This window comes from Pseudodesulfovibrio thermohalotolerans, assembly GCF_021353295.2.
Taxonomy (GTDB): Bacteria; Desulfobacterota; Desulfovibrionia; order Desulfovibrionales; family Desulfovibrionaceae; genus Pseudodesulfovibrio; species Pseudodesulfovibrio thermohalotolerans.
Genome location: NZ_CP120635.1, coordinates 2389863 through 2445619 on the forward strand (window position 1 = coordinate 2389863; position 55757 = coordinate 2445619).

Consider the following 55757-nt stretch of genomic DNA (forward strand, 5'->3'; position numbering starts at 1 on the left):
AAAATCCCCTCGATGGCCCGCTCGAAGATGGAGCGGTACTTTTCCTCGGCCACGATCAACGCGGCTTCGGTCTTGCGCCGTTGCTCCACCTCACGCTCAAGCAGCACCTTCCTGCGATGCATTTCCAGGAACGCCTTGACCTTGCTGAGAAGGATATCCCCGTCCACGGGCCGGAGAAGGTAGTCCACGGCCCCGGTCTCGTAGCCCTGGCGCACGTTCTCGTCGTCCTGAAAGATGGCGGTGATAAAGATGATGGGCACATGGCGACTGCGCTCGTGCTCCTTGATTCTGGCCGCCGTCTCGTACCCGTTCATGCCGGGCATCTGGATGTCGAGGAGGATCAGCGCGAAATCATCGTTCCGGGCCAACTCCACGGCTTCCGCTCCGTCGGCCGCCGGGACCACCCGGCAATCCACGTCGCGCAGCATATGCCCGAGCAGAGCCAGGTTGGTCGGCGAGTCGTCGACGGTGAGAATCTTCTGCTCCAGGTCACTCATATTCCCCTCCCTAGGCGCTTTGCCCTCCAGGCACGGGGACCTTTACAAGCCGCACGCCGCCCTCGATCGGCTCTCCCTTGAGAACGAAATCGAAGCGGTCGAGGTCCATGCAAAGATCGAAATCCTCTTCCGGGCAGTCCTCTCTGTCGTCATCGAAGAACTTCGCGGCAGTATCCACGTCTCGGAGGAATTTCTTCAACGTCTTGAAGCTGTTGGGATATTCCTCAATTTCGTTCTTGATGTACATGGCGCACATCATGTCCTCTTGGGCGCGCATGGTCCCGCCGGTGCCCATGGCCACCAGAGTGACGACCTCGGGCTGCTTGGCGCGAACGTAGTCCACCACGGCCTTGGCGTTGACAAAGGAGCCCATGAGAATCTCGTCCGCCTCGGTGCAGACCATGAGCCCCCGGGTGCCCGCGTTGGTCACATGCAGCAGGGTCTTGCCCCGAATGTCCGCTTTCTCGATGAGCGCGGGAGAGTTGAGGTAGTCGAACTCGCTGGTCGGAACGTCCACCAGCTCGCCGATGACCTTGCCGCCGCGCTCGGCGGCCATGGCCCGCGCCCTGTCCAGGCTGTCGGTGACAATGTATTCGGCCGCCCCGCCGGCGACCAGGAAGCAGCCCAGGGTGGTGGAACGAAAGACGTCCACGATTATGACCAGCCCCTTGGCGCGCTGCGCGCCGGACAAACATTCAACAACATTCACGATCATCGAACAATCCTGTCTAATTTTCGCCGGACCGCCACGCTCCGAAAAAACCTCATCAACCAGTTGAATCAAAAGCGGAACATGGAAATCCGAAATTTATTTACCATTTCTCTTAAACCTTCCGCCCCCGAACAGTAAAGGGCTTTCCTCCCGGTTGACGGACCGCCGAATATCATGCAAACGGGCGGCATGATGAAAAATCGCGTACTCGTCACCGGCGGCTCGGGGTTTCTCGGCTCGCACCTGTGCGAACGGCTCCTGGACATGGGCCGCGAGGTTATCTGCGTGGACAATTTCTTTACGGGAAGCAAAAGCAATATCCTGCATCTGCTGGACAATCCCTATTTCGAGATTGTCCGGCACGACGTGACCTTCCCGCTGTACGTCGAGGTGGATGAAATCTACAATCTGGCCTGTCCGGCCTCGCCCATTCATTACCAGCACGACCCGGTGCAAACCACCAAAACCTCGGTCCACGGGGCCATAAACATGCTCGGACTGGCCAAGCGGCTCAAGGCCAAGATCTTCCAGGCCTCCACCTCCGAAGTCTACGGCGACCCCGAAGTCCATCCACAGGCCGAAAGCTACTGGGGAAACGTCAACCCCATCGGCCTGCGCTCCTGCTACGACGAAGGCAAACGGTGTGCGGAGACCCTGTTCTTCGACTACCACCGCCAGCACGCCCTGCGCATCAAGGTTTGCCGCATTTTCAACACCTATGGCCCGCACATGGCCATGGACGACGGACGGGTGGTCTCCAACTTCGTCATCCAGGCACTCAAGGGCAAGGATATCACGGTTTACGGCGACGGAGAGCAAACCCGCAGCTTCTGCTACGTCACCGACATGGTGGACGGCATGATCCGGTTCATGGAGAACACGGCCGACGAATTCATCGGCCCCATGAACCTGGGCAATCCCAACGAATTCACCATCCGCGAATTGGCGGAAGCGGTCATTGACCTGACCGGCTCCAAATCGAGGATCGTACACAAGGCTCTGCCCTCCGACGACCCCATGCAGCGCAGGCCGGACATAACCCTGGCCCGGGATACGCTGGGCTGGAAGCCGACCGTGGACCTGAGGACCGGGCTTTCCCGGACCATCAAATACTTCGAGGACAGGCTCAATTCCCTCTAATCCCGGATTGCAAAGGCATACGATGAAGGCCGCTTCGCGGCTGTTCCGAATGATTTCGATTCCGGCGGGCAAGGACTCGCGCCCCTGCGTCCCGTTTCCGCGCCTGCGGCGCAAGGCTGTTCAGCGGGACGCAAAATAGCTGTAATTTGGCAGGCTCAACGCAAAACGGCCGGGGGATGTCCTTCCCCCGGCCGTTTTGCGTTGAGCCGAACCGGCTATTTTTCGGCGAGCTTCGCCTCTATCATCCTCACGTAGGGTTCCAGGCCCGAGGACAGGTCCTCCGGCCAATGGAAGGGGCCGGGCTTCGGCTCTTCAGCCACGCGGGCTACCACGTCCGCCATGGCCCGCTCATCGGCCGGATCGGGAAAGACCCATCGTTTCGGAAGGAAGTACGCGCTGCCGTTCATCGCGCTCGACACGGACCGGCAGCCGCAAGCCAGGGCTTCGAGTACGGCGTTCGAACAGGCGTCGTAGAAGGACGCCAGGATGAACACGTCGGCCGCGCGGTAAAAAGCGGGCATGTCGTCCACCTTGCCCAAAAACCGCACCCTGTCGGCCACCCCGAGCTCCCGGGCCTCCCGCTCATACTTGCCGGGGTTGCGCCCGCCTGCCACGTGCAAGACGAAATTCTCGGGCAACAGGGCCAGCATCCCCACGAGATGCCGCACCCCCTTGAGGGCGAAATTGGTCGCCGCCGTGGCCACGACCACCTGATCCTCGCGAATGCCCGCCGTGGCCCGAAGCCGCAGTCTCTCCTGTTCGCCGACGGGCGAAAACCGCGCCAGGTCAGGACGGTTGTAGATCACGTCGATTTCTTCCCTGCGCAGAAAAGGATGGGCCTCGATCAACCAGTCGCGGACCAAATGGGAAACGCAGACGATGCGCGGAGTCCGCTTCATGCGAAGGCGGTCGATGACGAAGACGGCCCAGTTGCCGGGGGAGAGCCTCCGGCGAAACATCTTGAAGGAGCGGGCGAATCCCTCGGGCCACGCCCGCCTGGAGAGTTCCCAGAACTTGGAAATCGGACCGCCGCCGATGCGCAGGATATCCTGGTTCAGGGTCTTGCCCATGCCGAAAACCAGGTCGTACCCGCCGCGCCGACACGCCCTGTCCGCCGCAAAGGCGAACCACAGGACCTTGACCAGCCTGAAAGCCCCGAACCTGCCCAGCACCACGGGATTCACCTCGTCCGGCGGCTCGGTCTCGCAACGGGCGCAAATGAAATCCACCTCATGACCACGCGCGGTCAAAGCCTCGCTCAAACGCCAGGCAAAGGACTCGGCCCCGCCGTACCGGCTCAGCCGGGGCATGGTCACCGCCAGCCGACCTTGTTTCACAGCTTTATCCATGCATCCGACTCTCAGTCGTTTCTCCGTGTTCGGCAACCCAAAGGTTGCCCGCCGGGCCAAAGACGGCTATGCATTCCAAAATTTGAGAGGAACACCATGTTTTTCGCCACCCCCGCCTGGGACCTGCAACTTTTTCTGCTCATCAACCAGCACTGGAATTCCGGTCTGCTGGATTTCATAATGCCGCTCTTTTCGTCCATGGCAGTGCTCATGGTCCTTCTCGCCGCCGCCCTGATCGCGGCCGTAATCAAGGGCGGGAAAAAACAGCTTATACTCTTCATTGTCCTGCTGGCGGGCATGGGGGTCTCCGATTTCACCACCAAGCTGGCCAAAGACCAGATTTTCCGGCTCCGTCCACTCAACGTCGTGGCCGGAACCCGCTTCGTGGAAGACGGCAGATGGCAAGCGCGGCCGGACAATTTCGTCCGCACCAAGGAACGCGGCACGTCCTATCCGTCGGCCCACTGCGCCAACACCATGACCCTCGCCATCCTCGCCCTGCTCCTGTGGCCGAGCCTCAAGGGATGGCCGCTTCTCGTGTCGCTCCTGTCAGGCTATTCCCGCATCTATCTGGGCAAGCATTTTCCCACGGACGTCCTGGCCGGATGGCTATGGGGCGTGGTCATCGCCGGAGCGGTCTGGCTCCTATGGAAGGAACTTTCGCGCCGATACCCGGCTCTGCGCCCGGACTAATCCTCCATATCCTCCGGGACGCCCGCCTGCCGACGATAACGCCGGTAGACGCGAATGCCCAGCCACCCGGAAACCACAAAAAGCACGATACTCATGCCCACGGACAAAGCCACGCCCGTGGCGGATTCCCGGTTCATGCCCGCGCCGAAAAGAGCGAAGATGAAATTCTGCGGGATATAGCCCAGCGTCGAGCCGAGCACGAACGGCATGAGCGGGATGGAACTGACCCCGGCGGCCAAATTGGTAATCAGATTGGAGCCCAGGGGAAACAGCCGGATGGCCAGGGCCGTGTTGAACGGTTCATGCTGGAGAAAACGGTTGATCTTGTGTACGCGCGGACCGAGCTTCCGCTCCACCAGATCCCGCCCGCCCATGCGGGCGTAGAGGGCGGCCGCGGCGCAACCCAGACCCGCGCCCAGGGTGGACAGCAACGTGCCCCCAATGGCTCCGAAGGCGAATCCGCCAAGGAAACCGACAAGCTGGCGGGGAAGCCCAACTGCCGTAAAGGCAGTGCCCACGGCCAGAAAGATGACAACCGACAGCGGACCGCTCCCGAGCACGTGGTCATTGAACCACTTGGTGTCGGAAAGCATGTCGCCCAAACCCACGGCCCTGGAGATGTACACGGCACCGCCAAGAGCGGCGAGCATAATGAGCCCTTTGGCCAGGGATTTGTAATTCAGGTTGGATTCTCGTTTATCCGAGGTCATTTCGCTCCCGCTGTATGCGGTAGTAGAGAATCAGCAGACAGACCTGGCCCAGGAAGAACAGCGGATCGCGCTGGAACCACCCATAAGCCAGACCGGCCAAACCGGAGACCGCCAGGGCCGCCCGCGCCGGACGCGACAGGGAATATACCTTTTTGCCGCGCATTCGTAAAACCAAGATTCGTACGAAAAAAAGTCCCTGGACGACCGTAGCCAGGAACAGCAGCCACCAGTATTCGGGCAGGCTCATGCCTATTTTTTCTCTTTGACGGTATAGCCGATGTGCCGCTTGATAAGCCACTTGACGCCGATGAGATCGTAGATACCGGCCATGGCCCGATCCAGGGTGCCGTACTTGGACACGCCCGCCCCGCGCTCCCGGTGGTTGACCTTGACCTCACGGATACGCGCGCCTTCCATCTTCATCAGGATAGGGAAATAGCGGTGCATGTTCTTGAACCGGGGGAGTCTGCGCAGCAGGTCCGTGCGCATGACCTTGAGGGAGCAGCCGGTATCGTGCACACCGTCGTCCACGATGGAATCGCGAATCTTGTTGGCGATCCTGGACGAGATACGCTTGATGAAGGTGTCCCTGCGCTTGGCGCGCCAGCCGATGACCATCTCGCAGTCACGGCCGAATGCGGCAAGCATGTCCGGGATGTCGGCGGGATCATTTTGCAAATCCGCATCCATGGTGACCACGATATCAGACTCGACCGCGTCGAACCCGGCGCAAAAGGCCGCGGACTGACCACGGTTCTCGGCAAAGGCGACATAGCGCACTTCGGGATGCCTCTCGGCCAGATCCCGGATAATGGAAAGGCTCCGGTCCGTGCTGCAGTCGTCCACAAACACGGCCTCCCAGGGGCGGCCCGTAGATTCGGCCGCAGCCCTGATCTCGGCGAACAGGGTCTGCAGGTTGTCCTGCTCGTTGAAAACGGGCAGAACCACGGAAAATTTTTCTGCGTTGCTCATAGGGGTGATTCTCTACGGAATTCGGCAGCGGTTGTAAACTTCTAGCTTGCCCTTCCCCGGCCGGACAGCGGCCGCCCCGGTTCCAAAAACTTTTTTGGAATTTTCTAGATTTTGTTGTTGACAATTTTCCGCGCCCAACCTAGAAACTCCTTCTCACGTGACGCGGGGTGGAGCAGTACGGTAGCTCGTCGGGCTCATAACCCGAAGGTCGTAGGTTCAAATCCTGCCCCCGCTACCAAGGAAATCAAGCGGTTGCATCAGATTCGATGCAACCGCTTTTTCTTTGCCCTCTCTTTTGCCCGGTGGTGGAAATCATTTTTGTTAACGGCGGGAAAAACGACCTGCACCAATGGCCGCCATCCCCCTGCCATCGCCCGCCGTACCCGGCGGATTCGGAGTTCGACGTGGAAAGTACGAAAGCGTTTGAAGAGAAGCTTGGTCGCATTTTTGAGGCGACGGGCGTTAAGAAAGATACTGAGCTGGCGAAGGTTCTTGGCATCAAGGCTCCGTCCGTTGCCGGAGCAAGAAAAAGAGAACAAATTCCATCCGGTTGGATAGAAAAGGTCGCAAGCGAATTCGATGTAAGTGCTGATTGGCTTTTTTTCGGAGTCGGCCAAATGAGACGGGATGGAGGAATCCCTGCTGTCAAAGAGATCTGGACGAACTCACTTGCAGCTAAGTACCTGATCGACAATGCCCACAAGCTTTCTGTGGTGATTGAGATTCAATTCATGAACGAAGTCATTGACAATGGGATCAATCACTTATTGAAATTCAAAAATGGAGCCGTGCAGCTTGTTCGTTCGGAGCTGAGTTTGGACAAAGAGCCTAGGCAGCATGAAATTGAATTGATTCGTAAGAGCTTTCAAGAAGTTAATGTTCAGACGATTAGCTCTCGGATGACTATCTCCGAGTTGGATGGTCTAGCTAGATTTAGCCCTTGGTATGGAGTGGTGAAGACATATGAGGATATCGTTTCTGCTTCTTCGCCTTCTCCAAAATCGGACGCCCCTCCAGATGCTTCTCCCAGCTCTCAACTGCTAGCAGCTATGTTGGACGATGAGAGAAAGTTAAATAAAGAACTCTCAGCCGAGAATAGGCAGCTATTGAAAGAAAACGGCGACATTAGAGTAGAAGTCACTGAATTAAGGGTGCGACTTGATATTGCGGAAATGAGAGCTCGTGCAGCACCAGATAAGATGTCCGACGAAGACTTCCAGGAAACCGCGTAACAGGAAAGGTATTACTTTTTAGAAGGATACAACCAGCTGAGTTGTATGAATAATCATGCCTAAAAGTATCACGTTCTCGAAATCTCAGCAATCTCAACTACAGGATAGATGAAAAAATGCAAACATTGCTTGGATTGTTAGTTTTTATAGTGTTTCTGGCCCTTATCCTTGGCTTGATCAAACCGAAGCTGGTCAAAATGGCATCACGAGGAAAAGTTGCCGTAGTCTTAGGCGCGACTCTCGTCGTATTGATCACAGCTTTAGGTGCGACAGCCCCTGACGAACCAAGCTCGTACTCGGCACCCACGAACGTAGAGCAAACAGAAAAACCGCTCGCCAAAGGCACCGGCCACGAGTGGAACAAAGCCACGGACGACAAGAGAATGACTGCGTGTGTGGATTTTGTGGCTGTGTTGCATAACAGAATCGACAAGCCATTAGCCACAGAGCTTAAGCAGTGTCTTGATGAGACGTTTGCTGGCGATGTCCAAAATGTTGGAGTGGCTGAAGCCGCTGCTATGTGTATGTCTCTTATGGGTGAATTGCCTAAATAGCCCAAAGCCGCTTTGCTCCGAAATCGAAGCAAACTAATTGTGTTTTTTGGAGATGAAATTTCAAAATTAGTTTTTAGCTATTTATTGCTCCCGAATCCGAGCATACGCTAATTTCAAGCCACGGAAGTGTGGTAAAGCTAGCTTTCTCATTTTGAATGTAAAAAGAGGCCATTTTTCTGGAAAATTCTCATTTCAGAAAAACGGCCTCTTTTAGCGACCTGGTCAACCAGACCAGATAAGTCGGAATGTCACGAAAGCACCGGAATACCTAGATCGTTCCGAATGCGTACCGCGAAAGTCCCGCGTTCGTCCTACGTCCCCCAGGCACTCCCTGCCTTTCTCATATTGGCTGGCCCCCTATAGCGGAATTCATCAGTTCCCGATCTGTCGAAGCCGTTTCATCAGCCCCCCGCTCCAACATAACGTATTTTTGCTGTTGACAATTCCCGCCGACCAACTTAGATACACCTTCTCACATGACGCGGGGTGGAGCAGTACGGTAGCTCGTCGGGCTCATAACCCGAAGGTCGTAGGTTCAAATCCTGCCCCCGCTACCAAGAAATCAAGCGGTTGCATCAAGTTCGATGCAACCGCTTTTTCTTTTGCCCTCCCACTCCCAACCAAAATCCGCATTCTTCCTACCCTTCCCACTTCTTCCGAAGTCAGGCGCAATACACCCGTTGATCTCCGAATGGCGAATTGACGCTCCCTCTCTGTTCAGGCATGTATAAAAATGGGGATGCAGACTTTCCTGCCGCATCCCACAGACAGGCCCCGTCGACAGCCTCTCTCTTCAACTTCACCGCCAACAACGCGCCGAATCGAGGTTGATGCCATGAAGACACTCTTGAAATTTTCCCCGGTAATCGTTGCCGCCGTTCTGGCCGCCCTGCCCACTCCGGAAGGACTGAGTCCGCAGGCGTGGTATTTTCTCGCCATCTTCGCGGGCGTCGTGGTCGGACTCATTATCGAGCCCGTCCCGGCCGCCCTGGTGGGCCTTTCGGGCGTCGCCCTGACAGCGGTTCTCGGACTCGTCGGCCCCACCCCCGCGGTCAACCGCAGTTGGGCCTTGTCCGGCTTCTCCAACGGCGTCATCTGGCTCATCTTTTCGGCCTTCATGTTCGCTCTCGGTTATCAGAAAACGGGGCTGGGCAGACGGATCAGTTTACACCTCATCCGCCGCCTCGGACGGTCCACCCTGGGCCTTGGCTACGCCATCGCCTTCTCGGACGCCGTCCTGGCTCCGTTCATGCCGTCCAATACGGCGCGCAGCGCGGGCACTATCTACCCCATCGCCAGCAACATCCCGCCCATGTTCGACTCGACCCCGGAAAACCAGCCGCGCAGAATGGGCGCATACCTAACCTGGGTCGGCATCAGCTCCACCTGCGTAACCAGCTCCATGTTCCTGACCGCTCTTGCTCCCAACCTGCTGGCCGTGGACATGATCCAGAAAAGCGCGGGGGTGGCCATTTTGTGGGGAGATTGGGCCAAGGTCATGATCCCGGCCATGCTGCCGCTGTTCATCCTTACCCCATGGCTGGGCTATGTGATCTATCCCCCGACATTGAAGCACTCTCCGGAAGCCCCGGCCTGGGCCGCCGAGGAACTGCGCAAGATGGGTCGCATCAGCGTCAAGGAACTGATGATGCTCAGCTACGCCCTTCTGGCCCTGATCTTCTGGGTATTCGGCAAGCAACTGCATGTGGATTCCACAGTGGCCGCCATATTCGTCTTAGCCCTCATGGTTCTCACCGGCATCATATCCTGGGAGGATGTCATCACCAACAAGGGCGCATGGAATGTCCTGACATGGTTCGCCACCCTGGTCGCCATGGCCGCCGGGCTCAAGCAGACCGGCGTGCTCGCCTGGGTGGGCGAAATGATCTCCGCCAACCTGACGGGCATGGCTCCCGCAACGGTGGTGGTCCTGCTCGTCGTTCTCTTCTTCGTACTCCACTACTTCTTCGCCAGCACCACGGCGCACACCACGGCTCTGCTCCCGCTGTTCATGGCCACGGCCGCTCCGCTGGTGCCACCCGAGATGCTGCCAAAGATAGCCCTCATGCTGGCCGGTTCCCTGGGCCTCATGGGCATCATAACCCCCTACGCTACCGGGCCGTCGCCCATCTGGTACGGTGCTGGCTACATCAGCCAGGCCCGCTGGTGGGCTTTGGGCGGCATATTCGGTCTTTTCTACCTGCTGTCGATGATCGCGGTGACGGCAATTTATCTCTAACCACCTATTATAACGAATAAAAATAACTTACAACGTCAATAAAAGGCCAAACGGACCAACCGCATGGTGGCCCGACAAAAAAACCCGGCCAAAAGACCGGGTCAACTCGCGTGACGGGGAAACAATCTACAGGGTGTGGTGGAAATCCACCAAGTGCTGCAATGCGTCGTCCATGGGATCAAAAATATCGGATAGAGTAACCGCATACAGGCTGACCGTGGCCCCATGAGGCTCCGCGCCGAGCAACGACGGCAGATACCCCGGCTCATCGACAAGATTGGACGAGAGGTCGGGGCTGCCGTCGGAAAATAGTTCATTGTAGGTCAGAATGTCGCCCTCGTGGCCGCCGAGTATGGAGATCGCATCCGAAGTCGAATCGTCTTCCGCGTCCGGAATCAGGCCGCCCCTGGAATCGATTTGGTCCAGGACCTCGATGCTCTGCGGCTCGTCCTCATCGGGCCCGGCGGCGGTCTCCACGTCCGATGCGCCATCGGAGAAGGCGAACAGGTAGATGCTGCCGGGCACCACTTCTCCGCCGTGCAGCTCGAAATCGGGCAAGGTTTCTTCCCGGGCCATAATCAGGTAATCCTTGAAAATGACCACTCCGCCGTTCTCGCCGGTCAGAACAAGGTCGTTGCCGTCACTGGAAAAAACGACCTCGGAAACATAGAAGCCGAATACGACCGGCACATCGGAACGAAGCGTGAACTCGGCCACCTTGCCGGGCTCGGGGAGCTCCACCAGCATCGGGTTATATAGGGGGGCCGATTCCGCCATGAGAGCCTCCTAGGATAAAAGGGGCACCTCCGAAAAGATACCGTGTTTGAACGCCTGCGCCACGATAAACAGCTATCGTCAACACGGGCCGCGCTTCAAACACCCAACCTGTCGAGGTTCATGACCGCCCGCCTTGGACACGCAAATGGCGTTGTCCAGCGGTAAAAACCGTTGCGCCAGGTCGACACGAGGCCCGGTTTATCGAATACTGGATTCTCACCATAGACTATTATACCACTTTACATCCGACGGCAACCCCGGGACGTTTTCTCGGTACCTCGGCTCGACGTGGGCCGGATAAAAAACACAACGGCTGCGAACGCCCTCCCGCGCAAGAGGACTCGTCTTCATGGACGAGTTGCCGGGGAATCTTCATGACGGGGCTTGCAACCCCGCCTTTTTTATGTCCATTATCCACGCATCATGATTGCATTCAACGACAACGCCATAGGCGCGCTGGAATTTACCGTCACCTGGGAATTGGACGGCGAACGCCATGAGGAATGGTTCCTGGGCCGCAAAGCCAACCCGGTGAACGACATCTTTCCTCGCGACATGCGTGACGCCCTGGAAGGCAAGAGGGCCGGTGAATCCGTACGGTTCTCCTATAACCCGCGCCTGTGCATCCCGCGCCGCCGAGGGAGCCTGGTCCTGACCTTGAACCGCGACCGATTACGCCGCAAGACGGTCTCGGGCGAGCCGATCCTCCCGCGCGTGGGACGCTTTTATCCCCAGGGCCACATCGATGGCCTCCTGGACATCTACCCGGACACCCTGACCCCGTTCAGGCTGACCGCTCTCGACGACGACACCTTCACCGCCGACCGCAATCACCCGCTGGCCGACGTCCCAGTGACCATCGAAGCCAAAATCCAATATCTGGAGCCGCGCGAGACCGGTGCATACGGCTCACTGACCCATTGGCGCGAAACCGTCTGCGACTGGGGACCCGGAATGCAGGCCATGCTCGACGGCGAGCCGCCGGACTTTTTCCACCCCGCATTCTTCGACCGCGAGAGGGACCTCGACGAGAATTGCCGCATCCCCCAACCGGACGGCGCGGCCCTGCGCAACTACCAAACCGTGCTCGACAGGTTCATCGCCCCCGGTATGCGGGTCATGGACCTTTCCCCGGACTCCGAACGACCCTCGGGCAAATACGACGCCGCAGTATGCCTCTGTGCGCTTGAGTACATGGACCGTCCGGTGGATATCCTGCGTTATATCGACCACTTCCTCCAACCCGGCGCGCCCGTGATCCTGGCCTCCACCGACGCCTTCGACCCGGCCTGCGCCATCCGGGGCTGGCGTGAGCTGCACCCTTTCGAGCGCATGGGCCTCGCCCTCGAATACCTGCGCATGGCTGGTTTCACCCACGAGCCCGGCACCATCTCCATCCGCAACGACTGGCGCGACCGGGACGATCCCCGGTTCCTCGAAACCAAGGGCGTGAGCGACCCGCTGTTCATCGCCTACGCGCGCAAACCCGAATAGGGAAAGCCCGAAAACGGAACAAAAAAACTCCCGGAGGACAATTCCCCCGGGAGTTTTATATGTTGCCGTTACTCAACAATTAATCGTCGAGCTGGATATCCTTGCCTTCGAGAACGCGGTTCATGTTGCGAACGGCGCACATCTTGCCGCACATGGTGCAGGAATCCTTGTGCTCCGGCTCGGAGGACTTGCGGTATTCGACGGGCCGGACCGGGTCCATGGCCAGGTCGAACTGGGCATCCCAATCCAGGGCGGCGCGGGCCTTGGCCATGTTGTTGTCCCAATCCACTGCGCCGGGGTAGCCCTTGGCGATGTCGGCGGCATGGGCGGCGATGCGGGTCGCGACGATGCCTTCCTTCATGTCTTCAAGGGTGGGCAGACGCAGGTGCTCGGCCGGAGTGACGTAGCAGAGGAAATCCGCGCCAGCCGCGCCCGCGATAGCTCCGCCGATGGCGGAAGTGATGTGATCGTAGCCGGGAGCGACATCGGTGACCAGGGGGCCGAGGACGTAGAACGGGGCGTTGTGGCACAGCCGCTTTTCCATCATCATGTTGCCGGCAATCTCGTTCATGGCCATGTGGCCCGGGCCTTCGATCATGACCTGGACGTTGCGCTCCCAGGCACGCTTGGTCAGCTCGCCCAGAGTGATGAGCTCCTCCACCTGACAGGCGTCGGTCGCGTCGTACAGGCAGCCGGGACGGCAGCCGTCGCCAAGGCTCAGGGTGACGTCGTGCTGCTCGCAAATATCCAGAAGACGATCAAAGTGCTCGTAGAACGGGTTCTCGGCGTTGTTGATCTCCATCCAGGTAAACAGGAGGGAACCGCCGCGCGAGACGATGTTGGTCAGCCGCTTGGCGGTCTTGACCTTTTCCGCGGTGTGCTTGTTCAGACCAGCGTGGATGGTCAGAAAGTCAACGCCGTCCTCGACGTGCCGCTCGACCACCTTGAAAAACTCGTCCACGGTGATGTCCTGGAGGTTCTTGTCATAGAAACCCACGGCGTCATAGATGGGCACGGTGCCGATCATGGCCGGAGATATCTCGACCAGCCTTTTGCGAAATTCCTGGGTCTTGCCGTAGCAGGACAGGTCCATGATGGCCTCGGCCTTCATGTCCAGGGCGGCGCGGACCTTTTCCAGCTCGGGCTCGACGTCGCAGCAGTCCTTGGAGATGCCGAGGTTGACGTTGATCTTGATCCGCATCCCCTCGCCCACGGCTTCGGCGTCGAGGTTCTTGTGATTCTTGTTGGCGGGGATGATGACCGATCCCTTGGCCATCCGCGCCATAAGATCCTCGATGCGGACGTTCTCCTTACGGGCCACGGTCTCCATTTGGGGGGTGACGATGCCCTTCCGGGCGGCGTCCATCTGGGTAGTGTAAGACATGGTTACTCCTTCGCCGCTTCGATCTTGCTTCGGAGGGCGGTTATTTTCGCTTGGATATCCTTTTCACCGACGATCTCGGTGACCAATGCCACGCACCGTGCGCCGCGCCGGACAACCTCGCCGATGTTGTGTTCCTTGATGCCGCCGATGGCCACAAAGGGAATGTCGTGGTTGGCGACCACGTGGTCGAGATATTCGAATCCCACGGGATCTACCACGTCGTCCTTGGTGTAAGTGCGGAATACCGGGCCCACGCCGATGTAATCCGCACCGCGCCGGACCGCGTCGAGGGCCTGCTCGGGGCTGTGGGTGGACAGCCCGATGGCCATGTCCTCGCCGACAAGCCTGCGCACTTCCTCCACGGGAAGGTCCTCCTGGCCGACGTGAACGCCGTCCGCGCCCACCAGGATGGCGATGTCGATGTCGTCGTTGACGATGAAGGCGGCCCCGGCCTCACGGGTCATCTCACGAATGATGCGGCACTCTTCGAGCTTTGCGCCCGCCTTCTTTTCCTTTTCACGATACTGGACGAGCTTGATGCCCGCGCCGAGCATCTCCCGGACAACCTCCACATTGGAGCGGCCCAGAGAGAACTTCTCGGCTGTCAGACAGTATATGTCCGTATCCAGTATATTTTTCCTCGTAAAAGCCGTCATGCTTTCTCCTTATTCGTCGGAAAGACCCAAAAAATGCGTAAGGACAACGTCCGCCTGTTTGGCGGCGGCGATGCCCACTCTGGGCGACAGAGGCGGCGTGTCCTCGGAGCATTCGGTCTCGCCGTCGCCGACAACGTAGAAATTGCCGCGCACCTTGCGAGTGACTATGGCGTCGCCGTTTCCGCAGCCGCCTATCCCGGAGGCGGAGACCAACAGTCTGCCCATGGGCAGCAGAGCCTCCACCAACAGCTTCTTGGCCTCGACCCGGTCAAAAGCCTCGACCACGGCGTCGCAATCGCCGAACAACCGCTTCATATCGGCCGCGCCGACCCGCTCAACGCACACGTCGAGATTGAGGTCGGGGTTCACGGCGCGCATATTGACAGCCAGGGCTTCGGCCTTGAACAGCCCCACCTGGTCACAAAGAAACGCCTGCCGATTCAGGTTGGAGAACTCCACGCGATCGAAGTCCACTAGGACGAAGCGGGTGAAGCCGCTGCGCGCCAAGTGCATGGCGCAGTTGGAGCCGAGCCCGCCGCAACCGGCGATGCCGATCTTCACGGACCGCAGCCGGGCGAGGGTTTTCTCGCCCAGGTACCGCGCAAAGCCCTGCTCCACCTTGTTCATGCGCCCTCTCCCGCAGTTTCGAAGATGGGTTCCCAATCCTTGAAGATCGGCTGGTAGCCCTTGTCGCGCAGGGCGGCGCAGACCTCGTCCACGCTGCGTCCGTCGCTGATGTCGAACTGGCCGGTGTTCTCCTCGTCCATGGTCTCGTCGGCATGACCACCAACGGCCGTGGACACGCCCGCCGACATGCGGGTCACGCCCAGCGGCAGGATGTTTTCACGGAACCGGGCGTCCTCGCGGGTGGAGATGGTGATGCCCACCCGAGGCATGAACAGGCGCAGAGCCATGAGGAACTGAACCATGTCGTGATCGGATACGATGGAAGCCGGTTCCCAGTCGCCCACGTGCGGCCGCATACGCGGCAGGGATACGGCGATGTCCGTCTCCGGGTACCGATGCATGAGGTAGGCCGCGTGCAGGCCGGTCAGGAGCGCGTCGCGCCGCCAGTCGCCCAGCCCGAGCAACGCGCCGATGTTGACCACGCGCATCCCAGCCTTGCAGGCCCGCTCCGGGGCGTCCAGACGGAACCGAAAGTCCCGCTTGGGCCCTTTGGGATGCAGCACGGCATAAAGCGCCTCATCGTAGGTTTCCTGGAACATGGTCATACCGTCCACGCCCGAGGTCACCAGCCGTCCGTACTCCTCCTCGGTCATAGCGAAGACCTCGATGGAAACGGACGGGAAGTGCTTGGTCAAGACCCTGGTACACGCCTCAAGATAATCCACCCCGGTCTTGGCCGGGGCGTCGCCGGTGAGGATGAGCAGGTTCTTGAGGCCGGTGGCGGCGATGGCCTTTCCTTCAACGTCCACCTCCTCCAGGCTGAGCATGGAGCGGTGGATCGTGTTGTTGCAATTGAAGCCGCAGTAGACGCAATGATTGGTGCAGAAATTGGCGAGATAAAGCGGCGTGAACAGGCTGATGGTCCGCCCGAAATGCTGCACGGTCAACCGGCTGGCCTTCTGCGCCATCTCTTCAAGCAGACCGGAAGCGGCAGGGCTCATGAAGGCCATGAAGTCCTCCACCGTGGTTGTGGTCCGATGCAGAGCCCGGAGCACGTCCTCCTCGGTGAAATCGTTGAAGCGCGCGTCGGGCAATCCCTCGGCGTACGCCTGGATCAGCGGGTAGAAGCTCATGCCTCTGCCCCCCCGAGGAAGCCGGTCAGCGGCGAAGAGGCCGAAGCCAGCACCCTTTTCGCGCCGGGGCCGGAAAGGAACGCCTCGCGCCCGGCACTGACCGCCCGGCCAAAGGCGCGGGCCATCATGACCGGATCCACGGCCGTGGCGATGGCCGTGTTGACCAGAACCGCGTCCGCGCCCATCTCCATGGCTTCGCAGGCTTCGGACGGACGGCCGATGCCGGCGTCCACCACGATGGGCAGATCGATCTCTTCAATAAGTATGCGGACCATCTCGCGGGTCTTCAGGCCCCGATTGGTACCGATGGGCGCGCCGAGCGGCATGACCGCGGCCGCGCCCGCGTCAACCAGCGCCTTGGCTACGTAGAGGTCGGCATTGACGTAGGGCAACACCACGAATCCTTCCTTGGCGAGGATTTCAGTGGCCTTTACGGTCTCGTAACCGTCGGGCAGCAGATAGCGGTTGTCCGAGATGACCTCGATCTTGATCCAGTCGCCGCACCCCATGGCGCGGGCCAGCCTGGCGATGCGCACGGCCTCGTCGGCGGTGCGGGCGCCCGACGTGTTGGGCAGCAACTGCATGTGCTTGGGAATGAAATCCATGACGTTGCCGGTGGTGGATTCGAGATCCACCCGGCGCAGGGCCACGGTGATGACCTCGGAACCCGAGGCCTCGCAGACATCCGAGATGACGCTGTCGTCGCCGTATTTCCCGGTGCCGGTGAACAGGCGGCTGGAAAAGGTCCGGCCGCCGATGGTGAGAATATCCTTGCTCATGTTTTCTCCTAACCTCCGCCCACGAAGCGGAGGACCTCCAGATGGTCGCCGTCCTCCAGGCGCACATCGTCGAACTGCTCGCCGGGGACGATATCCCCGTTGCGCTCGACGACCACGGCCCGGGGCGCGATCTCTTTTGATTCAAGCAAGGCGAGAATGGTCAGGGGCTCGTCCAGCTCCGACGCCTTGCCGTTTATGGTGACGATCATAACAGTCTCCTTGCAGGCGCGTTGACATAAAAAAACGCCTGCCCCCGATGTGGGCAAGCGCGGCATGATGACGAGAATCCATCCTGTGGCAGCTTCCCTCCGTCGGTATTGTCCGAATCAGGTTCAAAGGGTCAGATCATTTCGATCCATCTCAGCCACAAGGGCCCCCCTAGCTGCCGGAGACCCTATGCGCTTTTACCGCACCTGTAAAGTTATTCATGGAGACTAAAGTCATCCGCCGCACCCGCCGATAAGGATTCCGTGCCATATCAACAAAACGGGGGATGCCGTTCATGTTTTCCACACTGTTTCAGGCGACCGGCTTCAAGCGTGCTTTCGACCTGTTCGAGGCGGGCCGGTTCGATGAAGGCAAGGCGCTGTTAAAGAGCCTGCAAGACGAATTCCTTGCGGTCTGCGACGAAAACGAAGCCTTGAAACGTCAGTTGTCCGAGGTGGCGGAAGTCCTTGATCTCGCGGAAAAAGTCCGGTTCGACGGCCAGAAGTATTGGCTGGAGGAGGACGGCGAACGCAAGGGACCGTTCTGCCAGGTCTGCTACGACCGCGACGGACTGCTCGTCCATCTGCACAAGCATGAAAACCACTGGGAGTGCCAGAGCTGCCAAGGCCTGTACATGCTCCCCCGCGAGGCCGACGCTGCCAACGGCAAGAAGCCGCGCATACGCACAACCATGGAAAAGACCGTGCCCCTGTTCATGGAACGGGAAATGGGCTAACCGGCCCCGGGCACGAAAAAGCCCCCGCGCGGCGTACCGCGCGGGGGCTTTTCTTATGCGGCCCCATGTCAAGGACTCCCTATTTACTCGATTTCCCTATTTCTTAGGCCAGACTCCACCCTCACCATAACGGCTATTAGTTTGTATTCCTTTTCTTATTCGTGCTCTACGGCACCAAGTACCTATTCGGTACGTAAATCAGTTTAAGATCGCCATTTCTATTTTCGTGGTCTACGCCACCAAAGCCCCGCCGCGATCTTTGTTCACGACTGCGTTACAGGTAAGCTGAGCTTCCACAAAAGCGCGGCCAATTTACGAGCAAGCGCAGCTATTGCTTTTTGTGCCACACCATGTCGGCTATAAATTCGGTTGTAGAACTCCCTGGCCCACTCATCTCGCTGCTTCCACACCCAAGCTGCTTCAATCAGTAAACTTCGTAATCGCTTTTGACCGACCGGGCGAAGTGTTGCCTTACCCTTGCTGCCTCCACTTTGCCGCATCACTGGCGCAAGGCCCAGGTAAGCTGTCACCTCTTCGCTGCGATTGAAACGTTCCGGGCGGTAAACCTCTGCCGCAAAAGTCGTGGCCACGACTTCGCCAACGCCGGGAACGGACCTCATGGCGGCAATACGTCTTGCCTCGTCTTGTTCCCGGATGCTTATTCGCAAACGCTGATCCACTTTGCGTTGTGCACAAGCGAAGTACTCCAGTTCATCGAGCAAGCTTTCAAGAGTCTCTTTTGCCCCCGAAGGAAGTTCCACCTGATGAAGTGTGAGTATGGCAGCCTTGCTCCAATGGTCCAGATCGGCAGGCTCCTGCGCTCCAAGATAAAGAAGAAGTGAACGAATCCGTTGTTTAGCTCGACGAAGAGAGTCGGTGAGCTGATGCCTTCGACGCTCAAGAGCACGGAAGGCTTCAGCTTCAACGGAAGGAATGGCGATTGGTCTGATCAGGCCGGAGGCTGCCAGCTCTGCCAGTTTGCGGCAGTCCAGGCTGTCGGTCTTGTTGGTAGCGGTAATGGGGCGCGGGATTCGGCTTGGCGCAGCAACGACAACCGTAACACCTTCTGCTTCGAGGCTCCTGGCCAACTCAAAGCCAGTCGGTCCAGATTCATAGCAAACCGCGCCAACCTCAACAGGTAATGACATGACAAGCCGGGTGAGTGCTGTTGCATCAGCCGGACAAGTCCAGTCCTTCACGGCACCATCAGGTCTGAGCAAAGCCACGCTGAAACTCAGCTTATGGACGTCCACTCCTATCCATACCTTCTCGCCGGAAAACGCTTCAACAAACCGATGAACAGATGATACTTTGAGCTTTGCCATGTCGGCCTCCCTTGGTTTTGGGGTTCACTGGTACTGTTACCAGCAAAACTTGGGAGTGCCGACATGGTATTTCTTTTGTCGAGCTACATGAACTTGGTTCCGAACAACGTGGCCCGACGGACAAACATCTCGATCATTCCGTCATAGTCGAACTTGGCCACGCCCCAGGCGAGGTCGTCCGTGTCCATGCCCGGCAGATACACCTCCACCAGAACGTTCTTGGTCACCCGCCGGTGATCCTTCCACAGGCTGGCGGCAAAATCCTTGAAGGCCTCGCGGTCGGGCAGCTTGGTGGTGGAGAGGAATACCTTGAGGGTGATCCAGACCTGGCCGTATTCGCGGGTCTCGGTTTTTTCCAGGAACTTGAAACGGTAGCCGTGGGCGGTCTGGTCCGGCGTGGGATCAGGCCGATTGGCCTTGCGGAAGGCGGACCGATCTATAACCATGGTCTGCTGCCCTTCGGATCGAACCGGAGCCGGGGGCGCGGGCTTGACCGATGTGGATTTGACCGCTTCGGACTTGATGGCCTCCGCCGAAACAGTTGGCGCGGGCCTGGACGCGGCAGGTGCGGTTCCAGGCGTGGAGGAAACGGCCACAGGCGCGGCCACGTCGTCCGCCTGACGCGAGTTGGCGTCCATGGCGGTCCTGCGGGAATACCCCAGGGAACTGCTCTCCGAACGGATCATGTCGTTGGCCTTGAAAACCGCGTACCAGCCGTTCCCGGGCAAGCCAAGCTGCACCACGTCGCCCGGCCGCAGGGTGCGGACCAGCGGGGAAGCGGTGGTCCGGCTCTGATGGACGTCGACCTCGTTGGTCAGGGCCACCCTCTGAAATACCGGGGCCGCGGCCTGTCCACCGGCCCGAAGCCCGGCCGGTTCGGGCGTGGACGCCTTGGCCGGGGCGGGGGCGGCCCCCGCCGGGATCGGCTCCAGGTACTTTGCGCTGCAATAACCGATGCCGTTCATATTGGAACGAATGGTGGCGTCGGGTGAAAAGACCAAAATCCATTCATCTTCGGGGAAATCCATGATTACGCGTTCCATGGGCCGAAGGACGCCGACCTTCGCACTCCGTGCATCCGGTTTGGAACGGATATTCAGCTTGGTGGTCGAATAGGCCGCCTCGCCCCACGGCTTGGGCTCATACCGCCCCCGCACGGGCTTGAGGAACTTGGCGTTGGAGTAGCCCGCCGGTTTGGCCTTGTCGGCATCGGTCGCGCCGGGCTCGTACACGGCCACCCAGCCGTTCTCCTCGAAGGCGACCCGAACCTTCTGACCGGCGTAAAGACTGCCGACCCACTCCCCCCGGGCCGAGCGGTCGTCACGAAGGTTGAGAGGACGGTCCGCATACATGATCTTGCCGAAGGCGAAGGCATGGGACGCGGACAGAATGAAAAGGACTGCGGCAACAACGGGGAAAAATATTCTGCGCATGGGAATCACCGCCTAGATCATGGAGTTGAGTTCACGAATGACACGGTCGGTGATATCCATGGAATGGTCCACATAACCGATGATCTCCGGGTCGGTCAGGATCATGGTGAATCCCTGCTCGGCCGCGATGGTCCTGAGAATGGAGTCGGCGTGGCGCATGACGAACCGGATGAGACGACGCTCCTCGGCCTGAATCTCCTGATTGCTGGTCTGGACCAACTGCTCATAGTCGCGCACGGCCTGGCGCAACTCGTTCTCGCGCACCTGCTGCTCGCTCACGGACAGGGCGTCCGCCTTGAGCCCCTCCTGAAGCTTGTTGACCTTGTTCAGGGCCTGACGGACACGACGGTCCTTTTCCTTGCCGAGACCGGCCAGGTCCTCCTGGGCTATCTTGCCTATCTTTGATTCGTTGACGATCCGCTGCGGGTTGACGAACCCCACCTTGGAAGGCTGGGCCGAGGCCGGGACCGCAAGCAGAAGCAGAACGGCCGACAGCCACAGGGACAGGGAGATATGTTTCATCGGGATGGTAACCTCATTGCGTTGAAGAATGGCGACAGCGTAGCCGAGAACACCGCCCCCTGTCGACACCTAGAGAGTGGACAGAGGGTCGAGGTCGAGCGCGGTGCGCACGTCGCGCGGATCGGGATTGGCATGGGCCATGGCCGCATACAGCCCGCGGACCTTGCCCCAGTCGTCGGACTTGAGCAAGCAGTTGAATCGCTTGCGGCCGCGCAGCATGGACAGAGGCGCCGGGGCCGGGCCAAGCACGGAAATGCCGAGCGCCCTGCCCTGCTCGCGCAGGATTTGGCCGAGGAGATTCACGGCGGCCTGCCCGTTCTCGGACTCAGCCGGAAAACTGATGCGCACGAGGGCCATCCGCGAAAACGGCGGGTAGTGAAAAAGTGTGCGCCTGGATACTTCGCGGGCGAAAAATCCTTTGTAATCGCCGCCGAGGATTTCCTTCCAAATCGGATGATTGGGGTTGCGCGTCTGAATGAGCACCCTGCCCGGATGCTCCCCGCGCCCGGCACGGCCAGCCACCTGGACAAGGAGCTGGAACGTCCGCTCCGAGGAGCGGTAGTCGGGCAGGTTCAGGCCGAGATCGCCGTCGGCGACCACCACCAAAGTAACGCCCGGGAAATGATGGCCCTTGGAAATCATCTGGGTTCCCACCAAGACCTGAGCCTCGCCCCTGCCGAAGGAACCGAGTATCTCCTCCAGACGTTCCTGCCGCCGGGTGGCGTCCCGGTCCAGGCGCAGGACCTTGGCGTCGTCAGGCAGCAGGTCGCTCAACGCTTCCTCCAACTGCTCTGTGCCTTCGCCCATGGGAATGAAATTCGCGCCGCCGCACTTGCGGCAGGTCAGGGGATAGGCATAGGTCCGCCCGCAATAGTGGCAGACCAGCCGCTCGCGCCCCTTGTGGTAGGTCATGCCCACCTCGCAGTCCGGGCAGCGCACGGTCTCGCCGCAGTCCAGACAATACATGAGCGGAGCGTAGCCGCGCCGGTTGAGCATGACGATGACCTGCTCTCCGGCCGCGACGGTCTCGCGCACGGCCTCGCGAACGCGATTCGACAAAAGCTGCTTCGAACTGCCCAGGTCGGTGATGTTGACCAGCTCCACCTCGGGCAGACGGCTCTCCCCCACGCGCTCCTTCAGGGTGGACACGCGGATAAGCCCCTGGCTGGCGGCGTGGAATGTCTTGACGTCCGGCGTGGCCGAACCGAGCAGAAGCAGCCCCTTGCTCCGGCCCGTGCGGAACCAGGCCACCTCCTTGGCGTGATAGGCCAGCCGCTCCTCCTGTTTGAAGGACTCGTCGTGCTCCTCGTCCATGACAACCATGCCCAGATCGGGCAGGGGCAGAAACACGGCGGACCTGGTTCCGACCACGATGACAGGGTCCCCGCTCCCGGCCAGCTCGCGAAAGGAAGCCTCCCGCTTTCCCGGACTCTGGTAACCGTGATAAAAAATGGTCCTGTACTGCGGAAAACGATGAGCCACGGTGCGGTAGAGCTGACAGGCCAGGGCCACCTCGGGCGCGAGAAACAGCACGGACCGCCCCTGCCGAAGCAGCCGATCGGCCATCTCCATATAGAGCACGGTCTTGCCGCTGCCCGTCACGCCGTGAACAAGGTGCGCGCCGCCGCCCTCCTCAAGAGTCTCGGTCATTTCCTTCAGCGCCAACTGCTGCTCGTCGGTCAGGACGTACTCGCAGCCCGGGTCCTCGCATCCCTTCCCGGTCTCGTCCATCTGCGCCAGAAGATCGGCGGTCGGTTCGCCCACGCGGACCACTCCGGCCGCTTCGAGCTTGGCGGCCACGTCCGGCGCCCAGTCGCCCAGGGTGTGCCGCAGAGAATAAAGACTCTGCGGCCCGTTCTCCATGAGATACTCCAAAAGCCGAAGCTGCCGCTTGGCGTTCGGGCGGACGGCCCACGGGGGATCGGATTCAAGAGAGACGAACCGCTCCTCGGCCTCCTTCTTCGCATTGACGCGCACGCGCATACGGTCGCCAAGCCAAAGTTCCAGGAGCGCGGCCCTGTCCTCATCCCCCGCCCGAGCCAGGTCGGAAGGACGCATGGACGCGGGCAGGTTGCGCCCGGTCATGTGCCGGTCCACCTTGAAGGTCACCGAGGCCGTGCGCAGGCCGCGCGGCAGGGCGATCTCCAGGATACGGCCCACATGAACCATCTGCCGGGCGGCGAGGTTCACGGCCATGTCCACGAAATCGCCATCGAGAAGCGGCGTATGCTCAAGCGGCCAGATCATATCCTTCACCGCGACGCCCTTGGGGGCCTCGTCCGCCGGGCCGACCACCACGCCGGCGCGATGCGACTTGCCAAAGGGAATGATTACCCGCTGCCCGGGCGACAGGGTCGGGAAATGGGAAGGCCGCCCGTAGGTCCACGTTTCATAGGGTGGACTGACGAGCGTTACCAGCCAGAGATCGGCCATGACGGACCTACTCCGCCCCGGGATAACGAAATGACTGCCGCAGAATATCGAACGGCTGCGCAGGCTCGGCGCACGGAGCGGCATCAAGCGCGTCACCCGCGTAAAGTTCTTCGCTGTCCGCGCCGTTGAGCCTGACCCAGCTCACGTCGGCCGCGAGTTCGACGCCATCCGCCCGCACCGTCACCTTTTGCGGCACACGGTATCCGGCAAAGGTCCGATAGTCGGAAAACGCCACGGAAACCATACCCGCATCCGAGGGATAACGGATCAGGAGCGGAGCCAAATCCTCGTTGTTGAGGTGGACCGTTGGACCGGACTTGTCCGCCGGGGCCGCGCCAAGCATGAGACACGGCGCATCGCCGCAAAAGCCATAGCTGCCCGAGGTCACGTCCACGCCCCAATATTGCCAGGTCTGCACGGGATTGGGGACCATCCAGACAAACAACGGCGACAAAGGGAAATTCCCGGAAGTGCACGCCGCGACCACATTGCCGAGGGACCCCACGGCCAAGGCCTTGTCACCCGCATTCCACTCCTGCCGCCACCGGCCACGTGCAAACCACAGATCGACCGATACGCCGGGATAGTCCGGGAAGGTCATCTTGGCCTGCCAGGAACGCATTGGGCCGTAATTCTTCTGTAGGCGCGCGGCCAGCTCCTCGCCGTCGGGCACGAAGGCGAACGAAGGCAGCGCGGTCAGACACACCAGCAATAGCGCGAAAAGAGTCTTCATGTTCTCTCTGGATTCCGGATGGAAAAGGCGGGCGCTCTCGCGCCCGCCGGTTCAAAACGCTTTAGGACGAGCAGGACAACAATTCCTGAAGCCGCTTGACGAGATCGTAGCGCAACTCCTCGTCCTGCAGGGCGAAGTAGATATTGGCAGTGAGATATTCCACCCAGTCGCCCGCGTCAAACCGCTGGCCGCCCAGCCTGACGGCGATAAGCTTGTCCTGGTCGGCCAGCCCCTGAAGGGCATCGGTAAGCTGAATCTCGCCGCCGACGCCTGCCCGCTGTCCTTCAAGAATATCGAAGATTTCCGGCAGGAGCACGTAACGGCCGATGATGGCCAAATTGGACGGGGCCTCCTCGGCCTTGGGCTTCTCCACGAGATTGGTCACGCGGTAGGTGTGCGAATCAATGACCTCGCCCTTGATGACGCCGTACCGGCTGACCTTTTCCTTGGGGACCTCGATGACGCCGACAACGGCCTTTCCGGTCTCCTTGGCGGCTTTTATCAACTCGCCGATGCCGGTGTTCTTGCCGAACATGAGGTCATCGCCGAGCATGACGGCGAAGGGCTCGTTGTTGCAGACCTCGCGGGCGGTCAGCACCGCGTGCCCGAGACCGAGCTGCTCCTTCTGGCGCACGCCGATGACGTTGACCAGACCGGCCACGCGACGGACCTCTTCGAGCAAAGCCGTTTTGCCCGCCCTCTCCAGAAGCTGCTCCAAAAGGAAGTTCCGGTCGAAATGGTCCTCGATGATGGTCTTGTTCTGGTTCGTGACAAAGACAACGTCGCTTACCCCCGCATCGATACCCTCTTCGACGATATACTGCACGATGGGCTTGCGGAAAATGGGCAACATCTCCTTGGGTACGTTTTTTGTGGCCGGGAGCGAACGCGTGCCCCAACCAGCGACCGGGATGACTGCTTTCTTGATTTCCATACTGTCCTCCGCTGTGGAAGTTGTCCTATTTCAGGTGCTTCTCGCACGCCTCGACGATATCGCCGGTATACTTCTCGACCAGATCCGCGTCCGGTCCCTCGACCATGACGCGGCAGACGGCCTCGGTGCCGGAGTAGCGCAGCAGCACGCGGCCCTTGCCCTTCAGGGCGGCCTCGACCTTGCGCACGGCCTCCTGCACCTGCGGAGCCTGGTCAAAGGGAATCTTGCGTTTGACGTGGACGTTGCGCAAGACTTGGGGGAACGGCTCAAGCAAACCGGCCAGTTCGGAAAGAGGACGCTCCCGCTCGCGCATGATGCGAAGAAGCTGGAGCGCGGCCAGCAGGCCGTCGCCGGTGGTGGAGTGATCCATAAAAATGAGATGCCCGGACTGCTCGCCGCCGAGGGTCGCCCCTTTGCGGCGCATGGCCTCGACCACGTAACGGTCGCCCACATCCGTGCGCAAAAGCCGCCCGCCGTGATCCTTCATGAACAGTTCCAGCGCCATGTTGCTCATGACAGTGGCCACGAGCATGTGGCCGGGAAGCCGGTCCTTCTCCATGAGTTCCAGGGAACAAAGGGCCATGATCTGGTCGCCGTCCAGGATGCGGCCGTTCTCGTCACAGACGATAAGCCGGTCCGCGTCGCCGTCCAGGGCGATACCGAGGTCCGCGCCCTCTTCCACGACCATCCGGGCGATCACCTCGGGATAGAGGGAGCCGCACTTCTGGTTGATGTTCAGGCCGTCCGGGGCCACGCCCACGGTGATGACCTCTGCCCCGAGTTCCTCAAGGACATCGGGGGCCACGCCGTAAGCCGCGCCGTGGGCGCAGTCCAGCACGATCTTGAGGCCGTCCAGGGTCAGATGCGGGGAAAAGCTGTTTTTCAGGTAGACGATATACCGTCCGCGAGCGTCGCCGATGCGATGGGCGCGGCCCACATCCTCGGCCGGGGGATAGTCCCACCTGGTATCGTTGCCGAGGACCAGTTCGCTGATCTCGTCCTCCACCTCGTCGGGCAGCTTGAAGCCGTTTTGGTCGAAGAACTTGATGCCGTTGTCCATGAACGGATTGTGCGAGGCGGAGATGACCACGCCGAGATCGGCGCGCATGTTCCGCGTCAGGAAGGAAATGGCCGGGGTGGGCATGGGACCGACCAGAAAAACGTCCATGCCGTTGGCGCAAAGTCCGCTGGTCAGCGCGGTTTCGAACACGTAACCGGAAAGCCGGGTGTCCTTGCCGATGACCACGCGATGGTGTTTATTGCCGTTGCGAAAATATTGACCGGCGGCCAAGCCGAGCCTGAGCGCGATTTCGGGGGTCATGGGGAAGATGTTGCCCTGCCCCCGCAGGCCGTCGGTTCCGAAAAGCCTTTGTTTCATGGGATGCTCCAGATGGCCGCCTCGGGCGGCTAATTCTTCTTGATGACGGCCGTGACCGTCTCCGGGTTCTTCTTTTCGAGTCTGCACCCTTCGGGAAGGGTAACGTCATAGTCAAACTCGAACTCGCCTTCGGCAGCCTTCTCTCCGAAGGCCACCGTGGCAATGATGGATTTTCGGTATTCGTCGTCGTGGAACAGGAAGACCGGCCCCTCAATCAGCAACCGGACATACCGCTGCTGGACGTTGGCCTTGAACCCTTCCGGGGCCTGGAATTCGATGGGCACCTTGACCCATATCTCGCGGGTCTTTGGTTCGAAAAAGGCCTCCACGCCGACCTGGCCGGGCTGCGCCTCAATCTCGTCGGGCACTTCCACGGCCACATCCTCTGCCCACGATCTGGGCACGTCCTCGGGGAAATCCCCCTTCAGCACCACGCGGGTCTTGGAAATCTTGCGTAGCATGGTTTCGGGGCCGCGAACGACAACCACGTCAGGCGAGACCGTGACCTCCTGCAACCGATAATCGGAATTGAGATTGCCGGTCCAGGCGGCCTCAACCGCGATCTTCTTGGAGATTCGCCGATCCACGGTGAGCCGGAGGCGGTTGGGTTTGACCTCGATGATTTCGTAGGTGGAGGACAGGGGAATCTTGTCCGGATCGATGTCCACCACCTGCTCGCCCACCTTGAGATTGCTGACATTGACCGGATAGACGAGGTTCTGGGAGGGAAGGTTGCCCACAAGCCCCTTGGGGCCGCGCAGGCGCACCTGAATCTTGTCCACCAGACCGTCCTCGATAATCAGTCCTTCCGGGGGATTGGTCATGACCACGGGCATATCCACCCAGGTCTCGACCACCTCACGGCCGGTAACCAGAAACCAGGTGAACACGGCCAGGGCAATGGACAGCAATATGGTTTGCCAGTTTCGCAACATATCAGCGCCCCAAAGCGTTCTTGAGTACGCGGCGCAACCGCGTCTCGTCCAGACTGGTCGTCAGACGGCCGTTCATGGCCACGGAGACTTCGCCCCGTTCCTCGGAAACAACGATGGTGATGGCATCCGACCCCTCGGAGATGCCCAAGGCGGCCCGATGCCGGGTGCCGTACATGGGCTGGCCGCGCAACTTGTTCGACAAGGGCAGGATACAGGCGGCGGCCACGATGCGGTCGCGGCGGACGATGATCGCCCCGTCGTGCAGCGGCGTATCCGTAAAAAAGATGGTCTCGATGAGTTCCTTGTTGACCTTGGCGTCCAGCTCCACGCCACGCTCGATGATGTCACCGAGCGGCATGTTCTTCTCGATGACGACGATCGCCCCGGTGGAAGAACGCGACATGCTCATGACCGCCTGGGTCAACTGGTCCAGGGTGTCGTCGCGAACATTGGACTTGGTCCAGAACCGCTTGGTGCCCACCGAGGCGAGCGCCTTCCGGATATCGGTCTTGAACAGGATGACCACAACCAGAAACAGTGATGTCAGGAATTCGCCAAGCAGCGCGTTCAGGGTGTAAAGGTTGAACTTTTCAGCAATGTAGTAAACCACGAGTACCACCACCAGGCCATAAAGCACGGCGGCTGCCCGGGTTCCCCGAACAAGCACGATGATGTTGTAATAGATGAAGGCCACCAGTCCGATGTCGACCAGGACCCTCCAGGTTACTTGAATGCCGAAAAGCTCAAACATGCTGTTTTACTACGCCAATTCACGAGCTATGGTCAACGTTTGTCGAGTCAGTTCCACTTCATGCACGCGGTGAATGGGCACGCCCTTCGCCGCCAGCAACGCGGTGGCCGCCTGGGTGGCGTTACACCGCTGGCCGACCTCAAGCCCGAGAAGCCCCTGCCACAGGGACTTGTTGGACAGCCCCATGTAAATCGGCAGGCCGAGCTTGTGAAAACGCTCGATCTCCCGGAGGATGGTCAGATTGTGCTCAAGTTTTTTGCCGAAACCGATGCCGGGGTCAAGAACCACCCGATCCAGGGGAAGCCCTGCGTTGCCCAGAACCGCCAGACGTTCCTCAAAAAAAGCCATGATCTCGGAAACAACATCCCCGTAGCGAGGCTCGTCCTGCATGTCCTCGGGACGGCCAAGGGAATGCATGAGCACGTAGCCGGGCTTGTATTCTGCAAGCACGTCGAGCAGTTCAGGCTCGAAGCGAAAGCCGGACACGTCGTTGATGATGGCGGCCCCGGCCTCCAGGCAGCGGGCGGCCACCTTCGCCTTGTAGGTGTCCACGGATATGACCGAGTGCGTCCGGGCTTCGATAAGCCCTTCGATCACGGGCAGGACCCGACGGAGTTCCTCGGCCTCGTCGACCGAATCGCTGTACGGCCGGGTGGACTCACCGCCCACATCAAGGATATGCGCGCCCTGACGAGCCAGTTCGAGGGCATGAGCCACGCCCGAAACAGTGTCGGCGTGCGTTCCGCCGTCATAAAAGGAGTCCGGGGTCACATTGACGATCCCGGCAATGAAGAAGGGGGCAGGTCCCAAGACCTTGCCCCCCTTAACTGTCCATGTGGTATCGTTCATCATTTGCGTGCTTGTTGATTATTGGAGCTTGTTCTTGCCGTCATCCCCGTCGGGCTCGTCACCGCCGTCATCAAGGATGAAGTCGTCACCGGAGTCGCCGGAGTCGCCGGGCTTTTCGCTCACAGGCTCATAGCCGGGACCGGACGAAGATGCAGCCCTGCCGTCGGCCGTGTAGCCGGAAGCGGTGTCGGAACGACCGTTGCCGGAATTACCGTTGCCGGATTTGCCGCCCTGCTCCATGGGGGGCAGTTCCTTGCCCGCCATCAGCAGATCGATGTCTGCGCCGGTAATGGTTTCGCGCTCCAGAAGCGCCATGGAGATGGCGTCAAGAACCTCGCGGTTGTCCTTTATGATCGCGGTGGCCTTTTCGTAGGCCTCATCCACGAACCGGCGGACCTCGGAGTCGATCAGCTTGGCCGTTTCCTCGCCGTAGTTCTTGTTATGGATAAGCTCGCGGCCCAGGAAAACCTGTTCCTGGTTGTCTCCGAAGCTCATGGGGCCAAGCTTGTCGGACATGCCCCACATGCAGACCATGTTGTGGGCCGTCTTGGTGGCCCGCTCGATATCGTTGCTTGCGCCGGTGGTCAACTGGTCGAGAACGACCTCCTCGGCAACCCGGCCGCCCATGAGCACGGCCATGTTGTTGCAGAGATACTGCTTGGAGTAGTTGTGCCGATCCTCGCCGGGCAACTGCATGGTCACGCCGAGAGCGCGTCCGCGCGGGATGATGGAAACCTTGTGCACGGGGTCGGTGCCGGGCAGAAGCTTGGCCACCAGGGCGTGACCGCCCTCATGGTAGGCCGTGGTCCGCTTGTCCTCTTCGGAAAGGATCATGGACCGCCGCTCGCGGCCGCCCATCATGACCTTGTCCTTGGCCTCCTCGAAATCGTCCATGTCCACCCGGTCCTTGCCAAGCTTGGCCGCGCCGAGCGCAGCCTCGTTGACGAGGTTTTCCAGGTCGGCGCCCGAGAATCCGGGAGTGCCCTTGGCGATGATTTCCAGGTTCACCTCGGGGGCCAGCGGCGTCTTGCGGCTGTGCACCTTGAGGATGCGCTCGCGGCCGCGAAGGTCCGGATTCGGAACCACCACCTGACGGTCGAAACGGCCGGGCCGGAGCAGAGCCGGGTCAAGCACGTCGGGACGGTTGGTGGCCGCCACCAGGATGACGCCCTCGTTGGACTCGAAGCCGTCCATCTCCACAAGCAACTGGTTCAGAGTCTGCTCGCGTTCGTCATGACCGCCGCCGAGTCCTGCGCCGCGCTGGCGTCCAACGGCGTCGATTTCGTCGATGAAGATAAGGCAGGGGGCGTTCTTCTTCCCTTGGGCGAACAAGTCGCGCACGCGGGACGCACCCACGCCGACGAACATCTCGACAAAGTCCGAACCGGAGATGGAAAAGAACGGGACATTGGCCTCGCCGGCCACGGCCCGCGCCAGAAGCGTCTTACCCGTACCCGGGCCGCCCACCAGGAGCACGCCCTTGGGGATTCGGCCGCCCAGGCGGGTGAACTTGCGCGGTTCGCGCAGAAAGTCCACCACCTCGGAAAGCTCTTCCTTGGCTTCGTCCACGCCAGCCACGTCGTCAAAGGTGACCTTGGCGGTCTCCTCGTTTACCAGACGGGCCTTGGAGCGGCCAAAGCTCATGGCTCCGCGTCCTCCGCTGCCACCGCCCTGCATCTGGCGCATGAAGAATATCCAGACGCCGATGAGCAAGATCATGGGGAACCAGGACAGAAGCAGTGTCATGTACCACGGCGACTCGTCCGGCGGCTCGGCCTTGACCTCGACGCCCTTGGAGATAAGGGTCTCGATCATGCGGGGATCTTCGGGAGCGTAGGTCTGGAACTGCTCGCCGGAGCTCTTCAGGCCGACAATCTTCTGGCCCTGTATCTTGACCTGAGCCACGGAGCCGCTGTCCACCATGGCCAGAAACTCGCTGTAGGAAGGCGTGTCCTTGGGGACTGGAGGCTGGTTGAAAAGGTTGAACAAGACGACCATCAGGATGAAGATGATCGCCCAGATGACAAGATTTTTCATATGGTTGTTCAAAGGAGAGTCCTCCGTAATGGTCTAAGGAACGGCCCGGGGGGCCCACTTGAAACCGCGTTACCGCAATTTCAGGTATCTAGAGTAATGCCGTCGTTTCAAAAATCAAGTGGATCGGCAAAAAAACTCGGATTACGGATATCCCCTACAGGGAACCCAGCCACTTCCGCAACGCCTTGATCTGTGCGGCCACGGACGCCGGGCCTGTGCCGCCCGGAGTGATACGCCGCTCAATGGCCGCCTCGTAATCGAGCACCCCGTAAACGTCTTCTCCGATCTCGCCGGAGAACCGCTTCAGTTCGGAGAGCTCAAGCTCCTCCAGCCCCACGCCCTTGCCCTCGGCGTAGGCCACGGCCGCGCCGGTGATGTGGTGCGCTTCGCGGAAAGGCACGCCCTTGGCCGCCAGGTAGTCGGCCAGTTCGGTAGCGTTGAGAAACCCGCGCTTGACGGTTTCCGCCATCTTTTCGGGCACGAACTCCATGAGCCGGAGCATGTCGGCCATGATGCCGAGAGACGTGACGACCGTGTGGTCCGCATCGAAGAACGGCTCCTTGTCCTCCTGAAGGTCCCGGTTATAGGTCATGGGCAATCCCTTCATGAGGACGAGCAGCCCCATGAGAGAGCCGACCACCCTGCCGGTCTTGCCGCGCATGATCTCGCAGGCGTCGGGGTTCTTCTTCTGGGGCATGATGCTCGATCCCGTGGAATACTGGTCGGGCAGCTTCACGTAGCCGAAGTTCGGATTGGCCCAGATGATAAGCTCCTCGCACATCCGCGAGAGGTGCGTCATCACCAGCGACCCAGCGAACACGGCCTCAAGCACGAAGTCGCGATCGGACACGGCGTCCATGGAGTTGGCGAAGGTCGCCTCAAGACCAAGATCCTCGGCCACGAGCTTCGGGGCCACCGGATGGGTGGTTCCCGCCAGGGCGGCAGCGCCGAGCGGCATGACCCGGACCCTTTTCAGGGCGTCGGACACACGCTCGTAATCGCGCTTGAACATCTGGCAGTAGGCCAGCAAATGATGGCCGAGCGTCACGGGCTGAGCGGGCTGGAAGTGGGTGCAGCCGGGCAGCATGGTGTCCCGATGCTCCTCGGCGCGGTCCACGTAGACCTTGACGAGCGCGGCCAGCGCTTCCTGCCATGCGGCCAGTCGGGTCGCAACATGCAGGCGGAAATCCAGGGCCACCTGGTCGTTGCGGCTGCGCGCGGTGTGCAGCTTGCCGCCCAGCGGTCCGATGATCTCGGTCAGCCGGGACTCGACGTTCATATGCACGTCTTCCATCTCGGCCTTCCAAACGAACTCGCCGGACTCGATCTCCGCCTTGACCTTGTCCAGGCCATCGCAGATGGTCCGCGCCTCGTCCTCGGTCAAAAAGCCCTGCTTCGCCAACATGCGGGCATGGGCCTGGGAACCGCGTATATCCTCGGCGTAGAGAAGCCGGTCAAAGGACACGGATTCGGAAAACGCCTCCATGGACGCGGCCGTCGCCTCGGCGAACCGGCCGCCCCACATCTTCTTGTCTGTCATAATTTACTCGCAGGAGTCTTCGGACTCTTTGCCGCCCCACTTGGACTGCTGCATACGTCCCTTGAGCCGCAGCCCCACCAGCTTGATGAACCCGGCGGCGTCGGCCTGATCGTACACGTAGTCTTCCTCGAAGGTGGCCAATTCGGAATTATAAAGAGAGAACGGCGACTTGCGGCCAAGCGGCACGCAATTGCCCTTGTACAGCTTGAGCCGCACGGTGCCGGTGACCCTTTCCTGGGACTTGTCGATCATGGCCTGCAGGGCCTCGCGCTCGGGCGAGAACCAGTATCCGTAGTACACCATCTCGGCGTACTTGGGAATGAGACTGTCGCGCAGGTGCATCATCTCGCGGTCCATGCACAGCCCTTCCAGGTCGCGATGGGCGGCGGCCAGAATGGTTCCGCCGGGGGTCTCGTACACGCCGCGGGACTTCATGCCCACGAAGCGGTTCTCGACCATGTCAACGCGGCCGATGCCGTGCTTGCCGCCCAGCTCGTTGAGCTTGGCCAGCAGGGCCGCCGGGGAATACTTGACGCTGTTGATCGCGATGGGATCGCCCGCCTCGAAATCAATGGTGATTTCCTCGGACTCGTTCGGGCACTTTTCGAACGGGAGGATGTTGCGGTAGCAATCCGGGCCGGGCGCGTTCCACGGATCTTCCAGCTCGCCGCCCTCGAAGGAGGTGTGCAGCAGGTTGGCGTCGATGGACCACGGCTTCTTGCGGCTGACCGGAATGGGAATGTCGTTTTCCCTGGCGAAATTCATCAGATCGGTGCGGGACTTCAGCTCCCACTCGCGCCAGGGGGCGATGGTGGACAACCTCGGGTTCAGGGCCATGGTGGCCAGCTCGAAACGGACCTGGTCGTTGCCCTTTCCGGTAGCGCCGTGGGCCACTGCCTGCGCGCCCTCCATTTCGGCGATCTCGACCATGCGCTTGGAGATCAGCGGACGGGCGATAGCCGTGCCGAGCAGGTAACGGCCCTCATACAGGGCGTTGGCCCGGAACATGGGGAACACGTAATCACGCACGAATTCCTCGCGCAGGTCCTCGACGTAGGCCTTGACCGCGCCGGTCTTGAGCGCCTTCGCCTCGATGCCGTCCATCTCCTCGCCCTGGCCGAGATCGGCGGTCATGCAGATCACGTCGCAGTTGTAGTTGTTCTTCAGCCACTTGAGAATGATGGAAGTGTCCAGCCCGCCGGAATAGGCCAGCACGACCTTATCTATCTTCTGCATTGAATAGTCCTCGTTGCTTGTCGAATTATTTAAAGGCCCACTCAAGGATCGCCTTTTGCGCGTGAAGCCGGTTTTCGGCCTGGTCCCAGACCACGGATGCCGAAGACTCGAACACGACCTCGGAAACTTCCTCGCCCCGGTGGGCGGGCAGGCAGTGCATGAAGCAGGCGTTGGAAGCAGCCAGCCCCATGAGGGCCTCGTCCACCATGAACCCGGCGAACGCGGCCTCGCGCTTCTTCTGCTCCTCTTCCTGGCCCATGGACGCCCACACGTCGGTGTTGACGTAATCGGCCCCGGCCACGGCTTCCTTGGGATCGCGGGTCAGGGTGATCTTGGCGCCCATATTGACCGCCTTGTCCATGATGGCCATGTCGGGAGTATACCCGTCAGGGCAGGCGAGACGCAGCTCGTAGCCGAAGGCGGCCGCGCCGTTGATGAAGGAATGGGCCATGTTGTTGCCGTCGCCCACCCAGGCCACCTTGACCTTGTCCAGGTCGGGGGTGCGTTCGTACATGGTCAGGACGTCGGCCATGACCTGGCACGGATGGTATTCGTCGGTCAGGGCGTTGACCACCGGGATATCGCCGTAATCGACCAGGGTTTCCAATTTCTCCTGGCCGAAGGTTCGCACGATGAGCCCGTCGGCGTATCGGGAAAGAACTCGGGCGGTGTCCTTGAGCGGTTCGCTGCGGCCGAGCTGGGAATCGCGGGCGGTGATGAACACCGGGTCCCCGCCCAGTTGACGCACGCCCACTTCAAAGGACACGCGGGTTCGGGTGGACGCTTTTTCGAAAATCAGCAGCAGGGTCCTGCCGTCCAAGAGATCGGTGCGGACCTTATTGTCCTTCATTTCCTTGGCGCGCAGGATCACCTGCATCGCTTCGTCCCTGGGAATGTCCAGAATGGTCAAAAAATGTTTGGGCATCGTACGGTTACTCCATCATCTATTGCCGTGATATCAGGAAAGAGAAAGATTTTGGCCCAGATTAATTTGAATGTAAAGGAATTAACCGGCGGAACCAAGGCGGGACGGGGCATTCGGTTCAGGAGTGCTTCTTGAGCCAGTCGTAAAACTGCTTGAGAGTCAGGGACCTGCTGGCCGGTCCGCTGCGGACGTAGAACTCTTCGCCCTTGGCCGCGTCGAGAATGACCGGAGCTGGCGCCGGAACGCAGTGGACACGCAACACCCGCTTCTCCCCCATCCTGATGACCCGGCTGTCGATATAGCGCGAAAACTCCGCGCCGATATGCCGATCCACGAGGTTGTTGAAATGCAGAAGCGCCCTGTCGTCGCTGTCGAACCCGTCCTCATCGAAGCCGGTCACACTCCCGTCGTCGGCTACGCCGACAAGCAGGGTGCCGCCCTCGGTGTTGAGAAAGGCGGACACGGTCTTGAGGCAGGCGTGCTCGATCTCCTTGCCGTTCTTGCCGGCTTTCAGGTTGAAACGGAGGGTCTGCTTGAATTCGAGCCTGCCACCCTCCCCCGACCGGATGAGTTCCCGCACGTCCGCCGCCGTGGCTGCGGCCTCGCGCTTCATGCCCAACGCCTCAATCCGGCCCCTGTTGCGGTGCAGAATGAAAAGCACGCCAAAGGCAATCAAAATAAGAACCACGGCCCCGCCCTGCAAAAAGGAATCGCTGGTCAGGGTGGAAAGCACGTTCTTGCGTGGAACGGCCACGCCCAGGGAAAGGGTGTCGCCAAAAATGGACAGGGGCATGGCCCAGGTCCACCAGACCTCGCCATCCACAATAAAGGAAAACGGTTTGTCCGGCGCGCCCTTGGGACGCGCGGCCAGTCCGGTCACGGCCTGTCGAACCACGGGGTCGACCAGCTCGTCGGCCGTCAGAACCTGCCCGACGGATTCGGGCGGCACATTCACGCCGAGACCGCTGACGGGCATCGCGCGGCCGTCGCCCCAGTAAAGGAAAATCCGTTCCGCTCCGCCATGCTCGGCCTCATTGAGCTGGGAGAGAATGGCTTCGGCCTGAAAAGCGAAGGAAAGCATGAGCCGCTCGCCGCCGCCCGACTCCACCAGCGTCGAGGCCGTGATCCAGGCCGCCTTGACGTTATGGAAGCGGCCCGCGCTGCGCCAGTTGACCTGGCCCGGCTCAAGGTGGTTGAACTCCTCGGACAGGACGCCGTCCATCTGCGAAAGATCGGGGGTTCCTTCCAAAAAAGACTCGTTGTCGGGCTTGCCGTTCTTGAGGAGCTTCGACATCAGGGCGCTATGCATCTCGTCGGGCACCGCCTCGACCATGGCTCCGTACCGCCGGGTAAGGAGATAGCGCAGCCCCTGTCCGTCACTGACCATAACGGCGGTCAGGGATTCGTGTTTTCTCAGGACCGCGCCCAGCTCCTTGCGCAGTGCGTCGGGCTTGAGGCTCTTGAGCAGCCCCTGGCCGATCTCCTGGTTGGAGCTGCGCACCGCATTGAGCAGCACGGTCACCGCACCGGACAGTCCGCGCGCGGAATTCTCGACGGCCACCACGGCCGCGTCGTGCCGAATCTCGCGCACGCCCAGATAAGCCAACCCGCCGATGGCCACCACCGTGAAGATGACGCCGTAAAAGACCAGGAGATAGAGTTGGCTGCCCCTTATGCCGCGCATGACTACCTGCCGTCCTCCGAACCCGCGTATTCGAGCAGAACCCGGTCCACGGCCGCGTCGGTCATGTCGAACATGACCTCGCCGTGGTCGAATCCCGCCAAATGAAGCAGTCCGTGGGCCAACAGCCGGGCCAGATGCTCCAGCGGGGCCTGGCCGTACAGGTCGGTCTCGCGGGCCAGCGCGTCCACGGACAGGGCCAGCTCGCCGAGGAACGTGCCGTCGGCATCATCTTCCCCATCGCCCGCGCCGTCGCCGTCCTCCGCTTCGTCGGCATTCCAGGCCGGAAAACTCAGGATGTTGGTCGGTCCGGTGCAGCCGAGGAATTCCCGGTTGAGCCGGGCGATCTCACGGTCGTCCACCAGCTTGAGGATGAAGGTGCCGCCGGTCAGCTCCAGGGCGTCCAGCAGAGTCTCGGCCAACGAGCCCAGTTCATGCCGGGACAGGGGAAACCTCGGGTCGAGCCGGGTCTCGCAGAGAATGTCCGCCGGACCGCTCACGATCACTCCCCGTTGCCTTCATGGACCTCATAGGCCCTGACTATACGTCCCACCAGGGGGTGACGGATGACGTCCTTCTCGTCGAATGCGATGAACTTCACACCCGCGACCCCTTCGAGAATGCGGCGGGCATGAAGCAGACCGGATTTGGAATGGACCGGCAGGTCGATCTGGGTGACGTCTCCGGTGACCACGGCCTTGGAACCGAAGCCGAGCCGGGTCAGAAACATCTTCATCTGCTCGGGCGTCGTGTTCTGGGCCTCGTCCAGAATAATGAAGGAATCGTTCAGGGTTCGACCGCGCATGAAGGCCAGCGGAGCCACTTCGATAACCCCGGATTCCTGGTAGTCCTGCACCTTGGCGAAATCGAGCATGTCATGCAGGGCGTCGTACAGGGGGCGAAGGTACGGATTGATCTTCTCCGCCAAGTCACCGGGCAGGAAGCCGAGTTTTTCCCCCGCCTCCACCGCCGGACGGGTCAGGACGATACGCTTGACCTCACGGCGGACCAGAGCGCCCACGGCCATGGCCACGGCCAGATAAGTCTTGCCCGTACCCGCCGGGCCGATCCCGAAGGTCATGTCCGAATCGCGAATGGCGTCGAGATATTCCCGCTGGTTCAATGACTTGGGCGATACGGTCCGTTTTCCCGAGGTGGCGTAGACGTCACCCTTGAAGACCTCGCCCACGTCGGCCGAAGGCTGGCGTTCGAGGATGCGGCAGGCGAAATCCACGTCCTGCGGGTACACGGACTTTCCGCGCCGTATCATGGCATAGAGTTGCGTCAGGACCTGGGTGGCCAGATCGCCCTTGGCGTCCTCCCCTTCCGGGGTCTGGATGACGAGGGTATTGCCACGGCTTTCGATGCGCACCCCGAGGCGTTCGCCCAACAATTTGAGGTGCTGCCCCTGGGGGCCGAAAAGCTGGCTGGCCATATGGCCATCGTCAAATTCGAGTTTCGTAGAAGACAGAACGGTTTCCTCCGTATCAATCCTTGGCGCGCAGGAACATCCACCTGCACACCTTTCGTTCCAGCACATTGGCGACCTCGTACAGGGCCGCGCCCATGATGGACATTCCAAGGATACCCGAGAACATGGTCAGATAATCCATGGCCCCCCAGGCATCCATGATCATATAGCCCAGCCCCCTGGTGGTGGCAAAGGATTCCACGAAAAAAAGCACGGCCACGGACACGCCGGTGCCGAGCCTGAGTGCCGTGAACCCGTGCGGCAGGGCCGCCGGAAGCAGGACCTCGCGCAGAACGTCCATGTTGGAGCCGCCCAGGGAGCGGACCGAGTCGAAATACTTGGGATGGATAGAGCGCACCCCGTCGCGCGTGGTGACCAAAATCTGATAGCCGAGGATAAGGGCTATCATGGCGATCTTGGACGTGTCGCCCAATCCCAGCAGAAGCAGGAAGATGGGCAGAAGCACGATCTTGGGCACCGGATAGGTCAAAAAGACGAAGGGAGCCATGATCTTGTCCACCCGCCTGACGCTGCCCATGACGAGCCCCAGGGGAAAAGCGGTCACCCAGGCCAGTGCCATTGCGGTCACCGAACGATATAGGCTGACCCCGAAATGTTCCCAGAAGATTCGCGTGGTCATGGCCTCGGCGAGCGCGGCCAGAGCGTCCTCGGGATGCGGCAGGACAACCCCGCCCAGGGACAGGGCGGTCAGCTTCCACAAAATGCCCAGGACCAGGATAACCAGCCCGTAGCGCAACATGGCGGCAAACAGCTTCACCACTGGGCCTCCACGGTATGCCGCAGTTCCCTGAGCAGCGCGAAGCACGCCTCGGTGTCGCGGATACGCGCATCGCCGAAGCCCGGGTTCTCGAACACGGCCACGGGCCGGGCCGGCCGCGCGGACATGACCATGATCCGCTGACCGAGCATGACCGCCTCTTCCAGGGAGTGGGTAACGAGCACGTAGGGCACCCTGCGCACCTGCCAGGCATCGAGCAGGGCCAACTGCAAACGTTCACGGGTCAGGGCGTCCAGAGAGGAAAACGGTTCGTCCAGAAGGGTCAGCCTGGGGCGGGTGACAAAGGCGCGGGCGATGGCCACCCGCTGCTGCTCGCCGCCGGAAAGATTGGCGGGATAGTCGCCGTCCCGACCGACGATGCCGACCTCGGCCAGTTGGGCGCGCGCCCGCTCCATGCGCTCCTTCCGGCCCATGCCCTGAATCTTGAGGCCCAGCGCCACGTTGTCGATGATCGTGCGCCAGGGCAGGAGGCCGTAGTCCTGAAGGATGATGGAAATGTCGGCGGCCGGGCCGGTGATGGGCCTGCCGTCCAGAAGCGCCCTCCCCTCGTCCGGGGCGGACAGCCCGCTCAACAGATACAGCAGGGTCGTCTTGCCGCAGCCGGACGGACCGACCACGGCCAGCGTCTCGCCTTCGGCAAGAGTGAACGACACATCTGAAATGACGGACCTGCCGTCATAGGACTTTCCCAGATTTTCTGCGGTCAGCATGAGCTACCTGATCTCGGGAGGCAGGGCCACGGCGTCGGGCACGCGCTTCTTGAGCAGGCCCTTGGCAACCATCCAGTCCTGGACCTCGGCCAGCTCCGACGAAGCGGGCAGCGCGGGCGCGGGGAACGGATACACCGGGAAACGGGAGATCAGCGGCTTGGGGATGCGGCAGGTTTCGGCCATGAGCGGACGGTACTTCTCCGGGTTCTCGGCCAGGAGGCGGACCGCCTCGCCGTAGGCGGCCATAAACTTGGCGTAGGCATCCCCGCCGTTGCCGAAATATCGCTTGTGCAGACAAAGCACGGTCAGGGGCAGGTCCAGGTCCTCGGCGGTGGCCAGCACGCTGCCGCCTTTGAGGCGGGCCAGGGAAAGAAGCGGTTCGGGCAGGAGCGCGGCATCCATCTGGTCGGTCAGGAGCATCTGGAGGCGGATGGGCAGCTTCTTGACCTCCACCCGCTCGAAATAGTCATGGCCCACTCCGAAATGGTCCTCCAGCTTGTCGGCCAGAAACTCGATGACCGTGGACTTGGACAAGGTCAGCGTGCGGCCCTTCATTTCGACCAGATTCCTGTCGCGGCCAGCGGGCGAAAGCGCGATGCCGAACATGGGATAGCCCGGCGTGGTCCGCCAGGAAGTCACAACTATGTGCATGGGCACGCCCCGGTCCAGGAGCAGATACGTGGCGACCAGGTCGCCGAAATAGCCGTCGATCTGCCCCGCCTGCATGGCCGTGTCGCGCTCCAGCGCGGACATGAACCTGACCAGGCTCACATCCAGTCCGTGGCGGGCGAACAGCCCTTCCTTGTCAGCCACCTGCAACGGCAGCGTGTCGATGACCGGCAGGATGCCGAAACGAATCTTGATATTTTCCGCGCGAGCGGTGGTGGCCAGGGCCAGAACCACGGCCATGGCGAGAAGTATTTTCTTCATGCCTCTTCCCCTTGAATTTGCTGGCGGAGTTTTTAGCATGATGCGCAGAGAAAAGAAAGACGGAGCAGCCCCCGCCACCCCGTCCGGAAATGAACCCCGCCCCTAGCCGCGACCATCTCCGTGTGAATGGCCATGGGAATGACCGGGCAAGAAACTCCTGGCCACAAGCGCCAGGGTAAGCAAGGCCGAGACCACGCCGACCCAATGCGGAAGCAGCTCGCCCACTTCGGACACAACGGCCCGGATGTCCAGGCCAAGCGCGGCGTACAGATGATCCGTGGCCCAGGCCAGAACCAGGGAACAGGCGACGATGGAGGCCACGTACAGCCCGGCCGCGCGTTTGCCCAGGGTCTTGAGCATGACCGTGACGGTCGCTCCATTGGTGGCCGGTCCGGCCAGAAGAAAGACCAGAGCCGCGCCCGGCGAGAGGCCCTTGAGCAGGAGCGAGGCCGCTATGGGGGTGGAAGCCGTGGCGCAGACATAGAGCGGCAGGGCCACCACCAGCATGACAAGATAGGAAAACAGGCCGGTGCCCATATAGCTGTCCAGGGCATCCTCGGGAATGGCCGCCGAGATGATCCCGGCGACGACGACGCCCACCAGCAGCCAACGGCCGATATCCTCGATCATCTCACCGAAGGCGTGGCGCATCCCTGCCATGAAACGCCCCGACACGGTGGAAGGCGGCGCGGACGCGCACGAACCGCCGCAACCGCAGCCGGTGCAGCCCGCCGAGCTTCCCGCGAGACCGGCGAGGGGCTGGGCCTCGGCCTTGTCGTCCGGGAAGGCGTTGATGAGCACACCGGCGAAAATGGCGGTAATGGTCGCGGCCACGGGGCGGATGACGGTCATCAACGGATCAATGAGCGCGTAGGTCACGGCCATGGAGTCCACGCCCGTCTCGGGGGTGGAAATCATGAAGGCCGTGGTCGCCCCCTTGCTGGCCCCCTGCCTGCGCAAACCGAGCGCGGCGGGCAGCACGCCGCAGGAGCACAGGGGCAGCGGCACCCCCATGACCGCGGCCTTGAGCACCGCGCCCAGCGATTTGCCGCCCAGATGGCGGGCCATGAACGAATCGGGGACAAATCCCTTGAGCAGCCCCGCCACGAAGAAACCGAAGAGCACATACGGCGCGGCCTCGACCAAAACATGCCACGACTCGGCAAAAATATTGACGAAAATCTCGATCATGCTGAAACCTGCGGTCACACTTTATTCATAATTGAGCACTTATTCATAGGAGGAGGCAAAAAAAAGGAGGAGGCGGCTACGCCTCTTCCTTGATGTGATCCAGCCCCTGGGAGACCAAATTACGCACATGGTCGTCGTCCAGGGAATAAAAAACGTTCTTGCCTTCCTTGCGGTAGCGCACCAGCTTGGCCGCCCGAAGCAGCCTCAACTGATGGGATATGGCCGACTGGGACATATCCAGGACCTCGGCCAGTGCGCATACGCACAACTCGCCGATGGACAGGGCGTACAGGATGCGGACCCGGGTGTAATCACCCAGGGCCTTGAAGAGTTCGGCCAGGAACAGGAATTCCCGCTCCGAAAGCATGGAGTCACGGGCAGCAGACACGTTTTTGGCGTGCTGTTCGGTATCGCTGCAAGCTACGTTCGACATTTCTTCCCTCACATGAACACTCACTCATTTGTCATAACAATAAGGTCATACGGGCCGGATGTCAAGTCCGGCCCGTTTCCGACGAACGAAATGAACGGTCAGCCCGTCTTCCTCCTAGCCCAGGCCAAGGCTGTCCAAGGTGAGAATCTTACGCGCCGAGCGGTCCAGAATGCGGTCGATGAGCTCGCCGTGCTCCAGCCCGGCCGCCCGCACTTCCGCCACAAGTCCGGCCACCGTCTTTTCCTGCGCAAGGTAGCCAAGGAACACCTCGCGCACGTCACGCAGGGAAACGAGGCGGTCGGCCCAACCCAGTCCCTCCTGATAGAGCATCTTGGCGGAAAGGAAAGAGGCCAGCAGGGCCAGTTGGTGGGCGCGCGGCAGGTCGTTCACGAGCCGTTCGCGATACCTTTCCGCCAGCACGGCCGGACAGTAGGCCAATAGGACCTCGACCAGCGCGGGATCGTCGGCCACCTGCTTCACGGACTCCTTGAGCACATCGTCAACGCGGCCGGCCAGGGAGTTAATGGACTCGGACAGGGCATAGGAGAGCTGGGTAATGGTCCGCCCTCCCCCGGCCAGTTTGTATTCGCGCATGAGCAGACGCGCCTCGGAACGCGCCCGTTGACGGAGGATGACCAGGAGCTGGCCGACGTACTGATCCTTGATGCCCATGAACTCTTCCTCGGAGAGGATGAGCCCGGCCAGAATCTCGTAGGACGAGCAGATGACGCCGGTCTTGTTGGCCGAAGGGCCGGGCACGGCCAGCACCCCTGCCCGCTCAAGCATGGCGCGGGCGTCGGGCGAGATGAAGATGTTCGCCCCTTCGACGATACCCCGGGCCGAAGGCGTGCCGTCCTTTTGCAGGAACTCCTTCCAGTTGGACATGTTCATCGTGTCCGGCCTGCCGCCCGACGGGATGAAGATGTCGGCCACGGCCGTGTTGTGCAGGGTGTTGCGGATGCGTGTGCCCTCCGGTTCCGCCGTGGACACCACGAAGGCCCCTTCACCCCTGAGTTCGGCCCGACTGAAATCAGCGGCCTTGAGATTGTTGTCCATGAGCCTGAGCAGCTCCCCGTGGTCCATACCCTCCGGGTCGAACACCGCGCCGTGGCCGTCGGTCATGGCGACGATCTTCGCATTCTTGCCGAACTCCCGAATGAGAATGCGCATGACGTTGGAGGCCACGTCCCCGGCGGGGCCGCCGGTGATCTTGACCGTGAATGGCTCGTTCTCCGGATCGATGCCAAGCGTGCGCAACAGTTCCTCGGCAAAGACGATGACCCCTTCCGAGGTGACGCCGTACTTCTTGTGGGGGATACCCGCTCCGGGCTTGGAACTCATGAAGGCACTGGGCCACTTGTAGCCGCGCCGGGCGGCCCTGTCCGCCATCCACTGGATGTGTTCCGGGGTGATGTTCTCGTCCGGGCCGAGGAAGATTATCTCCTCGCGGCCCAGGTAATCGACGATGCCGGGCTGGACGAAGCCGTTGCTTCCTTCGGGCGCGACGAGCAGGTCCAGGAAGGAGTCGACCATGGATTTGACCGCCAGGTCGATGTCGCCTTCCGGGCCGAGCAGAATGACGGCCTTGGAGCCGCCTTCGGGGATGTCCTTGTTCTTGAACTGCTGAGCGCGGGCCAGCTTCGTGACCTCGTCGAGCAACCGGTTGGATTCGACCTCGAACTGCTCCTGGCTCCAGGTCCGGACCACGCGGACGCCGCCCCGGGCCATGTCGCGATAGCGCACGTGGAAGGCCCAGCTGTACGGGCCGTGGAAGCAGTACACGCCGAAGGGGCGCTCCTTCTTGGGCAGCGGAGCCAGAATCAGCGGATCGAGACGGAAACTCAGGCCCAGCTTATGTTCCAGATAATAATTGGTCCGCAGGGTGTAGCGGAAGAACTTGTAGACATAGGTCAGGATGTCGCGGTGAATGGCGTTGTCCACGTCCCTGATGGCCGCCCGCACCAGCTCGCGCTGATCGCGCATGGCCGAGACGCGGTCCCCGGCAAACGCCGGATCGAAGCGCACCTCGAAATAGCGCATAAGCAGCCGGGTGACCTCCCGGTGCTTGAGAAGGGCGTAGACGATGCGCGACGAGGTATAGGCATGAAGATCCTTGCGGATGAGGAACTGATGGGCGAATTCTCCGGCGGCCTGCATAAGCATGACCTGTCCCAGTTCCCAGCCATCCTCGTAGGCCAGGGCCTCCAGGCCGTGCGGCGCGAACCACTTGCACATTTCGAGCTGGCGTTTAAGACGCAGCCACAGCTCGTCCCCCTCGTTGAGTTCGATGCGCTTCCTGTCGAGATAAAAACTCATGATGGAAATGGCGGATTGGCCCGGCCGCTCGAACTCGTCGGCATACGCCCGGTCCACGGGCACGCCCTCCCGGCCGAAGACATTGACCACCGTATGCAGCAGCCCCTTCTTGGGCGGCTGGACCATGGCGACGCCGACACGATCGAAACCGGGATGCACGTCCTTTTCAAGCTGGACCTCCACCCGCTCCAGATTCTCCAGGCAGCCGCAAGTCTTGAAATGGCGCACGGCTCGACCCGGCTCGAACTTTTCCATGTAATCGTCGCTGACCCAGCCGAGAAACCGCTCGAAACCGTTCAAGTCGGTGGAGGCTACCCCCATTTCCCCGGCCTTCGCCTTTTCCAGGACCTCCTTTACCGTCGCGTTGTCCGCGGCGCAGGCGGGTTGCGGGGCGAGAACGAAGGTGTCCAACCTGAGGGAGTCGTCCCGGCTGGAATAAAGGCGCGCGTGCTGAATGTCCTTGTCCCGATACTGATCGAGCACCCGGCCGAGCGTGTCCATGTCCCCACCGTGGGAGATATGCGTCACCCGCGAGCCACACGGGCTGTGCAACGCGATGGCCTGCCTGTCCTTGCGGACCATACCCGAGACGAGCGCCATCAGATGCCTGACCTGCTCGTCCTCGCTGTGGGTCTGAAAATAATACTCGGGCATGTTGCCGTAGAACCAGGGCACCAACTCGGCGGCCGAGCTCTCCAGAGTTTTCAGGAGTTTCTTCCTGACCTTCGCCGGATCGTCATGAATCTCGGTATTCATCGCGCATCATCCTTTTGTTCAAGAATTTTTTACACGTATCCGCCGATAGTGCCTTCGCGCATCCCCTGCGTCAACTCAATAACGCAAATCAAGTTCAAGCCCTCAACCCGTTATAAATATCCAACTTCGCAATCTAATGGCGTGGACAGAAAACTGGTGACGTCGTATGGGAAAAGACAAATGCCCACCGCAACAAAAACCCGATTCGGGAGTAATGAATATGAGTAGAACCGCCTTAGATACCGGCATTCTCCTGGAGACGGGAACCAACGAACTCGAAATCCTCGAATTCTACATCAACGAGGTCCGCGAGCCGGGGAAGGACCCCGTACCGAATTTCTTCGGCATCAACGTCGCCAAGGTCATGCAGGTCATCGAGACGCCCAATCTTGAACCGCCGGAGTCCGCGCCGCACCCTTCGTTCATGGGCACCATCCCCCTGCGCGACCTTATCCTGCCGGTGCTGGACCTGTCCGTCTGGCTCGAACTGGACATGCCCAAAACGGAACGGGACATCGTCATCGTCACCGAGTTCAGCAAATCCGTGACCGGATTTTTGGTGTCGGGCGTGACCGAAATCCACCGCGTGGGCTGGGGCGAGGTCATCCCGCCGTCCAGCATCATCTCCACCAACACCGACGCCATTGTCGGCCTCATCGACAAGGGCGACTACTTCGTCCAGCTCCTTGACCTCGAAACCATTCTCTCGCAGTTCGAGCCGGACGACGGCGTGGAGATGGCCGTGTCGGACAACGAGTACACGGTCCTCGTGGCCGACGACTCGGCCACCATCCGGGCCATGATAAAAGCCAACCTGACCGAGGCCAACTTCAAGCCCATCGTCACCAACAACGGCAACGAGGCCCTGCGCGCCATCATGGACATCAAGGCCAGGGCCGAGGCCGAGGGCAAGGACGTCACCGAATATGTGGATCTGGTCATCTCCGACATCGAGATGCCCCTCATGGACGGCTTCAGCCTGACCAAACGCATCAAGGAAGACCCCGTCCTGCAAGGCTTGCCGGTCATCCTGTACTCGTCCATCATCACCAACGAGCTGCGGCACAAGGGCGAATCGGTAGGCGCGGACATGCAGATATCCAAGCCCGACCTGCATACCATCCCGCAGGTGGCCCTGGACCTCATTGAAGGCGGTGCCCGCTGATGCGGCTGAACGATCAGGTGATCGAAATCTTTTTGGAGGAGACTGCGGAGCGGCTCGACTCCATCGAATCCGGCCTGCTCCATTTGGAGACCTGCGGCCTTGACTGCGGTACCGAGACCATAAATTCAATCTTCCGCGACGCCCATTCGGTCAAGGCGGGCTCAAATTTGCTCAAGCTGACCAACATCGAGGACCTGGCCCACAAGCTCGAAAACGTCTTGGAAATGATCCGCCAAAAGAAAATAGCCCCCTCGGAGATGATCGTCACCGCCTGCCTCGAATCCGTGGACAAGCTTCGCGAGCTTATCGAAAATGTCGACCGCAGCGAAACCATCTCCACCCGGCTCCACAAGCACATGCTCGATGTGGCTGTGCAGAAAACGCTAAACGGGGAATGACCCCGCCCCCCCATGGCCTTCCCCTTACCGGCGTTTTGCCGACGCATCACGGGAAAGTGGGACAGGGACTATATGGGGGACGAAACGGGGAAAAAGCGGCTGCCCTTTTTCGCAGAACCCGGCGCTAGTTCTCCAAGGTCGCCAAAAGCTCCTGGGCCTCGGTCATGCGGGAAAAGGAAGTGTTCTTGAAGACCTCGCTCTCCGCAGCCTTGACGAACTCGTCGTAGGTCATGATCCGGAAGTTCATCATCACTCCCCTGATCTTGAAGTACATCTCAAGGAAGGCGAAGACCTGCTCGTCGGCCAGCCGCCCGGCCAGCTCGCGGCCGTTGTTCAGAGAGGTGAACGGCTTGTTCATGCCGCCGAGAAAAAACATGTCCAGCCCGGACGCGCCGTCCGTGACCACTCCAAGCAGGTTGAAGGTATGCAGCCGGGCCGCGAACTCTTCGGTCATGTTCGGCAATTCGAGAAGGTCCTTCTTGGGATACATGCCCACGAAGACCATCTGCTCCCCTTCCTCGGCCATGGTATGCCGAAAGACATGCTCGTCCCGGTTCTTCCGGGCGGCCTTGACGGTTTCGTAGAGGTCGAGAGCAAAAGCGAGTTTCAGGTCGCGCGCGACTTTTTCGTCCATGTGAATCTCCGTTAGATAATGCCGTGCAAGGGGCCGCCCTTGGCGCCCAGTTCGTCCACCCGCTTCTCCACCTCGGGGTCTTCCTCAAGGGGCGGCGCGTGATAAGTCTTGAGGCGGGCGTCGACGACCAGCGCCTTTTCCGCGCCCCAATGCTTGGCGTGGGTAAATGCGCCCGCGCCGTAAATGTCGGTGGCCGGATCGGACCGGGTGAAGGCCACCCAGAGAAAATTATCCCAATTCTTCGCCGTAAACCCCGCGTCGTCAGCCACCACGATCAGCGGGAAGCCTTCGATGCCGGGGACCTTCCCCAGCATTTCGCCCAGCCGCTCCAGGGCCGGGTCCTGCTGGTCCCGCTTGCGCCGATGCTTGGGGCCCTTGATGATTAGAATCCCCGGCGCAAAGACTTGCGGGTCGCGGAAACCGCGCGGCAGATCGAGCCCGCCCGGCACCTCCGCAGCCAGCTCGCGCTTGCGGCTCCCGGCCACGGCCAGAACGAGCTTGGACCCCTGATTCAGGCTGATGCCGGAATAGTCCAAGGTGTCGATGGTGGTCCTGGTGATGAAATGCAGATCGCGGGTCAGGTCCGCCCGTTCCAGCAGATGCCGGAAGAACTCGGGCACGTCGTGGCAGCCGATCCCGGCGGGCAGGTCCTCTTGCGCCGCGATGAGCACATACTTGGACAACGAGGTCTGGGTATTGCCGAGCAGAGCCATGGCGTTGGTCAAAATCTCCTGAGGCTGCCGCTCGGCCGCGTACGGCACGTACCGCTCGCTACCCACGGCCAGAAGCAGCGGGTGCACCCCGGCCGCGTCCACCGCGTGAACCTCGTGCACGCCGGCGAAAACCGACGGGACCAGCTCGGCGGTCAGTTCATGGACGAACGCGCCGAACAGCGTATCTTCCTGGGGAGGACGGCCCACGGTGGTAAAGGGCCAGACCGCGTTGTCGCGGTGGTAGACCTTGTCCACCTTGAGAACGGGAAAGTCGTGGGCCAGGCTGTAGTAACCCAGATGATCGCCGAACGGCCCCTCGGGCTTCTCCGCCCCCTGGACCACTGTTCCGCAAATGCAGAAATCCGCTTCGGCCGGGATAGGCAGGCCGCCGGGCCGCTTTACCATGGGGATGCGGTGGCCGCCCAGCGCGCCAGCGAAGAACAGTTCGGCCAGCCCCTCGGGCAAAGGCATCATCGCGGCCACTGTCATGGCGGGCGCGCCGCCCACCGCGATGTTCACCTTGAGGGGCTCGCCCCGCTTGATGGCCTCGGCATGATGATGACCGATGCCCCGGTGAATCTGATAGTGAAGCCCCACTTCCCGGTTCTTCTCGAACTCGTTGCCCGAAAGCTGGACGCGGTACATGCCCAGATTCGATCCGGCGAAACCCGGCGCGGCCGGATTCTCCGAGTACACTTGGGGCAACGTCACGTAGGGGCCGCCATCCATGGGCCAGGACTTGAGCGCGGGCAGACTGGAGATGGCCGTCTCGTTGGCCATGACCGGCCCGTCCGAGACGGTCCTGGGCATGGTGTGCCAGGCCGTTCTGGGCGCGCCGAGATATCGCCAGGGGTGGCGCAGACACTCCATGGGGTCGAGCTTGAGCTTCATCAACCGCTCCACCATCTCCACGGTGTCACGAAAGATGAAGCGCATCCGTTCGCGAGTTCCATACAGGTTGGCGGCCATGGGAAATCGGCATCCCCTGACATTGCCGAAGAGCAGGGCCGGGCCATTGACCTTGAAAACCCTGCGCTGGATGGCTCCTATCTCCAGATCCGCGTCCACGCTCTTTTCGATGCGGACGAGGTCCCCTCTTGCCTCAAGAGCGTCGAGGCATTCACGCGTATTCCTGTATCCCATTGCGGTTCCCGTTTTTTTGACTTGCAGCGAGTCAATCTAGACGGAAATAGAGGAAAAGTTAAGCGGAGAATCCATCCATGCGAGAACCATCAGGCATTTATCGCCGAGGCTAGTGTCTGGTCGGCGGCGGTTCCCATACGCATTCGTAGCGCGTAAACGACAGGCGGCAGGACAAGAGCAGGTCCTCGCTCAGGGGACGCATCCATCTAGAGGCGAGATTGCGGCACGTGTTGCAGAATTCCTCGGGATAGCGGCACACCAGGCAATAGGGTTGATAATCGTCGCAGCTCGCTGAATTCCAGGGACGTTGATGTCCAAGAATACACTTCTTGTGGTGGAAGACGCATTCCAGGCAGTTATTTGACATTGTTGATATTTTACGCATTTCCAAGTCCTCCGAACCGGGTATGATCTCAGTATCGCTGTAAGCATGGCGAAAACCTTTTTTGTATTATAATTTTATCGCCTCCACTGTCGATTTTACCGCGCAGGACATGCAAAAAGCCTCCAAGTTGGCGGAATTCCGCCGATCTCGCCGACCATCCCGGTCTTGTCATTTGCAGGACATCTGCTAGGTTGCCATGGCAAACAAAACACCGTGTTCGGAGGAAAACAATGCCCTTGATTCAATGGGACGAAACCATGGCCGTCGGCATGGACGAGCTGGACGATCAGCACATGGAACTCATCGACCTCATCAACGAGGTGTACGAGGCCATCCAGCGCCACGACGAACCGAGGATGTCCCATATCCTGGACAAGATGCGGGACTACGCCGTCATCCACTTCGAAACCGAGGAAGCGATCCTGAGCAGTTGCCGCTATCCCGACGTTGCGGGCCATGCCCGACAGCATCAGAACTTCACGGACAGGGTGGACGACTTCAAGTGCAACATGCTTACCACGACCAACCTCTCCCAGGTCTTTATCTTTCTCAGCCGCTGGCTGACCAACCACATCATGAACGAAGACCGAGAATTCATTCCCTGGCTGCCGCAAAAGAATGACGAGGGAGCGTAAAACGTAACAAAAAGCCCCTGCCGATCGGCAGGGGCTTTACTTTGTCGTCATATCCGGACCCGGCAGCCTTACAGACTCCCCGAGCGGGCAGTCCGTCGGCGACGCCTCTACTCGTCCGTATGCGCCGTCAGGAACATGCTCTTCTCCAGCGCCGCAAAAAACTGCTGATAGATGAGGGGATCGGTGATCGGCTCAATGTTATACTGGGCGTTGGCCCTGACCGTCATCTGATCGGCCCCCCGGGGAATGGTGTTCACGGTCATTCGCACCCGGTACCCGTGCAGCTTGGTCCCTGAAACCGAACCAAGCTCATAGGACGCCTTATCAATGACGAAGCCCAGGTCCTGCAAAGTCGCGATAACCGTCTGCAACGTCTTTTTCTTGTCTCCGGTGTCGAAGTAGCGCGTCTGCATGGCGCGCAGCTTGACCTGAGATTCGCCATCGCTGTCCAGGATATTTCTTTGGGCCGTCTGACAGCCTGCGAGAACCAGGAAGGCGACCAGAAGCAAAAGCGATTTCTTCATATTGTGTTAGCCTCAAGGAATAAAGATTTCGACAATTTTTCAAAGAACTCTTTGTATATCAGCTCGTCATTGATCTGCCGCTGAGAGTTGACCTGGCCCAACTTGTTGAAAACGACCTGCTGAAAGGTAACCCGCACAGCGGTGCTGCCCGGCGCATCCTTGACAGTCAGAAGCGTGTCCAGATCGGTCGCCAGGGTGTTCGCAGTGTTCTCGGCGATGCTCCTGGCTATGCTTTCGCGCGCATCCTTTGGAAAAGCGTCCATCAATCCATCGTAGATCGCGTCGTGGACCCGCTGTTTGACATCGGCGATCCGCTCCGGCGACAGGTCAGTATCGGGCATTTCGCCATCCCCGTCCAAATGCCGGATTACCAGCGAAACCTTAACGAGTTGAGTCGCGTCCGCCGAATTCACGGCGTTGGAATTGTTGCCCAACGCCCCGAGCAAGGCCAGCAGAAATACCTGGCCGCCGTCGGTCGCGTCCCGATTCTTGGAGGCCACGACCACGCCCAACTCCGGATCGGTCTCGTCCAAGTTGAAACCCAAATCCTGAAGAACGGCGTTAGCCGCGACCAGAACAGCCATCTCGTTTCCGGTATCATACCGCCTGGTCTGAAGTTGCCTGTCGGCAAGAGATTCGGGCGATAATTGGAGAGCGTCCTTAGGGATACGCGCGGCGCACCCCGTCGTCAGGAGCAACATAAGCAACAAACAAAACCATTTCCGATACATAGTTGCATCCCGCCCGGCTAAAAACTGGACTGCCGATAAGCGAAGTCCCGAACGAGGTTGTTCTCGTCATACTTGATGATAATCGTAAGCGTCCTCTGGGTCGAACTCGCGGCCCCGCTGTTGCCGCTATAGCTGCCGCTTCCGGCCGCGCCCCCGGCGCCTCCGAAGACAAGCCCCAGAACGCCGACGCCGCCCGAAGAAGAAGAATAGACGTGTTCGGTGGACACCTTATCATAAATCCAGACTTCCCGCCGCTGGGTATCGGTCGTAACCATATTGGGAGCCCCCAGGATAGCGGCCACGTCCGCACTGGACATCCCGACCTTGATCTCCTTTTGGACGGTTCCCACGGTCAGCTTGTCGCCGGAGTCATCCCGCACGTCGTCCCGGTGCTGCTTGGCGGCCATACACCCGGCGCTCGCCAACAGTGCAAACGTCAGGATCATAGTCAGAAATACCCTCATACTCACCTCTAATCCCGGATTAATGTTGTACAAGAATGCAAATCTACCTTTTGACACAAAGAAATGTCTAGAGATTTATCGAACCAACCACGCCCCTGAAAGGAGGAACAGCCTTTGGTTCTCAAGTGTTCCCCTCTCCGCATATGAGAAAACGATACAAACGACACGACTCCAAACCCGCTCCGGTACTCGCAGAGGAGTTGAGGAGGCGGATTCGAGCAGGGTCAAATCAATACCGGCCGACTAGATCTCGCCGGATCGGCCCAATTCCTGAAAGGATTATCCTGATCGACACTTCCCGCAGGCCGATGCCGGTAAACTGAAGCCGGGCATTGCCGTCCACCGCCTTGTGTTCAACGGCCCCGGCTTCGCGCCACCCGGGGAACAAATCGAGCATAACCAGCGAGTTCATCCACAGCCGCGAAAACGCCCCCCGAGGACGGCCTCGAAAACGGCAAAAACAGATTCATTCCAAGCTCGGCCGACGATGAACAATTCGTCGAGAAGCGCGGACTTCAACGCGGACAGGATCACATAGCGCCTTCGGAAAGGCGCGGACCGGATATGGTTCGGGAAAAATCTAGTGACCGATTCTGAGGATGGCGTCCATCACCGAGAATACGAACAGGCCGGGAACGACGGCGGCCGCAGCCAAACGGGGCCACGTTGGCCGGAATGCGGCCAAACCGAGACCGGCAATACCGCAGGCAACCACGGCCAAGCCTGTTCCCCCGATAACGAGATGGACAGGATACACCGCCAAAAGCAACAGCAGGCCGATGCCCGCGAGGATCAAACGTTGAGCCGTCACTGTCATATTTATAGTGCATAGACGTACCCCTGAAACCCGTCAACCTCGCACGGATGGGCGCAGACGCAGAAATCTCCACATATCCGGTGGCTAGCGGATGCGAGGGCCCTACGAGGGGCAGCAGCGGAACTCCCCTGCCGCCTCGCCCATGGTCAGGAACCTCAGCAGTGTCAAAAGACTTGCCGAGCGCCTTGCACCTGGTGGGGCGAAAAGACCTGAAGCCTCGGCCTCTACTGTAGACATAGGGCAGAAAAAAGAAAAAGGACCTATCGAAACTACTTCGATAAGTCCTTGTTTTCTATGGCGGGCTATACAAGATTCGAACTTGTGACCTCTTGCTCCGGAGGCAAGCACTCTATCCAACTGAGCTAATAGCCCGCGGGAAGAAAGTAGCTATACTTCGCCTTCCCCTTTGTCAAGGCCATACTGCCGTCCAAATAAAGGAAACCGTGGAAGCCCGGAAATCCCGCCAGGCGGATTCCGCTTGCGGGCAAGTCACATTAAAGTCTATACGTCTGACAAATCGAACATATGGGAGAACCATGGACACCAAACGGATTATTCTCGCGGTCAGCGGTGCCAGCGGCACCGTGTATGCGGCGGCTCTTGTCGACGCCCTGACCGGACGCGAAGACGTGGAACTGCACGTTATTATATCGGACGCCGCGCGACGGGTTCTCGCGGTGGAGACCGACCTTTCCCCCGACGCATTGGAACGCGGCGCGGCCGCAGCCTACTCGCAGAACGACATCGCCGCACCGCCGGCCAGCGGTTCCTGGAAGCATGACGGCATGATTATCTGCCCCTGCTCCATGGCGACCATGTCCGCCGTGGCAACCGGCTTCGGCCACACCCTCATTCACCGGGCCGCCGACGTCTGCCTCAAGGAGCGGCGCAGGCTGATCCTGGTCCCCCGCGAGACCCCGTTCACAACCATCCATCTGCAAAACATGCTCACGGCCACCCAGGCCGGAGCTGTCGTGTTACCGGCGAGTCCGGGCTTCTACCACCGCCCGGAAACCATCGCGGATCTGGCAGGCCAGGTGGCAGGCAAGATTCTCGATCAACTGGATATCCCCCACAACCTTTTCAAGCGGTGGGGAGAGTAGGAGGAGCGCCATGGAGATAACCTGGTTCGGCCACGCGAACTTCAGAATCAAGGCCGCCGACGCAACCCTGTTCATCGACCCGTTTTTCGTGGGCAATCCCAGCGCCCCCACGTCATACAAGGACGTGGACGAGTGCAACCTCATTCTGGTGACCCACGACCACCACGACCACATCGGCCAGACCCTGGAGCTTGCCGTCAAACACGATGCCGAGGTGGTGGCCATGTTCGACGTCATCCAGTCCCTCATTGAAATGGGACTGCCCGAACACCTGGGCGTGGGCATGAACATAGGCGGCACGATCAACCGCCTCGGGCTGGACATCCAGATGGTCCAGGCCATGCATTCATCGACCACAGGGATGCCCGCGGGCTTCGTCATCACCGATCCGGACGGCCTGTGCGTCTACGATTCGGGCGACACCGGCCTGTTTGGCGACATGGAGCTATTCGGGAAATTCCACGACATCGACGTGGCTATCCTGCCCATCGGCGGCCGGTTCACCATGGACGCGAAACAGGCGGCCTATGCCTGCAATCTACTGAAATGTGGAAAGATCATTCCCCAGCACTGGGGCACCTGGGGCATTCTGGACCAGAACACCCGGTCGCTGGCCGAGCAACTCACCCTGCTGGCGCCGGACACCGAACTGCTTGAACTGGAGATCGGCACGCCCACAACCCTCTAGCGGACCGGCTCATTCCGCGCTCCGAAGAGGCAATCACGGACCAGCCGCGATCAACGCGACGACTTGAGGGCCTGCAAGGCCGCGTGAATCTTCTCACCACGCTTGGGGCCGATGCCGGACAATCCGCCGATGGCGTCCGGCCCGGCTTCAAGCATGGCGTCCAGCGACTCGAAACGGTCCCACAAAACGCGGGCCGTCTTGGGGCCGATGCCGGGGAGAGAGGTCAGCTCGCTGCTCAGGACCGCCTTCTTGCGCGCCCTGCGCTGCCTGCCCAAAACAAATCTGTGGGCCGTGTCGCGGATCATCTGTAAAAACAACAACTCCGGGCTGCCGGGCTTGAGCGGCATGGGATTCTTGCGCCCCGGCCGGAAAACCACGTCCCCCAACTCGCCCGCCCTGCGCGATTCGCCCTTGGCAATGGCGGCAAGCTCCCAGCCGCACTCCATGGTGCATTCGGCCAAGCCCTTTTCCACGGCGGACAACTGCCCCCGGCCACCGTCGATGAGCACCAGATCGGGCCACGGCGGACCGGACTCCATGCGGCGGCGGGCCCATCCGGCCAGGGCCGCATAATCGTCCGCCGCGCCCTCCAATTCGGGAAAGGCGTAGAGCCGGGACGCCTCGGGGTTGCGCCGTCCATCCTCAAAGACCACCTGCCCCACGCGCATATCCTTGCCAGACAGATGCGAAGCGTCCACGCACTCGATACGCACGGGGTCCTCGGGCAGTCGCAGGACCTTCCGCAGCCTCGAAGTGATGGTCTCCTGCACCTCCATGGCCTGCGCGGCAACATTGCGGGCGATGCCGAGAAGCTGTTTTTCCTGGGTGTTCCTGGGCGACACGATACGTACGGCCGCCCCGCTCCGCTCGGCCAGGACTTCGGGAAGCGGGGATTCCTCAAGATCCATGGGCACGACCACCGTGGATGGGATAAACCGGCCCGGCCCGTAAAACTGGCCGATGAAGCTCTCCACAACCTCCGGCCCCTCGTCCAAAGTCAGCCCGGGCCAAAAGAACTGCTTCTGATCGAGCAGGCGTCCCTGGCGCACGAAAAGCAGCCCGAGCCCGAGTCCCTGCCCGTTTTCCGCCAGACCGATCACATCGCGGTCGCGGTTGTCGTGAATCACGGCGGCCTGCCCTTCCACGGT

The 55757-nt window shown here is 60.6% G+C and carries 56 protein-coding genes, 3 tRNA genes and 1 riboswitch (2 of these 60 cut by a window edge); of the genes, 14 read left to right on the forward strand and 45 right to left on the reverse strand.

What is annotated here, in order from left to right; genetic code table 11:
- Together LF599_RS11430 and LF599_RS11435 are read right to left on the reverse strand one after the other, a co-directional pair.
- Positions 1–497, reverse strand: the beginning of a protein-coding gene (locus tag LF599_RS11430; RefSeq protein ID WP_279520845.1) for a GGDEF domain-containing response regulator. 838 nt of this gene lie to the left of the window's left edge; only the first 497 of its 1335 coding nucleotides appear in the window; its start codon is at positions 495–497; its stop codon lies beyond the left edge, outside the window.
- A 10-nt stretch (positions 498–507) separates the two neighbouring features.
- Positions 508–1212 (reverse strand): 2-phosphosulfolactate phosphatase, encoded by a 705-nt coding sequence (locus tag LF599_RS11435; RefSeq protein WP_279520846.1) that lies wholly within the window; start codon positions 1210–1212, stop codon positions 508–510.
- A 186-nt stretch (positions 1213–1398) separates the two neighbouring features.
- Between LF599_RS11435 and LF599_RS11440 the strand changes: the two genes are divergently transcribed.
- Entirely contained in the window at positions 1399–2349 is a 951-nt protein-coding gene (locus LF599_RS11440) for a UDP-glucuronic acid decarboxylase family protein (RefSeq protein ID WP_269942625.1), read from the forward strand.
- A gap of 215 nt (positions 2350–2564) precedes the next feature.
- On the opposite strand, the gene LF599_RS11445 is transcribed toward LF599_RS11440, so the two are convergent.
- Positions 2565–3698, reverse strand: coding sequence for a glycosyltransferase family 4 protein (locus LF599_RS11445; protein ID WP_279520847.1), 1134 nt, complete (start codon positions 3696–3698; stop codon positions 2565–2567).
- Between the two features lie 96 nt (positions 3699–3794).
- Here LF599_RS11445 and LF599_RS11450 point away from each other — a divergent pair, with 96 nt between their 5' ends.
- Positions 3795–4391 (forward strand): phosphatase PAP2 family protein, encoded by a 597-nt coding sequence (locus tag LF599_RS11450; protein WP_279520848.1) that lies wholly within the window; start codon positions 3795–3797, stop codon positions 4389–4391.
- On the opposite strand, the gene LF599_RS11455 is transcribed toward LF599_RS11450, so the two are convergent.
- The 3 genes from LF599_RS11455 to LF599_RS11465 are packed head-to-tail and all read right to left on the reverse strand — an operon-like array spanning position 4388 to position 6073.
- Positions 4388–5101 (reverse strand): TVP38/TMEM64 family protein, encoded by a 714-nt coding sequence (locus tag LF599_RS11455; RefSeq protein ID WP_279520849.1) that lies wholly within the window; start codon positions 5099–5101, stop codon positions 4388–4390. The two genes, LF599_RS11450 and LF599_RS11455, sit on opposite strands and share 4 nt — an antisense overlap.
- Positions 5088–5348: a lipid A biosynthesis domain-containing protein gene (locus LF599_RS11460; RefSeq protein WP_279520850.1), complete on the reverse strand. Its 261-nt coding sequence runs from the start codon at positions 5346–5348 to the stop codon at positions 5088–5090. Before LF599_RS11460 ends, LF599_RS11455 begins: the two co-directional genes overlap by 14 nt.
- A 2-nt stretch (positions 5349–5350) precedes the next feature.
- Positions 5351–6073 (reverse strand): glycosyltransferase family 2 protein, encoded by a 723-nt coding sequence (locus LF599_RS11465; protein WP_279520851.1) that lies wholly within the window; start codon positions 6071–6073, stop codon positions 5351–5353.
- Between the two features lie 161 nt (positions 6074–6234).
- Between LF599_RS11465 and LF599_RS11470 the strand changes: the two genes are divergently transcribed.
- The 5 genes from LF599_RS11470 (at position 6235) to LF599_RS11490 (ending at position 10098) form a co-directional block, all read left to right on the forward strand.
- A tRNA-Met gene (locus LF599_RS11470) sits at positions 6235–6311 on the forward strand.
- 166 nt (positions 6312–6477) lie between these two features.
- Positions 6478–7305: a helix-turn-helix domain-containing protein gene (locus LF599_RS11475; protein WP_279520852.1), complete on the forward strand. Its 828-nt coding sequence runs from the start codon at positions 6478–6480 to the stop codon at positions 7303–7305.
- A gap of 116 nt (positions 7306–7421) precedes the next feature.
- Positions 7422–7859 (forward strand): hypothetical protein, encoded by a 438-nt coding sequence (locus LF599_RS11480; protein ID WP_269942328.1) that lies wholly within the window; start codon positions 7422–7424, stop codon positions 7857–7859.
- A gap of 480 nt (positions 7860–8339) precedes the next feature.
- Positions 8340–8416, forward strand: a tRNA-Met gene (locus LF599_RS11485).
- A gap of 278 nt (positions 8417–8694) precedes the next feature.
- Entirely contained in the window at positions 8695–10098 is a 1404-nt protein-coding gene (locus LF599_RS11490; protein ID WP_279520853.1) for a DASS family sodium-coupled anion symporter, read from the forward strand.
- 126 nt (positions 10099–10224) lie between these two features.
- Here LF599_RS11490 and LF599_RS11495 read toward each other — a convergent pair whose 3' ends face one another.
- Positions 10225–10875 (reverse strand): hypothetical protein, encoded by a 651-nt coding sequence (locus LF599_RS11495; protein WP_279520854.1) that lies wholly within the window; start codon positions 10873–10875, stop codon positions 10225–10227.
- A gap of 423 nt (positions 10876–11298) precedes the next feature.
- Between LF599_RS11495 and LF599_RS11500 the strand changes: the two genes are divergently transcribed.
- Entirely contained in the window at positions 11299–12369 is a 1071-nt protein-coding gene (locus tag LF599_RS11500; protein WP_279520855.1) for a peptidylprolyl isomerase, read from the forward strand.
- A 79-nt stretch (positions 12370–12448) separates the two neighbouring features.
- Here the strand turns inward: LF599_RS11500 and thiC are convergent, their stop codons facing one another.
- Genes thiC through thiS form a run of 6 tightly spaced genes read right to left on the reverse strand, consistent with a single transcriptional unit; the run spans position 12449 to position 17157 of the window.
- Positions 12449–13753: a phosphomethylpyrimidine synthase ThiC gene (gene thiC, locus LF599_RS11505; RefSeq protein WP_279520856.1), complete on the reverse strand. Its 1305-nt coding sequence runs from the start codon at positions 13751–13753 to the stop codon at positions 12449–12451.
- A 2-nt stretch (positions 13754–13755) separates the two neighbouring features.
- On the reverse strand, positions 13756–14409 hold the full coding sequence (thiE, locus tag LF599_RS11510) for a thiamine phosphate synthase (RefSeq protein WP_279520857.1): 654 nt from the start codon (positions 14407–14409) through the stop codon (positions 13756–13758).
- A gap of 9 nt (positions 14410–14418) precedes the next feature.
- The gene (thiF, locus tag LF599_RS11515) at positions 14419–15036 is read right to left on the reverse strand and encodes a sulfur carrier protein ThiS adenylyltransferase ThiF (protein WP_279520858.1); all 618 of its coding nucleotides are present in this window, start codon (positions 15034–15036) and stop codon (positions 14419–14421) included.
- Positions 15033–16169: a 2-iminoacetate synthase ThiH gene (gene thiH / locus LF599_RS11520; protein WP_279520859.1), complete on the reverse strand. Its 1137-nt coding sequence runs from the start codon at positions 16167–16169 to the stop codon at positions 15033–15035. Before thiH ends, thiF begins: the two co-directional genes overlap by 4 nt.
- On the reverse strand, positions 16166–16948 hold the full coding sequence (locus LF599_RS11525) for a thiazole synthase (protein WP_279520860.1): 783 nt from the start codon (positions 16946–16948) through the stop codon (positions 16166–16168). Before LF599_RS11525 ends, thiH begins: the two co-directional genes overlap by 4 nt.
- Before the next feature lie 8 nt (positions 16949–16956).
- The gene (thiS, locus tag LF599_RS11530; protein ID WP_279520861.1) at positions 16957–17157 is read right to left on the reverse strand and encodes a sulfur carrier protein ThiS; all 201 of its coding nucleotides are present in this window, start codon (positions 17155–17157) and stop codon (positions 16957–16959) included.
- Between the two features lie 77 nt (positions 17158–17234).
- Positions 17235–17338, reverse strand: a riboswitch (TPP riboswitch).
- Between the two features lie 112 nt (positions 17339–17450).
- Here thiS and LF599_RS11535 point away from each other — a divergent pair.
- Entirely contained in the window at positions 17451–17891 is a 441-nt protein-coding gene (locus LF599_RS11535) for a hypothetical protein (protein ID WP_279520862.1), read from the forward strand.
- A gap of 263 nt (positions 17892–18154) precedes the next feature.
- On the opposite strand, the gene LF599_RS11540 is transcribed toward LF599_RS11535, so the two are convergent.
- The 23 genes from LF599_RS11540 to LF599_RS11650 form a co-directional block, all read right to left on the reverse strand.
- Positions 18155–19216 (reverse strand): IS110 family RNA-guided transposase, encoded by a 1062-nt coding sequence (locus LF599_RS11540; protein ID WP_269942321.1) that lies wholly within the window; start codon positions 19214–19216, stop codon positions 18155–18157.
- Between the two features lie 83 nt (positions 19217–19299).
- Entirely contained in the window at positions 19300–20649 is a 1350-nt protein-coding gene (locus LF599_RS11545; protein ID WP_279520863.1) for an SH3 domain-containing protein, read from the reverse strand.
- A 12-nt stretch (positions 20650–20661) separates the two neighbouring features.
- On the reverse strand, positions 20662–21171 hold the full coding sequence (locus tag LF599_RS11550) for an OmpH family outer membrane protein (protein WP_269942317.1): 510 nt from the start codon (positions 21169–21171) through the stop codon (positions 20662–20664).
- Positions 21172–21240: 69 nt separating this feature from the next.
- Positions 21241–23604 carry a replication restart helicase PriA gene (priA, locus tag LF599_RS11555; protein WP_279520864.1) on the reverse strand — a complete coding sequence of 788 codons (2364 nt, stop codon included), beginning with the start codon at positions 23602–23604 and terminating at the stop codon, positions 21241–21243.
- A 7-nt stretch (positions 23605–23611) separates the two neighbouring features.
- Positions 23612–24337: a LolA family protein gene (locus LF599_RS11560; RefSeq protein ID WP_269942316.1), complete on the reverse strand. Its 726-nt coding sequence runs from the start codon at positions 24335–24337 to the stop codon at positions 23612–23614.
- Between the two features lie 61 nt (positions 24338–24398).
- Complete coding sequence (galU, locus tag LF599_RS11565) at positions 24399–25271, reverse strand: UTP--glucose-1-phosphate uridylyltransferase GalU (RefSeq protein WP_279520865.1); 873 nt, start codon at positions 25269–25271, stop codon at positions 24399–24401.
- A gap of 25 nt (positions 25272–25296) precedes the next feature.
- Positions 25297–26649 (reverse strand): phosphoglucosamine mutase, encoded by a 1353-nt coding sequence (gene glmM / locus LF599_RS11570; protein WP_279520866.1) that lies wholly within the window; start codon positions 26647–26649, stop codon positions 25297–25299.
- 29 nt (positions 26650–26678) lie between these two features.
- Complete coding sequence (locus tag LF599_RS11575) at positions 26679–27584, reverse strand: CdaR family protein (protein WP_279520867.1); 906 nt, start codon at positions 27582–27584, stop codon at positions 26679–26681.
- A 1-nt stretch (position 27585) separates the two neighbouring features.
- Positions 27586–28335, reverse strand: coding sequence for a diadenylate cyclase CdaA (gene cdaA, locus LF599_RS11580; RefSeq protein ID WP_279520868.1), 750 nt, complete (start codon positions 28333–28335; stop codon positions 27586–27588).
- 9 nt (positions 28336–28344) lie between these two features.
- Positions 28345–29187 carry a dihydropteroate synthase gene (gene folP / locus LF599_RS11585; protein ID WP_279520869.1) on the reverse strand — a complete coding sequence of 281 codons (843 nt, stop codon included), beginning with the start codon at positions 29185–29187 and terminating at the stop codon, positions 28345–28347.
- Positions 29188–29202: 15 nt separating this feature from the next.
- Positions 29203–31233 carry an ATP-dependent zinc metalloprotease FtsH gene (gene ftsH / locus LF599_RS11590; protein WP_279520870.1) on the reverse strand — a complete coding sequence of 677 codons (2031 nt, stop codon included), beginning with the start codon at positions 31231–31233 and terminating at the stop codon, positions 29203–29205.
- Positions 31234–31375: 142 nt separating this feature from the next.
- The gene (gene argH, locus LF599_RS11595; RefSeq protein ID WP_269942313.1) at positions 31376–32761 is read right to left on the reverse strand and encodes an argininosuccinate lyase; all 1386 of its coding nucleotides are present in this window, start codon (positions 32759–32761) and stop codon (positions 31376–31378) included.
- 3 nt (positions 32762–32764) lie between these two features.
- Entirely contained in the window at positions 32765–33997 is a 1233-nt protein-coding gene (locus tag LF599_RS11600; protein ID WP_279520871.1) for an argininosuccinate synthase, read from the reverse strand.
- Positions 33998–34022: 25 nt separating this feature from the next.
- Entirely contained in the window at positions 34023–34922 is a 900-nt protein-coding gene (argF, locus tag LF599_RS11605) for an ornithine carbamoyltransferase (RefSeq protein ID WP_279520872.1), read from the reverse strand.
- Positions 34923–35040: 118 nt separating this feature from the next.
- Positions 35041–36606, reverse strand: coding sequence for an AlbA family DNA-binding domain-containing protein (locus tag LF599_RS11610; protein ID WP_279520873.1), 1566 nt, complete (start codon positions 36604–36606; stop codon positions 35041–35043).
- A 2-nt stretch (positions 36607–36608) separates the two neighbouring features.
- Positions 36609–37109, reverse strand: coding sequence for an rRNA maturation RNase YbeY (gene ybeY / locus LF599_RS11615; RefSeq protein ID WP_279520874.1), 501 nt, complete (start codon positions 37107–37109; stop codon positions 36609–36611).
- A complete protein-coding gene (locus LF599_RS11620; RefSeq protein WP_279520875.1) occupies positions 37106–38038 on the reverse strand; it encodes a PhoH family protein in 933 nt (310 codons plus the stop codon). The genes ybeY and LF599_RS11620 overlap by 4 nt, the downstream gene beginning before the upstream one ends.
- Positions 38039–38090: 52 nt before the next feature.
- The gene (locus tag LF599_RS11625) at positions 38091–38834 is read right to left on the reverse strand and encodes an ABC transporter permease (RefSeq protein ID WP_404823755.1); all 744 of its coding nucleotides are present in this window, start codon (positions 38832–38834) and stop codon (positions 38091–38093) included.
- Between the two features lie 14 nt (positions 38835–38848).
- Positions 38849–39583, reverse strand: coding sequence for an ABC transporter ATP-binding protein (locus LF599_RS11630; protein ID WP_279520877.1), 735 nt, complete (start codon positions 39581–39583; stop codon positions 38849–38851).
- A 3-nt stretch (positions 39584–39586) separates the two neighbouring features.
- On the reverse strand, positions 39587–40513 hold the full coding sequence (locus tag LF599_RS11635) for an ABC transporter substrate-binding protein (protein ID WP_279520878.1): 927 nt from the start codon (positions 40511–40513) through the stop codon (positions 39587–39589).
- Between the two features lie 102 nt (positions 40514–40615).
- Positions 40616–41701, reverse strand: coding sequence for an SO_0444 family Cu/Zn efflux transporter (locus LF599_RS11640; RefSeq protein ID WP_404823756.1), 1086 nt, complete (start codon positions 41699–41701; stop codon positions 40616–40618).
- Between the two features lie 79 nt (positions 41702–41780).
- Positions 41781–42137, reverse strand: a complete 357-nt coding sequence (locus LF599_RS11645; RefSeq protein WP_279520880.1) for an ArsR/SmtB family transcription factor — start codon at positions 42135–42137, stop codon at positions 41781–41783.
- Positions 42138–42251: 114 nt separating this feature from the next.
- Entirely contained in the window at positions 42252–45209 is a 2958-nt protein-coding gene (locus LF599_RS11650; protein ID WP_279520881.1) for an NAD-glutamate dehydrogenase domain-containing protein, read from the reverse strand.
- A 220-nt stretch (positions 45210–45429) separates the two neighbouring features.
- On the opposite strand from LF599_RS11650, the gene LF599_RS11655 reads away from it, so the two are divergent.
- On the forward strand, positions 45430–46374 hold the full coding sequence (locus LF599_RS11655) for a chemotaxis protein (protein ID WP_279520882.1): 945 nt from the start codon (positions 45430–45432) through the stop codon (positions 46372–46374).
- A complete protein-coding gene (locus LF599_RS11660) occupies positions 46374–46772 on the forward strand; it encodes an Hpt domain-containing protein (protein ID WP_279520883.1) in 399 nt (132 codons plus the stop codon). Before LF599_RS11655 ends, LF599_RS11660 begins: the two co-directional genes overlap by 1 nt.
- Before the next feature lie 124 nt (positions 46773–46896).
- On the opposite strand, the gene LF599_RS11665 is transcribed toward LF599_RS11660, so the two are convergent.
- From LF599_RS11665 to LF599_RS11675, 3 genes are all read right to left on the reverse strand, one after another.
- Positions 46897–47406, reverse strand: a complete 510-nt coding sequence (locus LF599_RS11665; protein ID WP_279520884.1) for a hypothetical protein — start codon at positions 47404–47406, stop codon at positions 46897–46899.
- Positions 47407–47417: 11 nt separating this feature from the next.
- Positions 47418–49262, reverse strand: coding sequence for a UbiD family decarboxylase (locus tag LF599_RS11670; protein ID WP_279520885.1), 1845 nt, complete (start codon positions 49260–49262; stop codon positions 47418–47420).
- 109 nt (positions 49263–49371) lie between these two features.
- Entirely contained in the window at positions 49372–49647 is a 276-nt protein-coding gene (locus LF599_RS11675) for a hypothetical protein (protein WP_269942300.1), read from the reverse strand.
- A 230-nt stretch (positions 49648–49877) separates the two neighbouring features.
- On the opposite strand from LF599_RS11675, the gene LF599_RS11680 reads away from it, so the two are divergent.
- The gene (locus tag LF599_RS11680; protein WP_279520886.1) at positions 49878–50282 is read left to right on the forward strand and encodes a bacteriohemerythrin; all 405 of its coding nucleotides are present in this window, start codon (positions 49878–49880) and stop codon (positions 50280–50282) included.
- A 107-nt stretch (positions 50283–50389) separates the two neighbouring features.
- Here the strand turns inward: LF599_RS11680 and LF599_RS11685 are convergent, their stop codons facing one another.
- The 5 genes from LF599_RS11685 to LF599_RS11705 all read right to left on the reverse strand — a co-directional run bounded on the left by LF599_RS11685 (position 50390) and on the right by LF599_RS11705 (position 53190).
- Positions 50390–50806, reverse strand: coding sequence for a lipoprotein (locus LF599_RS11685; RefSeq protein ID WP_279520887.1), 417 nt, complete (start codon positions 50804–50806; stop codon positions 50390–50392).
- Positions 50803–51390: a hypothetical protein gene (locus LF599_RS11690; protein ID WP_269942297.1), complete on the reverse strand. Its 588-nt coding sequence runs from the start codon at positions 51388–51390 to the stop codon at positions 50803–50805. Before LF599_RS11690 ends, LF599_RS11685 begins: the two co-directional genes overlap by 4 nt.
- 164 nt (positions 51391–51554) lie before the next feature.
- Entirely contained in the window at positions 51555–51983 is a 429-nt protein-coding gene (locus tag LF599_RS11695; RefSeq protein WP_279520888.1) for a hypothetical protein, read from the reverse strand.
- 598 nt (positions 51984–52581) lie between these two features.
- Positions 52582–52818, reverse strand: a complete 237-nt coding sequence (locus LF599_RS11700; RefSeq protein ID WP_279520889.1) for a hypothetical protein — start codon at positions 52816–52818, stop codon at positions 52582–52584.
- A 295-nt stretch (positions 52819–53113) separates the two neighbouring features.
- Positions 53114–53190 (reverse strand) — tRNA-Arg (locus LF599_RS11705).
- 164 nt (positions 53191–53354) lie between these two features.
- On the opposite strand from LF599_RS11705, the gene LF599_RS11710 reads away from it, so the two are divergent.
- Together LF599_RS11710 and LF599_RS11715 are read left to right on the forward strand one after the other, a co-directional pair.
- Complete coding sequence (locus tag LF599_RS11710; protein WP_279520890.1) at positions 53355–53921, forward strand: UbiX family flavin prenyltransferase; 567 nt, start codon at positions 53355–53357, stop codon at positions 53919–53921.
- Between the two features lie 10 nt (positions 53922–53931).
- Positions 53932–54609 (forward strand): metal-dependent hydrolase, encoded by a 678-nt coding sequence (locus tag LF599_RS11715; protein ID WP_279520891.1) that lies wholly within the window; start codon positions 53932–53934, stop codon positions 54607–54609.
- A 50-nt stretch (positions 54610–54659) separates the two neighbouring features.
- On the opposite strand, the gene uvrC is transcribed toward LF599_RS11715, so the two are convergent.
- Positions 54660–55757 carry the 3' portion of an excinuclease ABC subunit UvrC gene (gene uvrC, locus LF599_RS11720; protein ID WP_279520892.1) on the reverse strand. Its footprint extends 711 nt past the window's final position, so the window shows 1098 of its 1809 coding nt (coding positions 712–1809); its start codon lies beyond the right edge, outside the window — the gene reads right to left on this strand; its stop codon occupies positions 54660–54662.

Excerpts from the sequence above, each read along its gene's own strand:
- LF599_RS11525 (WP_279520860.1), bottom strand. The coding sequence starts at position 16,948 with ATGAGCAAGGATATTCTCACCATCGGCGGCCGGACCTTTTCCAGCCGC.
- argH (WP_269942313.1), bottom strand. The coding sequence starts at position 32,761 with ATGACAGACAAGAAGATGTGGGGCGGCCGGTTCGCCGAGGCGACGGCC.
- LF599_RS11700 (WP_279520889.1), bottom strand. The coding sequence starts at position 52,818 with ATGACAGTGACGGCTCAACGTTTGATCCTCGCGGGCATCGGCCTGCTG.
- LF599_RS11655 (WP_279520882.1), top strand. The coding sequence starts at position 45,430 with ATGAGTAGAACCGCCTTAGATACCGGCATTCTCCTGGAGACGGGAACC.
- LF599_RS11660 (WP_279520883.1), top strand. The coding sequence starts at position 46,374 with ATGCGGCTGAACGATCAGGTGATCGAAATCTTTTTGGAGGAGACTGCG.
- LF599_RS11690 (WP_269942297.1), bottom strand. The coding sequence starts at position 51,390 with ATGGCTGTTCTGGTCGCGGCTAACGCCGTTCTTCAGGATTTGGGTTTC.
- LF599_RS11545 (WP_279520863.1), bottom strand. The coding sequence starts at position 20,649 with ATGCGCAGAATATTTTTCCCCGTTGTTGCCGCAGTCCTTTTCATTCTG.
- thiC (WP_279520856.1), bottom strand. The coding sequence starts at position 13,753 with ATGTCTTACACTACCCAGATGGACGCCGCCCGGAAGGGCATCGTCACC.
- LF599_RS11550 (WP_269942317.1), bottom strand. The coding sequence starts at position 21,171 with ATGAAACATATCTCCCTGTCCCTGTGGCTGTCGGCCGTTCTGCTTCTG.
- LF599_RS11670 (WP_279520885.1), bottom strand. The coding sequence starts at position 49,262 with ATGGGATACAGGAATACGCGTGAATGCCTCGACGCTCTTGAGGCAAGA.
- LF599_RS11465 (WP_279520851.1), bottom strand. The coding sequence starts at position 6,073 with ATGAGCAACGCAGAAAAATTTTCCGTGGTTCTGCCCGTTTTCAACGAG.
- LF599_RS11645 (WP_279520880.1), bottom strand. The coding sequence starts at position 42,137 with ATGTCGAACGTAGCTTGCAGCGATACCGAACAGCACGCCAAAAACGTG.
- LF599_RS11540 (WP_269942321.1), bottom strand. The coding sequence starts at position 19,216 with ATGGCAAAGCTCAAAGTATCATCTGTTCATCGGTTTGTTGAAGCGTTT.
- LF599_RS11610 (WP_279520873.1), bottom strand. The coding sequence starts at position 36,606 with ATGCGCGGCATAAGGGGCAGCCAACTCTATCTCCTGGTCTTTTACGGC.
- LF599_RS11665 (WP_279520884.1), bottom strand. The coding sequence starts at position 47,406 with ATGGACGAAAAAGTCGCGCGCGACCTGAAACTCGCTTTTGCTCTCGAC.
- LF599_RS11710 (WP_279520890.1), top strand. The coding sequence starts at position 53,355 with ATGGACACCAAACGGATTATTCTCGCGGTCAGCGGTGCCAGCGGCACC.
- LF599_RS11635 (WP_279520878.1), bottom strand. The coding sequence starts at position 40,513 with ATGAAGAAAATACTTCTCGCCATGGCCGTGGTTCTGGCCCTGGCCACC.
- LF599_RS11500 (WP_279520855.1), top strand. The coding sequence starts at position 11,299 with ATGATTGCATTCAACGACAACGCCATAGGCGCGCTGGAATTTACCGTC.
- glmM (WP_279520866.1), bottom strand. The coding sequence starts at position 26,649 with ATGAAACAAAGGCTTTTCGGAACCGACGGCCTGCGGGGGCAGGGCAAC.
- thiE (WP_279520857.1), bottom strand. The coding sequence starts at position 14,409 with ATGACGGCTTTTACGAGGAAAAATATACTGGATACGGACATATACTGT.
- LF599_RS11455 (WP_279520849.1), bottom strand. The coding sequence starts at position 5,101 with ATGACCTCGGATAAACGAGAATCCAACCTGAATTACAAATCCCTGGCC.
- LF599_RS11675 (WP_269942300.1), bottom strand. The coding sequence starts at position 49,647 with ATGCGTAAAATATCAACAATGTCAAATAACTGCCTGGAATGCGTCTTC.
- LF599_RS11680 (WP_279520886.1), top strand. The coding sequence starts at position 49,878 with ATGCCCTTGATTCAATGGGACGAAACCATGGCCGTCGGCATGGACGAG.
- thiF (WP_279520858.1), bottom strand. The coding sequence starts at position 15,036 with ATGAACAAGGTGGAGCAGGGCTTTGCGCGGTACCTGGGCGAGAAAACC.
- priA (WP_279520864.1), bottom strand. The coding sequence starts at position 23,604 with ATGGCCGATCTCTGGCTGGTAACGCTCGTCAGTCCACCCTATGAAACG.
- LF599_RS11535 (WP_279520862.1), top strand. The coding sequence starts at position 17,451 with ATGTTTTCCACACTGTTTCAGGCGACCGGCTTCAAGCGTGCTTTCGAC.
- LF599_RS11445 (WP_279520847.1), bottom strand. The coding sequence starts at position 3,698 with ATGGATAAAGCTGTGAAACAAGGTCGGCTGGCGGTGACCATGCCCCGG.
- LF599_RS11620 (WP_279520875.1), bottom strand. The coding sequence starts at position 38,038 with ATGGCCAGCCAGCTTTTCGGCCCCCAGGGGCAGCACCTCAAATTGTTG.
- LF599_RS11625 (WP_404823755.1), bottom strand. The coding sequence starts at position 38,834 with ATGTTGCGCTACGGGCTGGTTATCCTGGTCCTGGGCATTTTGTGGAAG.
- LF599_RS11460 (WP_279520850.1), bottom strand. The coding sequence starts at position 5,348 with ATGAGCCTGCCCGAATACTGGTGGCTGCTGTTCCTGGCTACGGTCGTC.
- argF (WP_279520872.1), bottom strand. The coding sequence starts at position 34,922 with ATGCCCAAACATTTTTTGACCATTCTGGACATTCCCAGGGACGAAGCG.
- LF599_RS11695 (WP_279520888.1), bottom strand. The coding sequence starts at position 51,983 with ATGATCCTGACGTTTGCACTGTTGGCGAGCGCCGGGTGTATGGCCGCC.
- LF599_RS11450 (WP_279520848.1), top strand. The coding sequence starts at position 3,795 with ATGTTTTTCGCCACCCCCGCCTGGGACCTGCAACTTTTTCTGCTCATC.
- folP (WP_279520869.1), bottom strand. The coding sequence starts at position 29,187 with ATGATGAACGATACCACATGGACAGTTAAGGGGGGCAAGGTCTTGGGA.
- LF599_RS11600 (WP_279520871.1), bottom strand. The coding sequence starts at position 33,997 with ATGCAGAAGATAGATAAGGTCGTGCTGGCCTATTCCGGCGGGCTGGAC.
- thiS (WP_279520861.1), bottom strand. The coding sequence starts at position 17,157 with ATGATCGTCACCATAAACGGCAAGGCGTCGGAGCTGGACGAGCCCCTG.
- cdaA (WP_279520868.1), bottom strand. The coding sequence starts at position 28,335 with ATGTTTGAGCTTTTCGGCATTCAAGTAACCTGGAGGGTCCTGGTCGAC.
- LF599_RS11490 (WP_279520853.1), top strand. The coding sequence starts at position 8,695 with ATGAAGACACTCTTGAAATTTTCCCCGGTAATCGTTGCCGCCGTTCTG.
- LF599_RS11715 (WP_279520891.1), top strand. The coding sequence starts at position 53,932 with ATGGAGATAACCTGGTTCGGCCACGCGAACTTCAGAATCAAGGCCGCC.
- LF599_RS11685 (WP_279520887.1), bottom strand. The coding sequence starts at position 50,806 with ATGAAGAAATCGCTTTTGCTTCTGGTCGCCTTCCTGGTTCTCGCAGGC.
- LF599_RS11440 (WP_269942625.1), top strand. The coding sequence starts at position 1,399 with ATGATGAAAAATCGCGTACTCGTCACCGGCGGCTCGGGGTTTCTCGGC.
- LF599_RS11575 (WP_279520867.1), bottom strand. The coding sequence starts at position 27,584 with ATGTTGCGAAACTGGCAAACCATATTGCTGTCCATTGCCCTGGCCGTG.
- LF599_RS11435 (WP_279520846.1), bottom strand. The coding sequence starts at position 1,212 with ATGATCGTGAATGTTGTTGAATGTTTGTCCGGCGCGCAGCGCGCCAAG.
- LF599_RS11630 (WP_279520877.1), bottom strand. The coding sequence starts at position 39,583 with ATGCTGACCGCAGAAAATCTGGGAAAGTCCTATGACGGCAGGTCCGTC.
- thiH (WP_279520859.1), bottom strand. The coding sequence starts at position 16,169 with ATGAGCTTCTACCCGCTGATCCAGGCGTACGCCGAGGGATTGCCCGAC.
- LF599_RS11480 (WP_269942328.1), top strand. The coding sequence starts at position 7,422 with ATGCAAACATTGCTTGGATTGTTAGTTTTTATAGTGTTTCTGGCCCTT.
- galU (WP_279520865.1), bottom strand. The coding sequence starts at position 25,271 with ATGGAAATCAAGAAAGCAGTCATCCCGGTCGCTGGTTGGGGCACGCGT.
- LF599_RS11560 (WP_269942316.1), bottom strand. The coding sequence starts at position 24,337 with ATGAAGACTCTTTTCGCGCTATTGCTGGTGTGTCTGACCGCGCTGCCT.
- LF599_RS11650 (WP_279520881.1), bottom strand. The coding sequence starts at position 45,209 with ATGAATACCGAGATTCATGACGATCCGGCGAAGGTCAGGAAGAAACTC.
- LF599_RS11495 (WP_279520854.1), bottom strand. The coding sequence starts at position 10,875 with ATGGCGGAATCGGCCCCCCTATATAACCCGATGCTGGTGGAGCTCCCC.